The 55,743-nt window shown below is 69.5% G+C and carries 54 protein-coding genes and 1 pseudogene (1 of these 55 cut by a window edge); 30 read left to right on the top strand and 25 right to left on the bottom strand.

Features of this window, described 5'->3' with window-relative positions:
• Nucleotides 1-129 precede the first annotated feature (129 nt).
• The gene (locus ACZ63D_RS24995; RefSeq protein WP_465356759.1) at nt 130-906 is read left to right on the top strand and encodes a PE-PPE domain-containing protein; all 777 of its coding nucleotides are present in this window, start codon (nt 130-132) and stop codon (nt 904-906) included.
• Nucleotides 907-970: 64 nt separating this feature from the next.
• Here ACZ63D_RS24995 and rox read toward each other — a convergent pair whose 3' ends face one another.
• The 4 genes from rox to ACZ63D_RS24975 all read right to left on the bottom strand — a co-directional run bounded on the left by rox (nt 971) and on the right by ACZ63D_RS24975 (nt 5,476).
• A complete protein-coding gene (gene rox / locus ACZ63D_RS24990; RefSeq protein ID WP_465356758.1) occupies nt 971-2,398 on the bottom strand; it encodes a rifampin monooxygenase in 1,428 nt (475 codons plus the stop codon).
• A 175-nt stretch (nt 2,399-2,573) separates the two neighbouring features.
• Nucleotides 2,574-3,218, bottom strand: coding sequence for a class I SAM-dependent DNA methyltransferase (locus ACZ63D_RS24985; protein WP_465356757.1), 645 nt, complete (start codon nt 3,216-3,218; stop codon nt 2,574-2,576).
• A gap of 52 nt (nt 3,219-3,270) precedes the next feature.
• Nucleotides 3,271-4,887, bottom strand: a complete 1,617-nt coding sequence (locus tag ACZ63D_RS24980) for an acyl-CoA dehydrogenase family protein (protein WP_465356756.1) — start codon at nt 4,885-4,887, stop codon at nt 3,271-3,273.
• A complete protein-coding gene (locus ACZ63D_RS24975) occupies nt 4,871-5,476 on the bottom strand; it encodes a TetR/AcrR family transcriptional regulator (RefSeq protein ID WP_465356755.1) in 606 nt (201 codons plus the stop codon). Before ACZ63D_RS24975 ends, ACZ63D_RS24980 begins: the two co-directional genes overlap by 17 nt.
• Nucleotides 5,477-5,610: 134 nt before the next feature.
• Here ACZ63D_RS24975 and ACZ63D_RS24970 point away from each other — a divergent pair, with 134 nt between their 5' ends.
• Both ACZ63D_RS24970 and ACZ63D_RS24965 read left to right on the top strand, forming a co-directional pair.
• On the top strand, nt 5,611-6,048 hold the full coding sequence (locus ACZ63D_RS24970) for a DUF3592 domain-containing protein (protein ID WP_465356754.1): 438 nt from the start codon (nt 5,611-5,613) through the stop codon (nt 6,046-6,048).
• 112 nt (nt 6,049-6,160) lie between these two features.
• The gene (locus tag ACZ63D_RS24965) at nt 6,161-7,027 is read left to right on the top strand and encodes an LLM class flavin-dependent oxidoreductase (RefSeq protein ID WP_465356753.1); all 867 of its coding nucleotides are present in this window, start codon (nt 6,161-6,163) and stop codon (nt 7,025-7,027) included.
• Here the strand turns inward: ACZ63D_RS24965 and ACZ63D_RS24960 are convergent.
• Nucleotides 7,024-7,617: a hypothetical protein gene (locus ACZ63D_RS24960; protein ID WP_465356752.1), complete on the bottom strand. Its 594-nt coding sequence runs from the start codon at nt 7,615-7,617 to the stop codon at nt 7,024-7,026. The two genes, ACZ63D_RS24965 and ACZ63D_RS24960, sit on opposite strands and share 4 nt — an antisense overlap.
• Nucleotides 7,618-7,677: 60 nt before the next feature.
• On the opposite strand from ACZ63D_RS24960, the gene ACZ63D_RS24955 reads away from it, so the two are divergent.
• From ACZ63D_RS24955 to ACZ63D_RS24945, 3 genes are all read left to right on the top strand, one after another.
• The gene (locus ACZ63D_RS24955) at nt 7,678-8,388 is read left to right on the top strand and encodes an SDR family NAD(P)-dependent oxidoreductase (RefSeq protein ID WP_465356751.1); all 711 of its coding nucleotides are present in this window, start codon (nt 7,678-7,680) and stop codon (nt 8,386-8,388) included.
• A 636-nt stretch (nt 8,389-9,024) separates the two neighbouring features.
• On the top strand, nt 9,025-10,050 hold the full coding sequence (locus tag ACZ63D_RS24950) for a tyrosine-type recombinase/integrase (RefSeq protein WP_465356750.1): 1,026 nt from the start codon (nt 9,025-9,027) through the stop codon (nt 10,048-10,050).
• A 4-nt stretch (nt 10,051-10,054) separates the two neighbouring features.
• Complete coding sequence (locus tag ACZ63D_RS24945) at nt 10,055-10,519, top strand: SRPBCC family protein (protein WP_465356749.1); 465 nt, start codon at nt 10,055-10,057, stop codon at nt 10,517-10,519.
• Between the two features lie 215 nt (nt 10,520-10,734).
• Here the strand turns inward: ACZ63D_RS24945 and ACZ63D_RS24940 are convergent, their stop codons facing one another.
• The 4 genes and pseudogenes from ACZ63D_RS24940 to ACZ63D_RS24925 all read right to left on the bottom strand — a co-directional run bounded on the left by ACZ63D_RS24940 (nt 10,735) and on the right by ACZ63D_RS24925 (nt 12,788).
• The gene (locus ACZ63D_RS24940) at nt 10,735-11,112 is read right to left on the bottom strand and encodes a hypothetical protein (RefSeq protein ID WP_465357007.1); all 378 of its coding nucleotides are present in this window, start codon (nt 11,110-11,112) and stop codon (nt 10,735-10,737) included.
• 59 nt (nt 11,113-11,171) lie between these two features.
• Nucleotides 11,172-11,432 (bottom strand): annotated as a pseudogene (locus ACZ63D_RS24935) (helix-turn-helix domain-containing protein); the annotation flags it as partial.
• A 57-nt stretch (nt 11,433-11,489) separates the two neighbouring features.
• On the bottom strand, nt 11,490-12,311 hold the full coding sequence (locus tag ACZ63D_RS24930; protein WP_465356748.1) for a hypothetical protein: 822 nt from the start codon (nt 12,309-12,311) through the stop codon (nt 11,490-11,492).
• A gap of 96 nt (nt 12,312-12,407) precedes the next feature.
• Entirely contained in the window at nt 12,408-12,788 is a 381-nt protein-coding gene (locus ACZ63D_RS24925) for a hypothetical protein (RefSeq protein WP_465356747.1), read from the bottom strand.
• 66 nt (nt 12,789-12,854) lie between these two features.
• Here ACZ63D_RS24925 and ACZ63D_RS24920 point away from each other — a divergent pair, with 66 nt between their 5' ends.
• Together ACZ63D_RS24920 and ACZ63D_RS24915 are read left to right on the top strand one after the other, a co-directional pair.
• On the top strand, nt 12,855-13,631 hold the full coding sequence (locus tag ACZ63D_RS24920; RefSeq protein WP_465356746.1) for a glycerophosphodiester phosphodiesterase: 777 nt from the start codon (nt 12,855-12,857) through the stop codon (nt 13,629-13,631).
• A gap of 40 nt (nt 13,632-13,671) precedes the next feature.
• Entirely contained in the window at nt 13,672-14,670 is a 999-nt protein-coding gene (locus ACZ63D_RS24915; protein WP_465356745.1) for a helix-turn-helix transcriptional regulator, read from the top strand.
• Here the strand turns inward: ACZ63D_RS24915 and ACZ63D_RS24910 are convergent.
• Nucleotides 14,603-15,307, bottom strand: a complete 705-nt coding sequence (locus tag ACZ63D_RS24910) for a transglycosylase family protein (protein WP_465356744.1) — start codon at nt 15,305-15,307, stop codon at nt 14,603-14,605. The genes ACZ63D_RS24915 and ACZ63D_RS24910 overlap by 68 nt on opposite strands.
• Nucleotides 15,308-15,557: 250 nt before the next feature.
• Here ACZ63D_RS24910 and ACZ63D_RS24905 point away from each other — a divergent pair, with 250 nt between their 5' ends.
• The 3 genes from ACZ63D_RS24905 to ACZ63D_RS24895 all read left to right on the top strand — a co-directional run bounded on the left by ACZ63D_RS24905 (nt 15,558) and on the right by ACZ63D_RS24895 (nt 18,316).
• Nucleotides 15,558-16,958, top strand: a complete 1,401-nt coding sequence (locus ACZ63D_RS24905) for an MFS transporter (RefSeq protein ID WP_465356743.1) — start codon at nt 15,558-15,560, stop codon at nt 16,956-16,958.
• Between the two features lie 22 nt (nt 16,959-16,980).
• The gene (locus ACZ63D_RS24900; RefSeq protein ID WP_465356742.1) at nt 16,981-17,742 is read left to right on the top strand and encodes a thymidine kinase; all 762 of its coding nucleotides are present in this window, start codon (nt 16,981-16,983) and stop codon (nt 17,740-17,742) included.
• A gap of 226 nt (nt 17,743-17,968) precedes the next feature.
• Nucleotides 17,969-18,316, top strand: coding sequence for an RNA polymerase-binding protein RbpA (locus ACZ63D_RS24895; protein WP_009078445.1), 348 nt, complete (start codon nt 17,969-17,971; stop codon nt 18,314-18,316).
• Nucleotides 18,317-18,548: 232 nt separating this feature from the next.
• On the opposite strand, the gene ACZ63D_RS24890 is transcribed toward ACZ63D_RS24895, so the two are convergent.
• Nucleotides 18,549-19,037, bottom strand: coding sequence for a cupin domain-containing protein (locus tag ACZ63D_RS24890; RefSeq protein ID WP_465356741.1), 489 nt, complete (start codon nt 19,035-19,037; stop codon nt 18,549-18,551).
• 116 nt (nt 19,038-19,153) lie between these two features.
• Between ACZ63D_RS24890 and ACZ63D_RS24885 the strand changes: the two genes are divergently transcribed.
• Entirely contained in the window at nt 19,154-20,038 is an 885-nt protein-coding gene (locus ACZ63D_RS24885) for a LysR family transcriptional regulator (protein ID WP_465356740.1), read from the top strand.
• Here the strand turns inward: ACZ63D_RS24885 and ACZ63D_RS24880 are convergent.
• The gene (locus ACZ63D_RS24880) at nt 19,998-21,170 is read right to left on the bottom strand and encodes an MFS transporter (protein WP_465356739.1); all 1,173 of its coding nucleotides are present in this window, start codon (nt 21,168-21,170) and stop codon (nt 19,998-20,000) included. The genes ACZ63D_RS24885 and ACZ63D_RS24880 overlap by 41 nt on opposite strands.
• An 85-nt stretch (nt 21,171-21,255) precedes the next feature.
• Here ACZ63D_RS24880 and ACZ63D_RS24875 point away from each other — a divergent pair, with 85 nt between their 5' ends.
• From ACZ63D_RS24875 to ACZ63D_RS24865, 3 genes are all read left to right on the top strand, one after another.
• The gene (locus tag ACZ63D_RS24875) at nt 21,256-21,696 is read left to right on the top strand and encodes a winged helix-turn-helix transcriptional regulator (RefSeq protein WP_465356738.1); all 441 of its coding nucleotides are present in this window, start codon (nt 21,256-21,258) and stop codon (nt 21,694-21,696) included.
• An 80-nt stretch (nt 21,697-21,776) separates the two neighbouring features.
• A complete protein-coding gene (locus ACZ63D_RS24870) occupies nt 21,777-22,148 on the top strand; it encodes an ArsR/SmtB family transcription factor (RefSeq protein ID WP_465356737.1) in 372 nt (123 codons plus the stop codon).
• Nucleotides 22,145-23,227, top strand: coding sequence for an SRPBCC domain-containing protein (locus ACZ63D_RS24865; RefSeq protein ID WP_465356736.1), 1,083 nt, complete (start codon nt 22,145-22,147; stop codon nt 23,225-23,227). Before ACZ63D_RS24870 ends, ACZ63D_RS24865 begins: the two co-directional genes overlap by 4 nt.
• A gap of 7 nt (nt 23,228-23,234) precedes the next feature.
• On the opposite strand, the gene ACZ63D_RS24860 is transcribed toward ACZ63D_RS24865, so the two are convergent.
• From ACZ63D_RS24860 to ACZ63D_RS24850, 3 genes are read right to left on the bottom strand one after another with little or no spacing between them, the layout of a single operon-like run.
• A complete protein-coding gene (locus ACZ63D_RS24860) occupies nt 23,235-24,002 on the bottom strand; it encodes a polyprenol monophosphomannose synthase (protein WP_465356735.1) in 768 nt (255 codons plus the stop codon).
• A gap of 23 nt (nt 24,003-24,025) precedes the next feature.
• The gene (lnt, locus tag ACZ63D_RS24855) at nt 24,026-25,654 is read right to left on the bottom strand and encodes an apolipoprotein N-acyltransferase (RefSeq protein WP_465356734.1); all 1,629 of its coding nucleotides are present in this window, start codon (nt 25,652-25,654) and stop codon (nt 24,026-24,028) included.
• A 10-nt stretch (nt 25,655-25,664) separates the two neighbouring features.
• Complete coding sequence (locus tag ACZ63D_RS24850) at nt 25,665-27,266, bottom strand: amidohydrolase (protein ID WP_465356733.1); 1,602 nt, start codon at nt 27,264-27,266, stop codon at nt 25,665-25,667.
• Between the two features lie 121 nt (nt 27,267-27,387).
• Between ACZ63D_RS24850 and ACZ63D_RS24845 the strand changes: the two genes are divergently transcribed.
• The 6 genes from ACZ63D_RS24845 (at nt 27,388) to ACZ63D_RS24820 (ending at nt 34,248) form a co-directional block, all read left to right on the top strand.
• Nucleotides 27,388-28,776: a KamA family radical SAM protein gene (locus tag ACZ63D_RS24845; protein WP_465356732.1), complete on the top strand. Its 1,389-nt coding sequence runs from the start codon at nt 27,388-27,390 to the stop codon at nt 28,774-28,776.
• A 1,169-nt stretch (nt 28,777-29,945) separates the two neighbouring features.
• A complete protein-coding gene (locus tag ACZ63D_RS24840; RefSeq protein WP_465356731.1) occupies nt 29,946-30,266 on the top strand; it encodes a hypothetical protein in 321 nt (106 codons plus the stop codon).
• Nucleotides 30,259-31,416: a putative T7SS-secreted protein gene (locus ACZ63D_RS24835; RefSeq protein WP_465356730.1), complete on the top strand. Its 1,158-nt coding sequence runs from the start codon at nt 30,259-30,261 to the stop codon at nt 31,414-31,416. The genes ACZ63D_RS24840 and ACZ63D_RS24835 overlap by 8 nt, the downstream gene beginning before the upstream one ends.
• A complete protein-coding gene (locus ACZ63D_RS24830) occupies nt 31,413-31,682 on the top strand; it encodes a hypothetical protein (protein WP_465356729.1) in 270 nt (89 codons plus the stop codon). The genes ACZ63D_RS24835 and ACZ63D_RS24830 overlap by 4 nt, the downstream gene beginning before the upstream one ends.
• Before the next feature lie 625 nt (nt 31,683-32,307).
• Nucleotides 32,308-33,090 (top strand): ANTAR domain-containing protein, encoded by a 783-nt coding sequence (locus ACZ63D_RS24825; protein WP_465356728.1) that lies wholly within the window; start codon nt 32,308-32,310, stop codon nt 33,088-33,090.
• Between the two features lie 402 nt (nt 33,091-33,492).
• On the top strand, nt 33,493-34,248 hold the full coding sequence (locus ACZ63D_RS24820) for a class I SAM-dependent methyltransferase (protein WP_465356727.1): 756 nt from the start codon (nt 33,493-33,495) through the stop codon (nt 34,246-34,248).
• A 38-nt stretch (nt 34,249-34,286) separates the two neighbouring features.
• On the opposite strand, the gene ACZ63D_RS24815 is transcribed toward ACZ63D_RS24820, so the two are convergent.
• Nucleotides 34,287-34,841, bottom strand: a complete 555-nt coding sequence (locus tag ACZ63D_RS24815) for a VanZ family protein (protein ID WP_465356726.1) — start codon at nt 34,839-34,841, stop codon at nt 34,287-34,289.
• Nucleotides 34,842-35,067: 226 nt separating this feature from the next.
• Here ACZ63D_RS24815 and ggt point away from each other — a divergent pair, with 226 nt between their 5' ends.
• Complete coding sequence (gene ggt, locus ACZ63D_RS24810) at nt 35,068-36,864, top strand: gamma-glutamyltransferase (RefSeq protein WP_465356725.1); 1,797 nt, start codon at nt 35,068-35,070, stop codon at nt 36,862-36,864.
• A 222-nt stretch (nt 36,865-37,086) separates the two neighbouring features.
• Here ggt and ACZ63D_RS24805 read toward each other — a convergent pair whose 3' ends face one another.
• Complete coding sequence (locus tag ACZ63D_RS24805; RefSeq protein ID WP_465356724.1) at nt 37,087-37,311, bottom strand: hypothetical protein; 225 nt, start codon at nt 37,309-37,311, stop codon at nt 37,087-37,089.
• 27 nt (nt 37,312-37,338) lie between these two features.
• Nucleotides 37,339-38,175 carry a helix-turn-helix transcriptional regulator gene (locus ACZ63D_RS24800; RefSeq protein ID WP_465356723.1) on the bottom strand — a complete coding sequence of 279 codons (837 nt, stop codon included), beginning with the start codon at nt 38,173-38,175 and terminating at the stop codon, nt 37,339-37,341.
• Between the two features lie 102 nt (nt 38,176-38,277).
• On the opposite strand from ACZ63D_RS24800, the gene ACZ63D_RS24795 reads away from it, so the two are divergent.
• Entirely contained in the window at nt 38,278-39,153 is an 876-nt protein-coding gene (locus tag ACZ63D_RS24795) for an alpha/beta hydrolase (RefSeq protein WP_465356722.1), read from the top strand.
• Nucleotides 39,154-39,416: 263 nt separating this feature from the next.
• Here the strand turns inward: ACZ63D_RS24795 and ACZ63D_RS24790 are convergent, their stop codons facing one another.
• On the bottom strand, nt 39,417-40,634 hold the full coding sequence (locus tag ACZ63D_RS24790) for an MFS transporter (RefSeq protein ID WP_465356721.1): 1,218 nt from the start codon (nt 40,632-40,634) through the stop codon (nt 39,417-39,419).
• Nucleotides 40,635-41,044: 410 nt separating this feature from the next.
• Between ACZ63D_RS24790 and ACZ63D_RS24785 the strand changes: the two genes are divergently transcribed.
• Both ACZ63D_RS24785 and ACZ63D_RS24780 read left to right on the top strand, forming a co-directional pair.
• Nucleotides 41,045-42,259 (top strand): tetratricopeptide repeat protein, encoded by a 1,215-nt coding sequence (locus ACZ63D_RS24785; protein WP_465356720.1) that lies wholly within the window; start codon nt 41,045-41,047, stop codon nt 42,257-42,259.
• A complete protein-coding gene (locus ACZ63D_RS24780; RefSeq protein ID WP_465356719.1) occupies nt 42,256-42,768 on the top strand; it encodes a 2OG-Fe(II) oxygenase in 513 nt (170 codons plus the stop codon). Before ACZ63D_RS24785 ends, ACZ63D_RS24780 begins: the two co-directional genes overlap by 4 nt.
• On the opposite strand, the gene metG is transcribed toward ACZ63D_RS24780, so the two are convergent.
• Complete coding sequence (gene metG / locus ACZ63D_RS24775; protein WP_465356718.1) at nt 42,765-44,276, bottom strand: methionine--tRNA ligase; 1,512 nt, start codon at nt 44,274-44,276, stop codon at nt 42,765-42,767. The two genes, ACZ63D_RS24780 and metG, sit on opposite strands and share 4 nt — an antisense overlap.
• 175 nt (nt 44,277-44,451) lie before the next feature.
• Nucleotides 44,452-45,036: an RNA polymerase sigma factor ShbA gene (gene shbA, locus ACZ63D_RS24770; RefSeq protein WP_465356999.1), complete on the bottom strand. Its 585-nt coding sequence runs from the start codon at nt 45,034-45,036 to the stop codon at nt 44,452-44,454.
• A gap of 314 nt (nt 45,037-45,350) precedes the next feature.
• Between shbA and ACZ63D_RS24765 the strand changes: the two genes are divergently transcribed.
• Nucleotides 45,351-46,925 (top strand): GAF domain-containing protein, encoded by a 1,575-nt coding sequence (locus ACZ63D_RS24765; RefSeq protein ID WP_465356998.1) that lies wholly within the window; start codon nt 45,351-45,353, stop codon nt 46,923-46,925.
• A gap of 462 nt (nt 46,926-47,387) precedes the next feature.
• On the opposite strand, the gene ACZ63D_RS24760 is transcribed toward ACZ63D_RS24765, so the two are convergent.
• A complete protein-coding gene (locus ACZ63D_RS24760; protein ID WP_465356717.1) occupies nt 47,388-49,112 on the bottom strand; it encodes a GAF domain-containing sensor histidine kinase in 1,725 nt (574 codons plus the stop codon).
• Nucleotides 49,113-49,255: 143 nt separating this feature from the next.
• Here ACZ63D_RS24760 and ACZ63D_RS24755 point away from each other — a divergent pair, with 143 nt between their 5' ends.
• A complete protein-coding gene (locus tag ACZ63D_RS24755; protein WP_465356716.1) occupies nt 49,256-50,239 on the top strand; it encodes an Acg family FMN-binding oxidoreductase in 984 nt (327 codons plus the stop codon).
• 60 nt (nt 50,240-50,299) lie between these two features.
• On the opposite strand, the gene ACZ63D_RS24750 is transcribed toward ACZ63D_RS24755, so the two are convergent.
• Together ACZ63D_RS24750 and ACZ63D_RS24745 are read right to left on the bottom strand one after the other, a co-directional pair.
• Nucleotides 50,300-51,751 carry an amidase gene (locus ACZ63D_RS24750; RefSeq protein ID WP_465356715.1) on the bottom strand — a complete coding sequence of 484 codons (1,452 nt, stop codon included), beginning with the start codon at nt 51,749-51,751 and terminating at the stop codon, nt 50,300-50,302.
• 58 nt (nt 51,752-51,809) lie between these two features.
• Nucleotides 51,810-52,478, bottom strand: coding sequence for a GntR family transcriptional regulator (locus ACZ63D_RS24745; RefSeq protein WP_465356714.1), 669 nt, complete (start codon nt 52,476-52,478; stop codon nt 51,810-51,812).
• A 228-nt stretch (nt 52,479-52,706) separates the two neighbouring features.
• Here ACZ63D_RS24745 and ACZ63D_RS24740 point away from each other — a divergent pair, with 228 nt between their 5' ends.
• The 3 genes from ACZ63D_RS24740 (at nt 52,707) to ACZ63D_RS24730 (ending at nt 55,723) form a co-directional block, all read left to right on the top strand.
• Nucleotides 52,707-53,876 (top strand): acyl-CoA dehydrogenase family protein, encoded by a 1,170-nt coding sequence (locus ACZ63D_RS24740; protein ID WP_465356713.1) that lies wholly within the window; start codon nt 52,707-52,709, stop codon nt 53,874-53,876.
• Nucleotides 53,873-54,712 (top strand): HpcH/HpaI aldolase/citrate lyase family protein, encoded by an 840-nt coding sequence (locus ACZ63D_RS24735; RefSeq protein ID WP_465356712.1) that lies wholly within the window; start codon nt 53,873-53,875, stop codon nt 54,710-54,712. Before ACZ63D_RS24740 ends, ACZ63D_RS24735 begins: the two co-directional genes overlap by 4 nt.
• A gap of 219 nt (nt 54,713-54,931) precedes the next feature.
• Nucleotides 54,932-55,723, top strand: a complete 792-nt coding sequence (locus ACZ63D_RS24730) for a helix-turn-helix domain-containing protein (protein ID WP_465356711.1) — start codon at nt 54,932-54,934, stop codon at nt 55,721-55,723.
• Between the two features lie 11 nt (nt 55,724-55,734).
• Here ACZ63D_RS24730 and ACZ63D_RS24725 read toward each other — a convergent pair whose 3' ends face one another.
• A protein-coding gene (locus ACZ63D_RS24725) for a hypothetical protein (protein WP_465356710.1) crosses the window boundary here: on the bottom strand, nt 55,735-55,743 show its end. 591 nt of this gene lie beyond the right edge of the window; 9 of the gene's 600 nt are visible here — the last part of the coding sequence; its start codon lies off the right edge, out of view — the gene reads right to left on this strand; the stop codon is at nt 55,735-55,737.

The raw sequence follows: 55,743 nt of genomic DNA, 5'->3' as shown, positions 1-55,743 counted from the left end.
CCTGACCAGCGGAATCGGCGAACGCGGCAGCTTGGCGGCGATCATGCTTTCAGCAGGATTTCATGGCTTCTCCGTAGCTTCCCGTATGCGTTCGGTAACGCACTGACCATTCGACGCGGAGGGGATCCGATGGTGAAGAAAGGCACGAGGATCACGCTGATCGGCGCGATCGTCGCCACGCTCGGCGCGGGATTCGCCAGCGCCGCACCGGCTTACGCCGACGACGCGCACTACTACATCCTGATCGGCGGCACCTGCGACGGGAAGGCATCGGTCTACCGTCCGGAATGGCTGCGGGGCGGCATCGCGCGGGTCGTCGACTATCCCGCCGGAGCCGCCGGCGCGCCCAACTGCGACCAAACCCCGATGGACCGCAGCGTCGCGATCGGACACGACCGGGGCCGCCAGGTCGTGCAGGACGCCTACCGCGAGAACCCGAACGCCGAGTTCACCGTCGTCGGCTATTCCCAGGGCGCGATCGTGGCCAACATGGTGCTGAACGACATCGCCGACGACCAGCTCGGCGTGGACAAGGCCAAGTTCAGCGCGAAACTGTTCGCCGACCCGATGCAGCCGCCGGGCCCGGCCGGGACCGGGATCAGCGCGACCCTCCCGCCGGGCACCGGCCTGCCCTCGCCGTTCGGCGGATACGTGTCCTTCGGCGCGGGCCGCCCGGACTTCGCCGGCGTCCGCTCCATCCGCTACTGCATCCAGACCGACGGCATCTGCGATTTCGACCCGATCCAGGCCGCGGGCGGCTACTTCGCCCAGCACTGGTGCTACCAATGGCCGCGACCCAGCGACCAGCGGTCGATCATGCAGGACACCATCGCCGACGGCGTCTACACCAATTCGTCCGTGCGGCTGGGCAAACAGGACTGCTGGGGCGGCCCGGTGCACCCCTGACCGGCGTGGGGCGGTTTCCCGGCACCCCCAGTGCCGCCGGGAAACCGCCCCACCCGCTACGTCCTCATCGCTCGGCGCCGAACCAATGCAACAACCGCATCTCCAGCTCGCGCTGATCTTCGCCCGTCCAGACCACGTGCCCGTCCGGTCGCAGCAGCGCGGCCGGCACGTCGAGGTCCTCGCTCACGTCCACGACGTGGTCGACCCGGTCCGCCCAGCCCCGCGCCGACAGCTGCCCGGTCTGGTCCAGCAGCAGCCCGCGGCCCTGGTGCATCAGCTCGTACAGCCGTCCTCGCTTGAGCGCCAGGTCCGGCATCCGCCGGCCGAGCAGCGGATGCCCCTCGCCGAAGTCGTAGCGGATGTCGAGCGCCAACACTTTTTCCAGCAGCAGCTTGTTGACCTCGTCGAACGCCATCAGCTCGGTCAGCAGCCGCCGCATGGCGCGCCCGTCCGGGTCCGGCGACATCACGACGCCTTGGGCGCGGACGTTGTCCAGCACGGCGTCCGCGACCGGGTGCCGTTCGGCCTCGTAGGTGTCCAGCAGCCCCTCCGGCGCCCAGCCGTTGACCTCGGCGGCGAGCTTCCACCCGAGGTTGAACGCGTCCTGGATCCCGAGGTTGAGCCCCTGCCCGCCCAGCGGCGGGTGCACGTGCGCCGCGTCCCCGGCCAGCAGCACCCGGCCGACGCGGTAGTGCTCGGCCTGCCGGGTCGCGTCGCCGAACCGCGAGAGCCAGCGAGGGGAGTGGACCCCGAAATCCGTCCCGGCGTACTCGCGCAACTGGTGCTTGACCTCGTCCAGCGTCGGCGTCCGAGCCTCCCGGTCCTCGACCACCCCGGCCGCGGGCACGACCACGCGGAACATCCCGTCGCGCAGCGGCCCGACCCCGAACCACAGCTGCGTCTTGCGGATTTCCATCACCAGCGCGGCGATTTCGGCGGGATCCGCGGTCGCCTCCATCTCGCCCAGCAGGACCTCGCGCCGCGCGGGCTCACCCGGGAACGCGACACCGAGCGCCTTGCGCACCGTGCTCCGCCCGCCGTCGCAACCGACGACGTAGCGCGCCCGCAGTTCGCTGCCGTCGGCGAGCGAGACGTTCACCCCGTCGTCGTCCTGGCTCAGCCCGACGACCTCGCAGCCGCGCCGGATCTCCGCGCCCGCCTTGACCGCGTGCTCGGCCAGCAGCCGGTCGGTGATGGGCTGCGGAAGCCCCAGCACGTACGGATGCGAGGTGTCGAGCCGTTCCGGCGCGGGCCGCGCGATCCCCGCGAAGAAACCCCCGACCGGATGCGTCGAACCCTCGGCGAGGAAGGGCTCCAACATCCCCCGCTGGTCCAAGACCTCCATGCTGCGCGAGTGCATCCCCAGCGCGCGCACGAACTTCGGCGGCTCCGCCTCCTTCTCCAGCACGACCACGCGCACCCCGTGCAGCCGCAGTTCCGCGGCCAGCATGACGCCCGCCGGCCCGGCCCCCACCACGATCACGTCCACCATGAACTTCTCGTCCCCTGTACCGGAGCCGCGATCCCCTCCGCGGTCTTTCCGCAGGCAGCGGCTCCGGCGGACGATTGTGGAGCATGACCCAGGCCTTGCCGCAAGCCCCGGGGTGCGCTATATGTTGAAGGGGACAGGGAGAAGTCCCCGTCCCCTTCTGTCCTTCGGACGCTTCTCAGCCCTGCTTGCGGGCCATCAAGTACGCCTGGTCGGTCGCGTCGAACGGCGGTTCCGGTGCGCGAACGAGCCGTGCCTCCACCACGAAACCGGCGTCGGTCAGCAGCTGCGCGACGAAGTCCGGGTCCAGCCGGTACGCGTCGGCCCCGATGGCGTGGCCGTACGCGTTCTCGATCCGCCTCCGCTCGTTGTCGCCCACCTGGAACGCGGTCAGCAGCCAGCCGTCCGGACGCACCACCCGGGCGAGTTCCTTGGCCAGCACCGGAAGCTGCTCCAGCGGCGTGTGGATGAGCGAGTACCACGCGAGCGCCCCGGCGAGCGAACCGTCTTCGAGGTCGAGCGCGGCCAGCGATCCGACCTCGAACCGCAGATCCGGATGCGTCCGGCGGGCGATCTCGACCATCGCGGGGGACAGGTCGACGCCGAACACGTCCAAGCCCAGCGAGGCGACGTACCCGGTCAGCCGGCCCGGGCCGCAGCCGAGGTCGCCCACCGGACCCTCTCCGGTCCGCTCGGCGAACGCGCCCAGCATCGCCCGGTCCCACGTGCTCGCCTTGAGCGCGTCCTTCAGCAATTCGGCGTAATTCTCGGCCACGGTGTCGTACGCGGTCCGCGTCTCGGTCACATAAACAGGTTCGGTCACGGGCAGCGACAGTAGCCCCCGCCGCCGCGCCCCGTCCGGCGAAACACGCGGACTAGACGCGGGCGCGGGCGATGATCGCGGAAGTGTCGGTTCCAGCGGGCAAAGTGCCGAAAGCCAGGCCCCAGTCGCCGCCGAACCGCGTGCCGCAGAACGCGTCCGCCACCGCGCGCGGAGCGTGCCGCACGAGCAGCGAACCCTGCAGCACCAACGCCATCGACTCGACCACCCGCCGCGCCCTGAACTCCAGATCGTCCACATCGGACAGATCCTTCTTGAGCCGGTCCACCGCGTCGTCCAAGCGCGCGTCCCCGCCCGCGGCGAGCTCGACCTCGGCGAAGAACGCCGCCACCGACTCCGGCTGCCGCCCCATCGCCCGCAAGGCGTCGAGCGCGGCGACGTTGCCCGAACCCTCCCAGATCGACATCAACGGCGCCTCCCGGTACAGCCGCGGCATGCCCGATTCCTCGACATACCCGTTGCCGCCAAAGCATTCCAGCGCCTCGGCGGCGTGCATCGGAGCACGCTTGCACACCCAGTACTTGGTCACCGCGAGCCCGAGGCGGCGGAACGCCTGCTCCTGCTCGTCGCCGGGCCGGTCGCCCGCGGCCGCGAGCCGCATCGACGCCGCCACCGCCGCTTCCGCCTCGATCACCAGGTCCGCCAGCACATTCGCCATCAACGGCTGGTCCACGAGCGCCTTGCCGAACGCCGACCGGTGCGTCGCGTGGTGCACCGCGCGGACCGCGCCCAGCCGCATGCCCGACGCACTGCCGAGCGCGCAGTCGAGCCGGGTGTTGTTGACCATCTCGATGATCGTGCGGACCCCGCGGCCCTCCTCGCCGACGAGCCAGCCCACGGCGTCGTCGTACTCGATCTCCGACGACGCGTTCGACCGGTTCCCGAGCTTGTCCTTCAAACGCTGCAACCGGATAGGGTTCCGGCTGCCGTCCGGGAGCACGCGGGGGAGCAGGAAGCAGGACAGCCCGCCGGGAGCCTGCGCGAGCGTGAGGAACATGTCCGACATCGGCGCGCTGGTGAACCACTTGTGCCCGACCAGCCGGTAGCTGCCGTCGCCCGCCGGCCGTGCTGCAGTCGTGTTGGCACGCACGTCCGAACCGCCCTGCTTTTCGGTCATCGACATGCCCGCGATCAACCCGCGTTTCGTGCCCGGCTCGCGGAGCCCGAAGTCGTACTCCGTCGACGCCAGCAGCGGCTCGTACTTTGCCGCCAGCTCCGGATTCGCGCGCAACGCCGGAACCGCCGCGTAAGTCATGGAAATCGGGCAAGTATGCCCGGCCTCCGACTGGCTCCAGACATAGAACTTCGCCGCCCGCGCCGCGTGCGCACCCGGCCGCTCGTCCCGCCACGGCGCGCCCTGCAACCCGTGCGACACCGCGACGTTCATCAAATCGTGCCAATGCGGATGGAACTCGACCTCGTCGATCCGGTGCCCGTAACGGTCGTGCGTGCGCAGCACCGGCTCGTTCTCGTTGACCAGCCGGCTCCACTCCTGCACCCGCTCGCTGCCCGCCAGCCGCCCGAGCTCGTGCAGCTCGTCGACGACCCACGACGCCTCCGTGCGCCCGAGGGCTTCCGCCAGCGCCGGATCGGCCGCGGTGTCGTGCTCCAGCGGCGGAACCTGATTGACGACCTCATGCGTTGCGGGCATCCGAACCTCCCAGTGACCGCACGACGAACGTGCTCAACTCGCTGACTTCCGCCGACCCGCCGCTGGTCAGCGGACCGATCAACACCTCGGCCGCGGCGCCGACCAACGCCGCCGCGCTCACCGCCGCGTCCTGTGCCGGCAACACCCCGGCCCGCACCCCTTCGGCCACGTGCTCGGCCACGACATCCCGGAACACCCGCCTGAACTCCAGCCGCTCCGCGTCGATCACCGCGTCCACCGGCTCGGCCAACAGGGCATACGCCAGCCGCGGCGCCTTCAACGCCCGCCCCGCGAACGTCTCGAACACCGCCACGACCCGCGCCACCGGATCGGCCGGCCCAGCCGCCGCCGAGCGCACCGCCTCCACCTCGCGCGACACCACCTGCCGGAACACGCGCACCACCAGGTCGGCCTTGGTAGGGAAGTGCCGGTAAACCGTGCCCACCGCGACCCCCGCCCGCTCGGCGACCGCGGCCACCGAACAGCCGGAGTACCCGTGCTCGGCCAACTGCTGGACGGTGGCGTCCAGGATGCTCTCCCGGAGCGCGTCGAGGCGCTCCTGGACTTTAGGCGTTCTGCGGTAGGCCACGGGAAGAAGTGAACCACCGATTCACAACTTGCGTCAACGGTCTTCCACCAGGGTGTGGAGCAGCCCTACGCTTGGCCGAAGGCCCGAAAGCCGCTGTAGACGCGGGCCGCGGGCGGGGACGGCGTGGGGGCGGCATGGAAGACTTTCTCCGGTTCAAGACGGCGGGGAGACGGGTCGGCGGGTTCGAGACGGCAAGACTGGCCGTTCGCTACCGGCGGGTGGGCGCTCTCCTGGCGGTCTCCGGCATCGCGCTGTTCAGCGCGTTCGTGGGGAGCGTGATCTTCCTGAAAAACCGCGCGTACGACCTTGCCGCCAACGGAGTCCGGGTGCCAGGCACGGTCGTCGTGGTGAACGGCGATCACCCCTCGCGGGCTGGCTTCGTCCATGTGCGTTTCCTGGTGGACGGCGACGACCGGGTACGGGTGCTCAGCCGGACAGCGAGTGAGCCCGTACCGCGGGTCGGGGACACGGTCACCGTGATGTACGACCGGGCGGACCCCGACCGGCTGCGCACCACCCATGGGGGCTCACGGTGGCGATGGTGTTCAGCTTCGTGCTGTCGTTGTGCTTGATTCCGGGTGGGTTCTTGGCCTGGCTCGACCGGGAGCGGAGGCTAGCGAGAATTCCGTGCCGGACCGGTTATTCGCTTGCCGCACCACGTCTCTCGCCGGGACCATGCCCGGTATGCGCTTCTCGATCAACATCCCGAACTTCGGCGACTTCGCCGACGCCCGGACCGTAGCGAGAGTGGCCGCAGCAGCCGAACAAGAAGGCTGGGACGCACTGTTCCTCTGGGACCACGTCGTCCACGACAAGAAAACCCGCCGCGGCCAGCCGTTCGGCGACCCCTGGATGCTGCTGACCGCGGCCGCGCTCGCGACCTCCACGCTCAAGATCGGCACGCTCGTCACCGCGGTGCCCCGACGCCGCCCCGAGCACCTCGCCCGCCAGGTCGCCACCCTCGACGCCCTCAGCGTCGGACGGGTCATCTTCGGAGCCGGCCTCGGCGGACCGATCGAGGACGAATTCGGCAGCTTCGGCGAACCCACCGACCCGGTCGTCCTCGCCGAACACCTCGACGAAAGCCTCGGCCTCCTCGACCGATACTGGTCCGGAAACCCCGTCGACCACGACGGCAACCACTACCAGGTCCGCGATGTCACTCTCCGACCCGCCACCGTCCAACAGCCGCGCCCGCCCGTCTGGCTGGCCGCCGTGTGGCCCAACCGCAAGCCAGTCCGCCGCGCCGCGCGCTGGGACGGCGTCGCTCCGCTGTTCAAAAACGCCACGCACGGCGTAGCCCCGGCCGCGGAGGACGTCCGCGATGTCGTGTCCTACGCCCGAAAACACGGCGCGGGGGAGAACTTCGAATTCGTCGTCGGCGGCGCCACCCCAGGCGAGGCGGCCCGCGCCCGCGACGTGATCGCCCCGCTCGCCGAAGCCGGAGCGACCTGGTGGGACGAACGGCAGCTGATCACCACCAGCGACCTCGACCGCCTCGAACCCACCCTGCGCCGCATCAGCCAAGGCCCGCCCAGGGGAGTCGACTAAACCTCGACGACCAGCACCCGGCTCAACCGATCCGCCAACGGCCGCACCGCCTCAGCCGACACGCCGCCACGCAACCCGGCGGCCGGGAGGAAACGAACCGTCGTCCCGGTAGTCCCGTCTGGCTGCACCGCGACCAGTTTACCTACCGGAACACCGTGCTGATACCGCTGCGTCCACGCACCCTCAGCCCGGCGATTGGTGTGCACCAACCACTCGCTCAACGCCGCGACCACCGACATCCCGTACCGCGGCTGGCCGTCCGGGAGGGGAGTGGCGGGCGGAGAATCGAAGTACCGGAAGTCCTTCGTCGCCATCACCGGCTTCCGCACCGGCCGCCCGTCGTCACCGACTGCCATCTGCGTCCCACGACCGTCGTCCGACACCGAAACCGAACCGTCCGGGTGAAATTCGACCACCGCGCGCCCCGCGCCCAGATCCTCGGCCTCGTCGGCGGCGTAGGCGAGCACCTCGAGAATCAGGTGACACATCCCGGTCGGCGCGTACCGCCCCGGGTTCTCGCGAATTGCCCGCAGATGCTCAGGATCATGATCGCGCGACCAGTCGTGCGTCGTCGGCTCAGGCAGCGGCATCCATCAATCCTGCCACCGCTGCTTGACCTGGTGCACGCTCCAGCACCTACGTTCGCAGACATGACCACAACACTCATCACCGGTGCCACCAGAGGACTCGGCTACGAAACCGCCCGCCGCCTGGTCGCTGCCGGGCACACTGTCTACATTGGAGCCCGCGACGCCGCTCGAGGCCAGCGAGCCGCGGAGGAACTCGGCGCGCGAAGCGTCCAACTCGACGTCACCGACGAAGCATCGGTCCTCGCCGCAGCGAAAACCGTCGAGGCCGACGGGGGACTGGACGTTCTCGTCAACAACGCAGGGATCGCCGTCGAGCTCAAGAGCGACGGGGAATCGGTCGGTGCGGCCGAAACCACTGCCGACTTGATGCGGGAAACGTTCGAAACCAACGTCTTCGGCGTCGTGCGGGTACTGCACGCTTTTCTGCCGCTCCTGGAGCGTTCGTCAGCGCCAGTGGTGGTGAACGTCAGCAGCGCGCTGGGGTCGCTGGGCCGGATGACGGACCAGGCGACGCACCAGTACGCGTACCGCGGCGTGGCGTACCCGGCGTCAAAGGCGGCGGTGAACATGGTGACCGTGCAGTACGCGAAGGCGTTTCCAGGGATCCGGATCAACGCCGTCGAACCTGGCTATACGCGGACGGACATCAACGGAGGCCGCGGCGGACAGCCAGTCGAACTAGGCGCGGAGATCATCGTCCGGATGGCGCAGATCGGCACAGACGGGCCGACTGGCACGTACTCGGACATCAACGGCCCGTTGCAGTGGTGACCAGGGGGTCGGCAGAAGCGCCCGATTCGGCTTACTTGACATAATGTACATTATCGGCGTTTCAGCGACCTGCGGATCAGCGGGTTGAGGAGAGGTTTCCTGAGGCCTTCGAGCGTGTCGCACGACTTATCTGTGCCCGTGCTGGCGTGACACGCGGACGCTCGCAGGCCTCAGCTGCCGTCGCCTCGCGGCATGTCGCAGTCTGACGCCTCTGGCCGGGCTCTGAGGCATTGCCTCGGAGAGCAACCCGAATCCCCGACGGGAACAGCCGCCCAGTCGTGCTTAATTCGTCACCGTGACGAATTAAGCACGACTGGCTGGACGTTGAGGTTGGAGCACAACGACTTTCTCCAACGCGTTGAGACCAACTCGGGCGGTACGAAGATCCACTCGACCAGCTGAACGCGCCTCAGATCCGATCCGCCGTCAGGCTGGTCCACGACGTCAAGACGGCAGACTTTGCCCGTCGCGCAGGGAAGAACCGGCTGCGAATGGATGGACCGGAAAGCGCTGTCCCCCAAGGGGATTCAGCCCCTTCTCAAGCCTCGCACAACCCCTTCCGCAGCCGTGTTTCATGCATAATCGCTATTATGCATCATATATCAGACAACGGGTAGCTTCGAAATTGTCGGTGCTGTGCGGTACAAGATCACTATGCTCGTTTCCGAGGCACAGCAAGCGTTCTTCGCGGCACGGCGGCCGCGCAAGGACTCGCCGCACACCACTGCCGCCTATCGGCGGGACCTCGCCGGGATCACCGCTCTCCTGCTGGCGGAGCTGGGTCGCGACGAGGTGCACGTCGAAGAGCTGACAGCGCCGGTGCTGCGGGCCGCCTTCGGCGCGTTCGCCGACAATCACGCGAAAAGTTCGGTGCTGCGCGCGTGGTCGACGTGGAACCAGTTCCTCACCTTCTGCGTATCGGACGGCCTGCTCGCGGGCAATCCGATGGGAGCCGTCGCGCGGCCCAAGACTCCCCCGCTCACCCCGAAACCCTTGCGGGGCGAGGAAACGCCGGAGCAACTGCTCACCGCGGCGGCCGACGGCGCTCGCCGGGCGCGGGATCCCTGGCCGGAGCGGGATGTGCTCGTCCTGGCTCTCGGGCTGGTCGCGGGCCTGCGAGCAGCGGAAATGCGCGCACTCACCCCGCGCTCGGTGGTCGGCCGAGACGGTGAACTGCGGTTGCACGTCCATGGCAAGGGCAGCCGGGACCGGTCGATCCCGGTGCAGCCGGCGATGGCGAAACTGATCGAGGACTACCAGGCTTCGTGCCGTCGGCGCTTCCCTCGACAGCGTTTCCCGGCGAGCGAACCACTGCTGCGGGACCGCGCGGGCAATCCGATCGGCCGCGGTGCGCTGGAGTACCTCGTGAAGTCGTGCTACCGGTGGGCGGGCCTGCATGACCGGGTGCCGACGGGCGCGAATCTCCACGCTCTGCGGCACACCTTCGCCACGCGACTGGCCGAGGACGGTGCTACCGCTTCGGAGATCATGTCCCTGCTTGGTCACGCGAGCCTGGCGACGAGCCAGAACTACATCGAAGCGACCGGCCGCGAACAGCGGGCCGCCGCGGCGAGCAACCGGACCTATCGGGCGCTCGACGGTTTGGCGCGGACGGACTCTTCCCGAGAGAGCACTGTGCGGGAGGCCGATGTGATTGCATGAGCGCGTGACTGACGAACCCTCGCGCGTCCTGCGTGCCAGCCGTGAGATCGAAGCCCCCGCGGAGCGAATCTTCGAGCTGATCGCCGATCCGGCGCGGCAGCCCGGCTGGGACGGCAACGACAACCTGGCCGAGGCGGAGCCGGGTCAGCGTGTCCACGCGGTCGGCGACGTTTTCACCACCACGCTCGTGACCGGGAAGGTCCGGGACAACCATGTCGTGGAGTTCGAGGAAGCTCGCCGGATGGCGTGGCTGCCCGCGGAACCAGGCCACGAACCGCCCGGGCATTTGTGGCGCTGGGAGCTGAATCCGCTCAGCGCGACGCGCACCGAGGTCACGCACACCTACGACTGGTCCGACCTCGACCCCAACGACACGAGGCGGAACACCCGAGCGCGGTCCACGACCGTGGAGGGACTGGCGGCGTCGCTGGAGAATCTGGCTAAGGCGGCGGAAACTCCGCGGCCGTAAGCCGGGTTCGCGCCGTTCTCGTTCGGTGGTCTTCGAATCTGTGCCCGGTCTTGGGGCTGGCCCGCTCCAGTCCCGCCTTCGGGCGCTCAGCGAGCACAGACTGTGCAGTCCGGCAGGGATAGCCGGAAGTCAGCTGCCTGCCAAGGTGATCCGCTGCCAGTGGTGGCCTCTCCCCTACGCCTGAGGGAACTCGATCGGGGTGGTCGCCGACCTTGTCAGCGATCTGCAGGAAGCAAACCTTCTGCGGACGGGCTTGGGGCCAGCTCCGCGCTTTGCCGGTGTGCCCGCAAGGCCGTGGCGAGCCACGCGAACGCAGGCACACTGGGCGGTTCCGGCGGGCGATTGTCGATCAGGCTCAGCAGCTCCCAGTAGCGTTCGACGCGGGGTTCGGCGACAAGGTCAAGCCATTCGAGCAGTGCTTGCGACTCGGGCTGGGAAAGATCGGCGGGCACGATGCGATCGAGGACCTCGCGGCCGATGTCTGATTCCGGAGCGACTCCCTTCTCGGCCGCGGGGCCCGCGTGCTCGAGTACCAGCGGTCGGACGTTGAGGCCGAACTCGATGCGGTTGTCGGATTCGCCGCGCAGGACCATCTGCGCAGGACCGCGCGGTTCAGCCGCAGGCGCTGGATCTGGGTTTCGAGAGCCTCGACGTGGCTCGCAGCGACCTCGGCCAGCGTGGACCGCCGGTCGAGTACCTCTCGCACCGCGTCCAGGCTAAGGCCAAGTTCGCGAAGTGTCTTGACCAGATGGAGACGGGCGACCGCATCGGCGCGGTAAAGCCGGTAGCCGCCCGCGGACCGTTCCGCGGGCGGTAGTACTCCGCTGTCGGACCAGAACCGGATCGTGCGCGCGGACAACCCGGTGCGGCGGGCAAGCTCTCCGATCGGGTAGCGCTCGGCCCCCTCGTCCATGCCTTCACACTGCACCTTCCACCCGCTGGAAGGTCAACTCGATTCTCTGGCTCGAGCTCAGGCGGCCGTCGTGCTCCGCGGGAAGTCCTTGCGCTTGATCTTCGCCCTTCGCCCGTCCGGGTGATGGAAGACGATGCCCTCCGCGAGATGCCCTGGCGAGAACTTGCTGTCCAAAGTGGTCAGGAACTCGCGCAAGCCCTGGTAGCTGCGCGGCACGTCGAGCACCGTGGGCGCTTGGAAGTCGAACGGGACGCACAGGTGGTCCGTCAGCGCCAGCGGGTTTCCCTGGATGCGCGGCCCGAGCGCCTCGCATGGGTGCTCGCCGTCCGGCCATCCCGAGACGTCGGTGTTTCCGGCGGCGGCGAGGATCCACTTGTCGTCGGCGGACGATTCGTCGGTGTCGACGTACCAGCCGTCCACGATTCCTTGCTGCTTTTGGGCTTTGTTCGGGTTGCGGCGCTTTTCGACGCGGACCACACGCCCGGAGCGGACGGTCAGGCGGACGTTGGTGCCGTCGAGTTTCTCGGTACCCACGCCGGCGCCGTCGAAGACCCACGCGCATTCGGCGCGGGGGCGGTCGATCACCTGGAAGCGCTCGTCGCGTTCGAAGAGCGTAGGGATCTTCTCCATGACTTGTTTGCCTCTCTTGACGTGCCCCAGTAGTTCCTCATGGCTGATGACGCCCTCGGCCAGTCCGCTCGCCAGCGACCGGACCAGGTCCGCCACCGACACGTCCGCTTCGACCGCGACGTGTTTCAGCGCCTTCTTCTCCTCCGGGGAGATCCAGGCGACGAGCCGCGACCAGCCTTCCGGGGGCGTCCAGCGAGCCGGGGCCGCGGGGTTTTTGCGGGGCCTGCCTCGCCCTCGGGGTTCGTCCATGGCGGGAACCGTAGGGCCACAGCACTGCTTGTGTCGATTGGCATAACAGAAAATAGACAGCAGCTCAGGACCAACTTTTCCGGACAGGAAAAGCGCTCAGCGAAGCTGTTCGAGATCCTTCGCCGCCGCCGCGATCTCCTCGGCGAGCTGACTCAGCTCCCCCGCCGACGCGCCGTCCTGGGCGGCGGTCACGATGTCCTCCGCGGCGCAGCGGAGCTGGAAAAGCCGGTCCTGCAGGGCGGCGATCTCGGTGTCCGACAGCACGACGGCGTCTTCGGGCAGGCCGCTGCGCTGCAGGGCGGTCCGGCGTTCGTAGGCGCGCTGGCGGCAGGACTGCCCGCAGTAGCGCCGGCGGCGTCCGACGTTGCCCGCTTCGGGCAGGCGGCGGCCGCACCAGCCGCAGTGTTTCGGGGCGTTCGTGCGGCGGGGCACGACGCGTTCGTCGCCGGTCAGAGCGTGTTCGGCCAGTTCCCTCACCCGCCGGACTCTAGCTGTCCATCACGTTCTCACGACGGGGCCACACCGATGACGCAGACTGGAAGCATGCGCCCACCGTTTCCGTACCTCGCCGACTCGCTCCCCCGCGCCTTCGCCCACCGCGGCTGGCACATCGGCGACCTGGAGGGGCTGGAGAATTCGCTGCCCGCCTTCCAGCGCGCGGTCGCCGAGGGGTACCGCTATCTCGAGACCGACGTGCACGCCACGGCGGACGGCGTGGTCGTGGTCCATCACGACGCGACGCTCGACCGCACGACCGACGGGCGCGGGGCGATCGCGACGCAGACCTGGGCTCAGCTCAAGGACGTCAAGATCGGCGGGCGGGCTCCGTTGTCCCGGCTGGAGGATCTGCTCGAGGAGCTGCCGGACGCGTTTTTCAACATCGATGTGAAGGCCGACAGCGCGGTGGTCCCGTTCGTCCGGACGTTGCAGCGGGCCGGGGCGATCGACCGGGTCGCGGCGGCGTCCTTCTCGGACTCGCGGCTGGCGAAGCTGCGGCGGCTGGCCGGGCCGAAGCTGCTGACCGCGATGGGGCCGCGGTCGGCGTTCCTGCTGTGGGCGAACGGATGGGCCCCGTTGCTGCCGGTCAGCCGGTTCGCGAGCGGGTGGCTCGCGCAGGTGCCGGTGCGGCAGGGGCCGTTGACGGTGGTCGACCGTTCGTTCGTGAAGTCGGCGGTGCGGCGCGGGTTCGAGGTGCACACGTGGACGATCGACGACGCGGACCAGATGCGGACGCTGCTGGACCTCGGCGTGCACGGGATCGTGACCGACCGGCCGGATCTGCTGCGCGAGGTGTTGCGGGAGCGGGGTGCGTGGAAGTAGCGGACTGAACCTGACCGCTACTGCAGGCAGGATCGACGGCGTGCCGAAGACTTCCGCGCGGCTGTTGTCGCTGCTCTCGTTGCTGCAGGCTCGGCGGGATTGGCCGGGTGCGCTGTTGGCGGAGCGGCTGGAGGTAAGTCCGCGCACGGTGCGCCGGGACGTCGACCGGTTGCGGGAGCTCGGGTATCCGATCGTCACGACGAAGGGTCCGGAGGGCGGTTACCGGCTCGACGCGGGTGCGCAGCTTCCCCCGTTGCTGTTCGACGACGATCAGGCTGTCGCGCTGGCTATCGCGTTGCAGGCGGCGACTGGGGCGGGAATCGAGGAGGCGGCCGCGCGGGCGTTGCAGACCGTGCGGCAGGTGATGCCCGCGCGGCTGAGGCATCGGGTGGACGCCTTGAGCTTCACCGCCGTCGAGCGCCCGCTGCCCAGCGCGGATCCGCACATTCTGGTCGCGTTGAGCGCTGCGGTGCGGGCGCGTGAGGTGCTGCGGTTCGATTACGCCCCAACGGATACGCCGCCCCGGCGCGTCGAGCCGCATCACCTCGTCACCTGGGGCCAGCGGTGGTACCTGGTCGCGTGGGATCTCGATCGCGAGGACTGGCGGATCTTCCGCGCGGACCGGATCACGCCGCGCACGCCGACCGGGCCGAAGTTCGCCGGGCGCGGGTTGCCCGATGTGGCCGCGTTCGTAGCCGCCCGGTTTCGCGGGACGGATCTGTCCGGCGAATGGCCGTGTCGCGGCGAGGCGATCCTGCGTCTGCCCGCGTCGGAGGCGGCGAGCTATCTGGCCGACGGCGTGATCGAGGCGCTCGGGCCGGACCGGTGCCGGGTGAGTCTCGGGGCCTGGTCGTGGCGCGGGCTGGCGGCCTCGTTCGGCCGGGTCGACGCCGGCCTCGAGGTCGTCGGCCCGGCCGAGCTCAAGACTGCGTTCCGGGAACTCGCCGCGCGCTATGCCGAAGCGGGGCGGGTCAGCGCGGAGCCTTGCCTTCCCACGCGGCCTTCCACGTCTTCGGACCCAGGCGGCCCGAGTCGTTGATTCCGTTGGCGCGCTGCAGGTCCAGGACCGCGGTGCGGGTCTTGTCGTAGTAGCAGCCGGTGCCGCTGAAGCCGTAGCCGAAGGCATTCATCCGCAGCTGGAACGTCCGCAGCGCGGGCGCGCAGTCGCCGTAGGCGTAGACGAGTCCGGGCCAGGCGGGCGCCGCGCCGGGCGGTCCCGGCGGCGGAGCGGGCTGCGGTTTGGGCGCGGGCGGGGTCGGCAGTCCGCCGCCGCCGATGTAGGCGGCTTCTTCCCAGGAGGGGACGCGCTTGCTGCGGGCGTCGCCGTCGTTGGCCAGGCCGAGCATGCCGCCGCATTCCCACGGCTGCCAGCCGCGCATCCGGTAGAGGTAGAGCGCGCGGTAGTCCTGTTCGCGGGGGCTGGCCTGGTCGGGGCGGCCCTGTCCGCCGACGCTGCGCCAGGTGGGGAGGTCGAACTGGTAGGCGCCGTAGTAGCCGTTGCCGGTGTTGATCGAGTAGCGGTCGCTCGACTCGCACATGCGGAGCTTGGCCCAGGTGCTCGAGGCGGGGTCCGCGGACGCCGCGCCGGTGACGACGAGTTCCATGCCGAGGACGGCCACCACGAGCAGGAAAGCTCTGGCGGCGGCCCGTCTGGCAGTGCGAACGCGGTTGGTCATGCCACGCACACTAAGCACGCGTCTCAGCGACCACAAGAGTCACACCACGCTCAGCAGTCTCACATGACACGCCCGGAAATCGCCGCAGCGACACGCCCGGCCCGGCGTGTCGCGGGGTCCTCCGCGCGGCGTGGCGCGAACCGGAGGCGACGAACCGGACACGGTTTGCCCCCTTCGGCGGTACCGGACCGGTCCGCGCCAGTAATGTCCGGCGCGACCTGGAGATTCGCGACCGAACGAGGAGCCGTGGATGACGCTGGCCGAGACCCGGGACAGCAAGCGGGAACGGTGGGGCTGGTACTTCTACGACTGGGCCAACTCGCCGTTCTACTCGTCGGTCACGACGGTGTTCGGAGCGCTCTACATGAGCACCGTGGCGGCCGCGGACGCGAAGCAGAACATCACCCTTAATGGGGACAGGGCGTGCCTCAACGCGGCCGGGGCGGACGACAAGCTTAACCACTGCGACGTGTCGCTGTTCGGCCTCCACTTCCCCGCCGGTTCGCTGTGGGGCTACCTGCTGTCGGTGGCGACCGTGGTGCAGGTGCTGGTGCTGCCGATCGCGGGCGCGGTGGCCGACCGCAGCCGCAACAAGCGCAAGATCCTCGGCGGGTTCGCCGTGCTCGGTGCGGCTGCGTCGGCGCTGATGTTCTTCATGGCCGGTTCGGACTGGCAGCTGGGCGCGGCGCTGTTCATCGTGGCGAACATCGGGTACGGCGGTTCGCTGGTCGTCTACTACTCGTTCCTGGTGGACATCGCGACTCCGGACGAGCGCGACGACGTTTCGGCCAAGGGCTGGGCGTTCGGCTACCTCGGCGGCGGGCTCGCGCTGGCGCTGCAGCTCGCCTTCTATCTCAGCCGCGAATCCCTCGGCATCGACACCGGTCTCGCGGTGCGGATCTGCTTCCTCACCTCGGGCATCTGGTGGGCGGTCTTCACCGTCCCGACGCTGCGCCGTCTCCCCCGCGTCCACGTGCCGGCCGCGACCCAGCGCGGGGTTTCGGTGCTGCGGGCCGGGTTCCGCGAGCTGCGCCAGACCCTCGGCGAGGCGAAGGCGTATCCGCTCACGCTCGCCTTCCTCGGCGCCTACCTGCTCTTCGCGGACGGGATCAACACCGTCGTGACGGTCTCGGCGCAGTACGGCAAGGACGAGCTGCGCTTCACCGACGAGGTGTTGATCGTCACGGTGCTGGTGATCCAGTTCCTCGCCTACGCCGGCGGCGTCCTGCACGGCCTGGTGGCGCGGCGCTTGGGCGCGAAGCGGACGATCCTGGTCAGCCTCGTGCTGTGGGTCGTGGTGCTGGGCGGGGCGTACTTCGTGCAGCCGAGGCAGCCGGTGCAGTTCTTCGCAGTCGCGGTCGGCATCGGGCTGGTGCTGGGCGGGACGAACGCGCTGGCCAGGTCGCTGTTCAGCCAGATGATCCCGGCCGGGAAGGACGCGCAGTACTACTCGCTCTACGTCGTCGGAGAGAAGGGCACGTCGTGGCTCGGGCCGCTGGTGTTCGCCGGCGTCGGGCAGGCGACCGGGTCGTTCCGGCTGGCGATCATCGCGCTCGTGGTGTTCTTCGTGCTCGGGTTCGTGTTCGTCGCGCTGGTGCCGGTGCGGCGGGCGATCGCCGCGGCCGGCAACCGTCCGCCGGAGGTGCTGTGAGGCCCAGATAGGGTCGGTCGTCGTGACCGCTGCAGACGACGTTGTGCTCGACGACCCCACCGACGCGCTTTCCGCGGCCCCGCCCGCCGGGGCCCGGCGCAACGGTCCGGCGCGGGGGCGGTTGAAGTTCTGCTACGGCCCGATGGACTGCGGGAAGTCGACGCTCGCGCTGCAGATCGACCACAACCACGCGCGCCAGGGCCGCCGCGGCCTCGTGCTGGTCCGCCACGACCGGTCCGGCGCGCCGCAGATCACCAGCCGGATCGGCATCGTCCGGCGCGCGACCGAGGTCGCGACCAGCACCGACATCCGGGACCTGGTGCGCGAGCAGTGGGCGCGCGGGCAGCACGTGGACTACGTGATCGTGGACGAGGCGCAGTTCCTCTCCCCCGCGCAGGTCGACCAGCTCGCCGAGCTCGCCGACGAGGCCGGCATCGACGTGTACTGCTTCGGCATCGCGACCGACTTCCGCAGCCGGCTCTTCCCCGGGGCCGCCCGGCTGTTCGAGATCGCCGACGAGCTGCAGCCGGTCCAGGTCGAGGTGCTCTGCTGGTGCGGGCTGCCCGGCCGGTTCAACGCGCGGGTGCGCGACGACGTGATTCTCCGTGACGGGGACACCGTTGTGGTAGCAGATACCGAACACTCCGTAGTTGAATCTTCAGCTTCAGCACGGTCTGATGCCGAAACGGTCACGGTCCGTTATCAGGTACTGTGCCGTCGCCACTTCCGCTCAGGGGATCTGGGACCCGCCGCCGCCCAGCACGGTCAGTTACGGTTGTCCTAGAGCTAACCTAACTAGCCCGACTGGGGGATATCCGCACTAAGAAGGCGGTATCCGCGTCACGTCAGAGGGCGAAACGACTCCCTCTGGAGGAAGCTGATGACCACGGGTGACGCAGCTCATCGTGAGCAGCGACATGGCGGGCCGGGAATCCCTCGCGCCCCTCGTTCGTTGCATAGGGTGAGCATCACCCTGGCTCCACCCGGAGCTGACTGAAAGGAATCCCACTATGGCCGACCGTGTTCTCCGTGGAAGCCGGCTGGGAGCGGTCAGCTACGAGACCGACCGCAATCACGACCTCGCTCCGCGCCGTACCGTGCGCTACTCCTGCCCCAAGAACCACGAGTTCGAGGTGCCGTTCTCCGACGACGCCGAGATCCCGACGGTGTGGGAGTGCCGCCTGCACGGCAGCGAATCCGAGATCGTCGACGGCGGGCAGCCCGAGCAGAAAAAGGTCAAGCCCCCCAGGACCCACTGGGACATGCTGCTGGAGCGCCGCTCCATCCCCGAGCTCGAGGACCTGCTGAACGAACGTCTCGCCGAGCTCAAGGGACGCCGGACCAGCCGGTCCGCTTGAGCCTCGGCCAGTAGCTGGCTCCCATCACCGAACCGGAAAAGCCCCCGCGACCTCCCCCCGCGGGGGCTTTTCCGTGTCCGCGGAACGCCGGGGCGGCTCGCGGAGCGCGACCAGGCGGTCCCGGCGCGAAGGTCGCGGCGGGCACTCGCCGAACGCGGCCGTTCGATTGCCCCGCGGGCCTTCCGAGCTTCGCCCCGGTTTTCGCCGGGTCTCTGGCCGGGGTCGCCGCTGGTCAGGCTGCCGCGTCGGCGCGCGCCTGCCGCCACCGCGGGCTGTCGACGTAGTGGTTGTCGTACTGCTCGGAGGACGCGGCGATCTCTTTCGGATCCGCCTCGCCGCGGGCGACGCGGTCGAGCAGCCGGTAGTAGTCGAAGCGGTCCATGCCGGGCGTGAAAACGACCAGCACGTCGGCGGCGGAGCCCGCGGCCGGGCCGAAGGCGTGCGGGACGGTCGGCGGCACGGCGAGGAAGTCGCCGGTTTCCAGGATGTGCAGGTCGTCGCCTGCGAGGACTTGGAGGGCGCCGCCGAGCACGTAGAAGAACTCGGTCGCGCGGGTGTGGAAGTGGGCCGGCGTGCCGAAAACGCCCTCGTTCAGGGTGGCTCGGTTGGCGGTGAACCGGTTGCCGGTGGTTCCGGAGTCGGCCAGCAGGGAGATCAGGCTGCCCGGGGCGTCGGAGAGCACTTCGGCTTCGGCGGAGCGGATCAGCGTGGTTTCGGACATCGGTTCCTCCGGGGGACGCGGGTTTGACAAGGGCTACTTTTCCGCCGCTGAGCTGGGCGAACAACGGCGAACCGCGCATCGGTTGATAAGCTCTGGGTTATCGATCGGAGGCACGGGTGGAACGCCGGGACATCGAGGTTTTCCTCGCGCTCGCCGAGGAGCTGCACTTCGGCCGGACCGCGGAACGGCTGCGGGTGTCGCAGGCCCGGGTCAGCCAGTCGGTCAAGACGATGGAGCGCCGGATCGGGGCGCGGCTGTTCGACCGCACCAGCCGACGGGTCTCCCTGACTCCGATCGGCCGCGCGCTGGAGGCCGACATCCGGCCCGCCTACCGGCAGCTGCTCGCCGGCATCGAGCGCGCGGTCGCGGCTGGACGCGGGGTCGAAGGCACCTTGCGGCTCGCTTTCGAAGCTCCGGCGGTGGCGGACCTGATCTCCGCCGCGACGGCCGCTTTCCGGGCCCGGTATCCAGGCTGCGAGATCGACATCAGCGAGGCGCCGTTCGAGGATCCGCTCGCCACGCTCCGGTCCGGCGCGGCCGACTTGGCCGTGGTTCTGCTGCCGGTTGACGACCCCGCGATCACGACGGGACCGGTGGTGCACACCGAGCCGATGGTGCTCGCGGTCGCGTCCGGGCATCCGTTCGCCCGCCGCGAGTTCGTCACCTTGGAGGATCTCGGCCGCGACACGGTCCTGCGCGCCGCGCACCCGCCGCCCGCCTACTGGCGAGAACCGCCCGAGCCGTGGACGACGCCCGCTGGCGTCCCCATCACCCGCGGGCGCGCCTACCGCACCTTTCAGGAGCTTCTGCTGGTCATCGGAGCGCGCGAAGGAATCTGCCCGCTCGCCGCGCACGCGGCGGAGTACTTCGCGCGTCCGGGCATCGCCTTCGTGCCCTTCCGCGACGCACCGCCGGCGCAGTGGGGATTGATGTGGCGCAGCGCCGGGGAAACCGCTCTGGTCAGGGCGTTCGCAACGACAGCCGCCGAGCACCGGCCCTAGCCAACGCCCAGACCGCGAACGCGCATCCGGCGAACGCCGCGCCCACGACGCTGGAACCGGCCCAGCCCGCGGCGGCGAACGCGGTGGTCGTCGTGGCCGCGCCCAGAGCGGAGCCGAGCGAGTAGAAGATCATGTAGCCGCCGATGACGCTGCTGGTGCGGTCCGGATGCGCCGCGGTGAGCAGGTGCTGGTTGCTGACGTGCACCGCCTGCACGGCGAAATCGAGCACCAGCACGCCCAGGCCCAGCAGCCACAGCGACGGCTGCCCGACCGCCAGCCAGGACACCGCCAGCAGGGTCAGCGCTCCCCCGGTGACCAGGCTCGCGCGTCCCCGGTCGGCCCAGCGTCCGGCGCGGGCCGCGCCCAGTGCACCGGCCAGGCCCACCAGTCCGAACAGGCCGATCTGCGCGGGGCTCAGGTTCCACGGCTCCGCCGCGAGCGGCAGTGACAGGCCGCTCCACAGCGTCCCGAACGACGCGAACAGGAAGAACGCGATCAACCCCCGTGAGAGAAACAGCGGCTCGCGGAACAGGCCGCCGAGCGAAGCCAGCACCTGCGGGTACGTGGCAGTGGAGCGGCGCGGGTCCGGCGGCATCGTCTTCAGCACGAGACCGGCGAGCATCGCCAGCAGCACCGCGAGCACGACGTAGACGCTGCGCCAGCCCCACAGCTCGGCCAGCGCACCGGCGGCGACGCGGGCACCCAAGATGCCGATGACCACGCCGGACGTCACGACGCCGAGGGTGCGGCCGCGCTCCTCCGGCGTCGACAGGGCGGCGGCGTAGGCGACGGTCGTCTGCACGACGACTGCGAACAGACCAGCGAGCGCCAGCCCGGTCAGCAGCAGCCAGGTGTGGGTGGCGGCCGCGGCCAGCGCAGTGCCGACGGCGGTCAGCAGCAGGTGCCCGGCGATGAGCTTGCGCCGGTCGGCGAGATCGCCCAACGGGACCAAGGCGGCGAGTCCGGCCAGGTAGCCGAGCTGCCCGGCGGCGACGATCCAGCCCAGGCCGGCGTCCGGCACTCCCAGGTCCGCGCCGACCTGGGCCAGGACGGGCTGAGCGGCGTAAATGCTCGCGACGGCGACCGCGCACACCGCGGCGAACACGGTCCGGCGGCCCGTAGTGAGGCCCATGACTCCCCAATCAGTAGCGAATTGCAACTGATCGCACCGTACGGCAGAATGGTTTCAAAGAGCAACTCATCAAGGAGGCGCGCACGTGGACGGCACCCCGGCCTGGACCGACCCGTCGTGTCCAGTGGCCCGCACCCTGGACCTCGTCGGCGACCGGTGGAGCCTGCTGATCGTCCGCGACGCGATGGACGGCGCGCGGGCGTTCACCGACTTCCAGCAGCGCACCGGCATCGCCCGCAACATCCTCACCGACCGGCTGCGCCGCCTGGTCGAGCGCGGCGTCCTCGACCGGCGGACCGCGGAGTCGGGCAAACGGCAGGTCTACTCGCTCACCCCGGCCGGACGCGACCTGTTCACCGTCGTCGTCGCCCTGCGGCAATGGGGCGAACGGCACGCCTTCTCCCCTGGCGAAGCCCACTCCGTGCTGGTCGACGAGACCGGGCAGCCGATTCCGCCGCTGCGGCCAGTCGCGGCGAGCGGCGCGGCGGCCGACGTCGAGACGACTTCGGTGCGCAAAGTGCGCTGAATCCCGCCAGACCCCTTGCCCTGGGGACGCGACGGGCTTATTGTCAACGTATCGCTTGATAAAGAGATCGGTTGATAAAGATGTCCGTTGACAACGTCGAGGACCGGCTGGACCGGGCGTTCACCGCGCTGGGCGACCCGATCCGGCGCGCGCTGATCGCCCGGCTGTCGCGCGGCGAAGCGACGGTGAACGAGCTGGCCGAGCCGTTCCCGGTGACGAAGCAAGCCGTGTCGCGGCACGTCCAGGTGCTGGAGGCGGCCGGGCTCATCACGCGCAGCCGCGACGGCCAGCGCCGCCCGTGCCACCTCAACGCGGCCGCGCTCGAAGAGCTGACCAGCTGGATCGACACCTACCGGCTGACCCGCGAACGCGAGTACCGCCGCCTCGACAGCCTTCTCGAAGAAACCAGCGCCCCCGAAAAGACCGAAAAGACCAAGGAGCAAGACCGATGAACCCGACCACCATCACCGCCCAGCCCGGCAGCCCGTTCATCGAGGTCGTCCGCGATTTCGACGCGACTGCCGCCCAGCTGTTCCGCGCCTTCACCGACCCGGACCTGATCACCCGCTGGCTTGGCCCGCGCGACGTCGAGATGCGGCTCATCGAGTTCGACGCGCACTCCGGCGGGGCGTACCGCTACGTGCACGTCGACGCCGACGGCGGCGAGCACGGGTTCCGCGGCGTCTTCCATTCCGTCGACAGAGCCGAGCGGATCGTCCAGACCTTCGAGTACGAAGGCACGCCCGGCAACGTCAGCCTGGACACCCTGACCTTCGAGGAACGGGACGGCCGCACGAGGCTGCGGACCCGGTCGGTCTTCCCGAGTGTCGAAGTGCGCGACGCCATGGTCGCGAGCGGGATGGAACGCGGGCTCCGGGATTCGATGGACCGGCTCGACGAACTCGCGCGCGACGCGGACCGGCCGGGGGCGAACCGGGTGGTCGTGGACATCTCGATGTCGCTGGACGGCTACGTCACCGCGCCGGGAGCCGGTCCCGACCGCGGGCTCGGCGCCGGCGGCGAACCGCTGCACGCCTGGGTGTCCGACCCGACGCCGCGCGACGCGGAGATCCTGCACCGGTCGTTCACCGAGACCGGAGCGGTGATCATGGGCCGGACCATGTTCGACGTCGTGGACGGCCCGAACGGCTGGGCCGACGAGGACGGCTACGGCGAGGGCGAGGACCGGATCCCCGCGCCGCCGGTCTTCGTCGTCACGCACTCCCGGCCCGAGAAAGTGCGGCTGGGCGAGCGGTTCCGGTTCGCCACCGACGGCCTGGAGGACGCGGTCGAGCAGGCTCGCGCGGCCGCGGGAGGCAAGGACGTCATGGTGATCGGCGGCGGGTCGATCGCGGCGCAGGTCCTCTACGCCGGGCTCGCGGACGTGCTGCGGATCCACCTCGCGCCGATCGTCCTCGGCGGCGGAACCCCGTTGTTCCCCGCCGGAAATCCCGGACCGGTGCGGCTGGAGCCGCTCGGTGCGGTGTCGACGCCGGGCGCCGAGCACCTCACCTACCGCGTGCTGCGCTAGCGGCGAGTCAGCCTCGGCCCAGCAGCCTCTTCAGCTGGGCCAGGCGGCGCTGCACGCCCCACTCCGCGACCCGGAAGAACGCCTCGGACATGATGCCGCCGCTCATCTTCGACACGCCGATCTCCCGGTCGGTGAAGGTGATCGGCACCTCGACGATGTCGAACCCGGCGTCCGCGGTGCGGCGCGTGAGGTCGATCTGGAAGCAGTAGCCGTGCGAGGCGACCTCGTTCAGCGCCAGCTTCTCCAACACCGGCCTGCGGTACGCGCGGAACCCGGCGGTCATGTCCGCGACCTTGATCCCCAGCGCGATCCGCGAGTACAGGTTCGCCCCGCGCGAGAGCAGCGTCCGGCGCAGCGGCCAGTTCACCGTGCTGCCGCCGGGCACGTACCGCGACCCGATCGACAGGTCCGCGTCGCCGACCGCGTCCAGCAGCCGAGGCAGGTCCTCCGGCGCGTGCGAGCCGTCGGCGTCCATCTCCACGAACGTCGCGTAGCCGCGCTCCATCCCCCAATGGAACCCGGCGATGTAGGCCTTGCCGAGGCCTTCCTTCGCGGTGCGGTGCAGCACGTGCACCCGCTTGTCCGCGGCCGCGCGCTCGTCGGCCAGCTCGCCGGTGCCGTCCGGGCTGCCGTCGTCGACGACGAGCACGTCGACGTCCGGGAGTGCCTTGTGGAGCCGGTCCAGCACCGGGCCGAGGTTCTCCCGCTCGTTGTAGGTCGGGATCACCACCAGCACCGGTTCGATCGTTTCGGCCCCCCGCGGCGCCTGCGCCATCCGTCTCCTCCGCATCCGGCGGGTCAGCCCGCCGCTTCCCCTGCTGTGGTCCCCGTCTTCGCGGCCGTCGCTGCTGTGCCGCGCCGGGTGCGAAAACGGAGCACGAACCCGCCGGCGACACCCGCTACCGCCAACGCCAGCAGTCCGTACTCCGTCCACGCACCGATTCGATCCGACAGCGTAGTCTGCGTGCGCAGCGGCACGCGCCCGACCAGGGCATCCGCCGTGAAAAGGCCGGTGGAGCTGGTGATCGTCCCGTCCGGGGCGACGAACGCGCTCACCCCGGACACCGCCGACACCACCACCGCGCGCCCATGCTCGACCGCCCGCAGCCGCGCCATCGCGAGCTGCTGGTAGCTCATCTCCCCCGGGCCGTACCACGCGTTGTTCGTCGGCACCACGAGCAGTTCGCCGCCGGCATTCGTCGCGTCGCGCGCGGGAGCGTCGAAGGCCGACTCGTAGCAGATGAACACGCCGACCTTCGTGCCCGCGACCGACAGCGCGGCGTTGGAACCGTCGCCGGGACGCATGTCGCGGGTGTCGTCGATGAACGGCGTCACGAGCCGCGCGATGGCGCGGGCGGGCACGTATTCGCCGAACGGCACGAGATCCCGTTTGACGTACCGCTGTCCTGGCCCGGTGTTCGGATCCCAGACGACCGCCGAGTTCTCCGCCGCCCCGTCCGGCGTGCGCACGAGCGCGCCGATGATCGCGGGCGAGCCGAAGGCCGACACCATCTGGTCGACGCCTGGGTCGCCACCGTCCAGCGGGGTCGAAGTTTCCGGCCACAGCAGCAGATCCGGCTTCGGGGCCTGTCCTGATTGGACTTTCCGCAGCAAGCGGGCGCTCTCGGCGAGGGCGTTGGCGCGCAGCACCCCGCGCTGTCCCTGCAGGGCCAGGCCGATGTCCGGCGCGTTGCCCTGCACGGAGCCGACGGTGAGCGAGCCGTTCTGCGCCTCGGTTCCGATCGTCGGCCACACCGCCAGCCCGGCGACGGCGGGAAGCACGGTGAACACCGCGGGCCACACCAGCGCGCGGTCCCAGGCCTTGCGCGTGCGCCACAGCCGGGCGATCAGCGCGGCCAGGCCGAAACCGGTGAGCACGACGGCGAAACCGACCAGCGGCGCGCCGCCGACCGACGCCAGCGACAGGAACGCGCCCTCGGGCTGGCTGAACGCGACGCGCCCCCAGGGGAACCCGCCGAGCGGAAACCAGGTGCGCGGCGTTTCGAGCGCGATGAACACCAGCGCGCCCCAGAGCGGCGCCAGCGGCAGCCGCGCCACAACCTGGATCAGCCACCCGGCGAGTCCGAAGTAGAGCGACAGCGCGAACGACAGCGCCAGCCACGGCAGCGGCCCGAAGTCGCGGCCGAGGAAGTCCTGCAGCCACACCAGCAGCGGCACGAAGAACGCCATGCCGAACACGAAGCCGTACCCGAACGCGCCGCGGAACGACCGTCCACGAAGGACCAGCGCGAACGCGGCGAACGCGATCGGGGCCAGCCACCACAGCGGGCGCGGCGCGAAGCTGAGGTAGTAGCCGTAGCCCGTCGCCGCCGTCGCCGCGACGCGCGCGAGCCAGGGCTTCCACGCCCGCTTTCGCTTGGTCTTGTGCGCAACGCCCGAATCGGCGTCCGCCACGCTCACTGCCACACCCGGAACTCTAAGCGGCCGGTGTGAACTCGTCGTAGATGACCGTGCCGCCGCGGACCGTGCGCAGGCAGCGCGGCAGCGGCGTGCCCGGCTCCAGCCTCGGCAGCGGCGGCACGCCCGAACGCGGGTCGGTGGACCAGCGCTGCACGCGGCTGTCGGCCGTGGCCACGACGAGGTCGGCCGCGTCCCAGATCGCGTAGTGCGCGGGCGCGCCCGGGACGAGGCTGCCGGTCACGCCGTCGTTGACGCCCGCCGCGCGGTGTCCGGCGCGCGTGTGCGCGGTGAACGCGGCACGGGCGGAGAGCCGAGCTTCGGGAGTGTGGTGGTGCACCGCCGCGCGGACCGCCGCCCACGGGTCGACCGCGGTGACCGGCGCGTCGCTGCCGAAGGCGAGCACGACTCCCTCGGCGGCGAGCTGCGCGAACGGGTTCAGCGCGGCCGCGCGGGCGCCGAGACGTTCCGCGTACATGCCGGAGTCGCCGCCCCAGGCTTCGTCGAACAGCGGCTGCACAGACGCGACCACCCCCCAGCCGGCGAGTTCGCGCGCCTGGTCCGCAGTGACCATCTCCAAGTGCTCCAGCCGGTGGTGCCGGGCGGCGAGAGAACGCTGGCCGATCTGCTTCTCGGCAAGGCGGAATCCTTCGACCACCTCGCCGACCGCGGCGTCGCCGATGACGTGGAAGCCCGCCTGCAGCCCGGCTTCGGTGCAGGCGACGAGGTGGTCGGCGATGACCGCGGCGTCGGCGTAAAGGGAGCCGGAGGTGCCGGGCTCGTCGGAGTACGGCGCGGTAAGGGCCGCGGTGCGGGAGCCGAGCGCTCCGTCGACGAAAAGATCTCCGGCGACGCCGTGCGCGCCCAGGCGGCGGGCAGTGTCGAGGCCGTCGAGCTGCCCCCAGTAGCCGACGACTTCCGGCAGTTTCGGATCGGCGAGCGCCATCAGGTCGGCGAAGTCTTCCTCGCCGGAGATGTCCGGGCCCGCGCATTCGTGCACCGACACGATCCCGCGCGCGGCAGCCGTCTCAAGGAACGCGCGCTGGGCCGCCTGGCGCTGCGACCGGGTGACCGCGGCACGGGCCGCGCCCCGGACGCGGTGGTGGGCTTCGCGGGTGAGCGGGCCGTCGGCCGACCATCCGGCGGCGGATTCGACGCCCGGCGCGAGTTCGACCAGCGCGCTCGACACCAAAGCGGAGTGGACGTCGACGCGGCTCAGGTAAACGGGCGTGCCACCAGCGGCGTCGTCCAGCTCGGCCCGGCTCGGCAGCCGCTGCTCGGTCCAGGACGACTCGTCCCAGCCGTGCGCGAGCAGAACCTGCCCGGGAACGACGGCCCCGCGCACCGCGGCGAGCAGTTCGGCGGAGCCGCGGACGGCGGTCAGGTCGAGACCGGTCAGGTGCAGCCCGGTGGAGGTGGCGTGCACGTGCGCGTCCACGAACGCCGGCGCGACGAAGGCCCCGTCCAGGTCGACCACCTCGGCGTCCGGGTGCAGCGCGCGGGCCGGCGCGTCCTGGCCGACCCACACCACGGTGCCGCCGGAGACCGCCATCGCGGTGGCGTCCGGGGAGGACGGGGTGTAGACGCGGCCGCCGAGCAGGAGCGTGGTGCTGTCGTTCACTCCCCGAGTCTCCCGCCTGGTCTTCCGAGCAGGACCGACCGGGTCGTCATGCAGAAATATTTACGGTCGACTAACGTTATGGCAGGATATTTTCACGCGTTCCCGACGACTAGGAGTACAGATGACTGCGATCCAGGAACCTGTGCCGACTGCCGCCGCCTTTGACCAGCCGTACGAGTACGCCCGCGCCGAGCTGGTGGAACCCGACTGGCGCCGCTTCCCCGGCTGGCACGACGTGACCGAGGCGGAGTGGAGGGACGCGCAATGGCAGCGAGTGCACTGCGTGCGCAACGTCAAGCAGCTGCGCGCCCTGATGGGCGACCTGCTGGAGGATCGGTTCTACGAGGACCTGCTCGCCGACCAGCGCGAGATGGCCACGATGTCGATGCTGCTGCCGCCGCAGATGATCAACACGATGGCCCCGCACGCGGGCACCGACCCGGCGAAGGTCACCGAGGCGTTCTACGCGGACCCGATCCGCCGCTACATGCTCCCGGTGCGCAGCGACCGGCACGACCGGTGGCCCAGCCACCCGCACGCCGAACGAGACTCGCTCCACGAGGCCGAGATGTGGGTGGTCGAGGGGCTCACCCACCGCTACCCGACCAAGGTGCTGGCCGAGATGATCTCGACCTGCCCGCAGTACTGCGGCCACTGCACCCGGATGGACCTCGTCGGCAACTCCACCGAACAGGTCGAGAAGCACAAGCTCGCGCTCAAACCGGTCGACCGCCAGGACGCCATGATCGACTACCTCAAGCGCACCCCCGGCGTCCGCGACGTAGTGGTGTCGGGCGGCGACGTGGCCAACGTGCCGTGGCCGCAGCTGGAGTCGTTCCTGATGCGCCTGATGGACATCGAGACGGTGCGCGACATCCGCCTGGCCACGAAGGCCCTCGCGGCGCTCCCGCAGCACTGGCTCCAGCCAAAGGTGACCGAAGGCCTGCAGCGGGTCGCCTTGACCGCACAGGCGCGCGGGGTGAACCTGGCGATCCACACGCACGTGAACCACGCACAGTCGGTGACGCCCCTGGTCGCGGAGGCGGCGCGGACGGCGTTGCAGGTGGGGGTTCGGGATGTGCGGAACCAGGGCGTGCTGATGCGGGGGGTCAATGCTACCCCTACGGCGCTGTTGGATCTTTGCTTTGCTTTGCAGGGCGAGGCCAATATTCTACCTTATTATTTTTACATGTGCGACATGATTCCGAATGCGGAGCATTGGCGGGTTTCCGTGCATGAGGCGCAGGAATTGCAGCATTCGATCATGGGGTACTTGCCGGGGTATGCGACGCCGCGGATTGTGTGCGACGTGCCTTACGTGGGGAAGCGGTGGGTGCATCAGTTGGCCGAGTACGATCGTGACTTGGGGATTTCGTACTGGACTAAGAATTATCGGACCGGGATCGAGCACGAGGACCCGGAGGCGTTGCAGCGGAAGTACCCGTATTACGACCCGATCCAGACCTTGCCCGAGGCTGGGCAGCGGTGGTGGGCTGAACAGCCGCGCTGATCCCGAGCATATGATTTCGAGCACATGATTTCGAGCGCTTGCCCACGGTTGGGCGACAGCCCCGGAAGCCCCAGCTAACCGTCACGGGAACCGCGCCTTGCCGTAGGCGAACCGTGCAGGGAGACCTCGAAGTGGTGCCTGGCCAGCGGCTATACCGTCGGCCAGGCACCTGTCAAAGTGTTTGCGGCGTCGCCATCGGCGCGGTGAAACAGTCCAACCAGCCCGGCCGTTCGAGCCCGGACTCGGCCGCGAGAACGCGCCCAGGACGTCCGCGATTCTATTCGAAGCAAGGGGCAGGTTATTTCGAGCCGCTCGAGCGTGATGGCACAAAGTGAATGAACGAGACTGTCCGCTCCACCGCATCGACCGTTTCCGAAGTGCCTGCGATAGTGTTCGCCTTGAAAGATGGCAATAGTACTCAGTAGTTTCGTCACGATGCGGAGTTCGCTGAGCTGACCAGTTCTCACTCCCGGTCCGGCCGAACCGCAGGCGCTTGGCGTGCACAGGTGCAGCTGTCCGAGGCTTGGCGTTTCGCTTACTCCGGAACCGGCTGGCCGACCAGTGCCGCGACCTAGCCTCGTTGCTGCCCGAGGGCCACCGGGACACGGTAGCCGCGGCCAGTCCCCTCCTCGAACTGGCTAGCTACCTTGGCCCCGTGGCATCCCGTCCGCGGTGTTCGCCACCGAAGCTGTCGCCGAACTGCTGCTGAATCGCGCGGGACGCAGGAGCGACACGGAACAACCTGACGCAGCGCGGTAATGGACGTGCTCAACTCACCGGCGCACACGGAGGCGATCGCGAGCTCGTACGGCGTGGAAAACGGTTCGCAGAGCTTAAGGATCTCCGGACTGCGGTAAGACCGCAGGACAGCCTCCTTGTGCGCGGCCGTCATCGGCCCGGGGCGCATGACAAGGCCGGGCAGTGGAGCCGCTTCCTTGCTGGTGACCGACGTCGTGCCGGAAATGCGAAGCCAGGTCGCCCAGCAACCGCCCCTGGAGGCGGGCGCGACACTCGTAAAACCGTGCACCAGCAAAACCCGTGGTCGATGCCGCGCCGAGCAGCTCGTCCGCGGAGCCGGCACAGGGAGTCGGATTGCAGGAGGTTGAAGACTCTGCTCCCGCGCTGCACACTAGCGTTCACGATCTGTGACCTTGGGGAGGGATCACGCGATGGACGGACCCGGCTTTCACGTCGATGTGGACAAGCTGGAAGAAGCCGCGACGGGTATTCGGGAAAGCGTCGACGGCCAGCAGAACTTTGAGCTGCGCGGGTTGTGCGGCGACGCCGACCTCTACGGTCACGACGGCGTGCACGACGCGCTGATGGACCTCTGCGTCCGCTGGAGCGACGGACTCGACACTCTCACCGACGACGCAGGAGCCATCGCCGACACACTGGCGAGAGCAGCCGTCGCCTACCGTCTCCGCGACGGGGCCGCAGCACGCGAGTTCAGCGCCGACCCGGGCGAAGAGGCGGTGACCGGTGGCTGAGCTCGGCCAAACCCAAGTGCCGACCGAACTTGTGAAAGGGAACCCTGCCGCCATCGAGGAAAACGTCCGCGTGCTGCGTGGCCGCGCGGACAGCGCCGGCCGCGCCTCGGACGGACTCAAGTCCCTCGACACCGGGGCGTGGCAAGGCCCCGCCGCTCGAGACTTCCACGACAAGTTCTCGTACGAACCCGCGAAGTGGTATACCGCCGCCGACTCCCTGCTGTCCGCAGCTGATGCCCTCGCCGGATACGCCAGCACACTCCGCTGGGCTCAAAGCCAAGCCACCGAGGCCATCACAGCATGGAACAAGGCGCAAGCAGCGACCCAGCAAGCGCAGCAACAACATAACGAGGCCTCGGCTCAGGCAACCGCTAACGGCCAGCCACCACCACCCTTCTCCGATCCAGGCGAGGCCACACGAAAAGCAGCTCAGGCCACGCTCGACAATGCCCGCCGCCAACTCTCCGACGCTGGAGATGACGCAGCCGCGGCCATCAGAGAGGCCGCCGCTGGCGCGCCCGAGAATTCGAGCTGGCTCGACGACGCAGGCGACTTCCTCGCCGACGCCGGAGGGCACCTGGTCAACGGCTTGGCGTCGTTCGGGAACGCCATGATCAACCATCCGGGCGAAGTCGCCGCTGCCGCCGCCGGTATCGGACTGACCGTCATCAGCTCGGCCGGGGAAGGACTCGGGGCCGCGCTGGACGCGACGGGAATCGGAGCAGTCGCCGGCGTGCCGCTCAACGTTGTGTCCGCGGCGGGCATCGCCACCGGTGCCACGATGGCCGGCACCGCGATCGGGAGTCTCGCAGCCCACGCTGCAGGCGACGACCACGTCTCGCCCATGCAGACCAACCAGAGCACGAGTGGCGCGGGGGCGGATGCCGAACCGCCGTTCTCCCCACCGAAGGAGATCACCGGCAAGACCGACCACGGCGGCAAGCAGATGGCCGAACGCGACGGCCACGGCGTCAGCGACGCCGCAGCACACGACGCCGTCGCCAACCCGACCAAACCGCCCAAGTTCAGAATGGACAACTACGGCGGGAGCTACCGCTACGTCGGCAAAGACGCCACAGTTAACCTGAACCGACATGGGGAGATCACGACAGCGTGGGCACGAACACGGGCAGGCTGGAGGCACGAATGAGCACAGTGATGGACAGCCTCCCCGACCGATTCCGGCCGATCGTGACCAGCCTGCTGGAGAAACACGACCCTGAACTACTGGCGGCATTTCAAACGCAAGAGAAACCCACCCTCGACCAGCAAGAGGCAATGATCGACGTCCTGGGCGATGCCTTCACCGAGCACTTCGGCCCAGGACACGAACCGACCGAACAAGGCAAGCTCATCGACAACGCCCTCGGCGCGTTCCTCACCCGCTGGCCCTCCGAAGACCTCGCTGAGGACTGACCAGTGGTGCAGGCAACGCTCACCGCCCCGGCGGGATCGATCCTCCGCCAGGACCCGGCGGAGCGCGTCGTCACCGAGGTCGCAGTCGCATCTCATGTTCGTCTGTGTCGCCGACAGGGAACTTCGTCGCTGAACACGCCCCGAATGCGTGACTGCTAGGTTTGCGTGATTCCGAAAGCTGTCCACCTAGCGTTTTCCTGTGTGACCAGCCGGCTGCTCGCGATCAAAACTGCACCCTGAATTGCCTCGGAAACGACCCATGCCGCCCAGCAGTGGACAGACGATAAACACTTCTCTGCCGTTTTCTTGAAGTCGAATTCTGGAAGCTCGGAGCAAGCCAGACGCAGATAGCGGAATTCCATCCTCTGGTTCCGACTCCTGCGGTTGGGCCGTCGCCATCGAGCAACTAGACCACTCCGTCGGATGCTTCCCCGCGGGCCTAGAAACGCGAAACCACTTCGGAGAACCGGGTGTGCGGATCGGGGCGATGCCCAGTCGGAAGCGGCATCAGGCAGGCCGATCGACCGCTCCAGCCCGCATCCGCATAATTGAGGAGGACAAAGGGAGGAACCATGGCACGGTTGCCAGCCGCCGTTACGCCCGTCGACGTCAGGTGCGGTCGACGATGACCGATCCTCGGCCCTCCGCGGCCGAAACCGCGGCTGCGCTCGACGCGTTGCTGGGCGAGCTGGTCACGAACCTCTACGCCGCGACCGAGGGCGCGCTCGGCGCCGCCATCAGTGTTCGCCGGGGGGACGAGCCGTTGCTCGTGGTGGCCACGCACGGCATCGGCGAACGCATCGTCCCGGCCCAGGTCGACCTTTTCGGCGGTCCGGTTCCCGACGCCGCCTGGCACGACCAGCCGGTGCGGACCGACGACGTCTTCGCCGACCCGCGCTGGCCCAAGCTCACCTTCGACAACCTCGTCACGCACGCTCCCGCCATGGAAGAGCAGTGGAGCCGCATTCGCGGAATCGCCGCGCTGCCCACCGCGTGGGACGACACCGGAACGGTCGTCCTGTCGGTCACTCTCGACCGTCCCGCCGACGCCGCGCTGGCTGTCCTGGCCCGCTACGAGCGGCTCGTCGCGGCGACCCTGGTCGTCGGCGAAGCCGCCAGCGGAGCCATGGACCAGATGATCGACCTGCTTCGCTCCCGCGCCGCCATCGAAGAAGCCAAAGGCGCCATCATCGCGATCCGCCGCTGCAGTCCCGACGAAGCTTGGGAGACCTTGCGGCGCACCAGCCAGGAATTCAACGTCAAGCTCCGCGAACTCGCCGTCGCCCTCGTCGAATACCTCAGCCGCGCCAAGGCTCCGCAGCCCGTGGACAAGCCACCCGTCGTCCCGGGCCCGGCCGCCCGCCGTGCCGCCGAGGCACTCTGGGCGGCGTTCACCGCGCCGCACTGAACCAGACGTGGTCTTCCGCGCGCCAGCCTCGATCAACCCTGACTGCCGCCACACGAGGCCGGGGTTTACTCCGGCAATTCCTCGTCAGCTGGGAAAGAACCGCTATTTGAACCGAGCGTTATTCCCGCGGAGGCGGGGCTCGGGAACCGCCCCGCCGTCACGGAACTGTCAGGCATACGAACGGCGGTTTGCCGACGACGAGGCGACCCGGGTGCTGGCGGTCTCGATCATGGATTGCGCGTAGTGCGGCGCTTGTCTGGGCCGGAGTTCGTCGGCATGCCGATGCTCGCTGCTGCGGAACGCGCGGACGCGTTGCCCTTGTGGAAAACCATTGGTGACCGACTTGCTCCGCTGATGTACTGATGGCCACCGTGAGTCCGCCGCGTGACGAAGGTAGAAGTTGTGAGCAGCTATAACGCGCTTGCCGAGGTGTACGAATGGCTCATCTCCGATGCAAAGGTGACTCCGGCTGAGTTCGCTGCGTCGTTTGATGACGTCCTCCGTCTTCTGCCGTCCAACGCTCACGTTCTTGATTGTTCGTGCGGGACCGGACAGTTGGCAGTTGGCCTCGCCGGTCGTGGCATGCACGTTGTCGCAACTGACGCCAGCGAAGCGATGGTCCGTCGGACCGCGGAATTGTCTGCAGAGTTCGGGGCATCTGTCCGGACAATGCGGGCGAGCTGGGAAGAGTTGCCCGACCATTTCGATGACGACACCTTCGACATGGTGTTCTGCGTTGGCAACTCGCTGCACCATGCCGAGGGCACGCGAGGCAGAGTTGCTGCTCTGGAGTCGATGTCACGGCTTCTGCGCCGTGGAGGGCGTTTGGTGCTCACCTCCCGCACGTGGGAACTCGTGAGAGCCAGAGGGTCCCGGATGGACATCAGCGACCGACTCGTCCGCCGGAACGGTCGCGATGCCGTCGTGGTCTACCGCTGGGACATTCCGCCGAACTGGGAGGACGAGCACCACATCGAGATCGCGATCGCGCAAGTGGATACCGCGGGGTCGGTTCTCGCCCGCTCGGAACTGTTGTCGAGCTGGCCCTACCGATACGAAGAACTCGAAGCCGAATTGCACCGGGTCGGACTCCGGACGGAAATGAGCACGTTCACCCTTGAGGCCGAGAACTACACGGTGGTGGCGAGCAAGGTATAGGCAACGGGCTCTCAGTCCGTGGCCGGTCAACCGCTCGGTCACACCCCAGGACGGCCGCCGGACGGAATCTCGGCGTGACTGTCCGCGGCTTTCCGGACTGCCGCGCGGTTGGCGAGCGCGATGATCCCGCTGGCCAGGACCACGGCGAAGACGGCACCGACGGTGTTCATCGCCCAATCGTTGGTGTCACAGGCGCGTCCGATGGCGGGCACCAGCGCCTGGAGCGCCTCGATCACAGCGGACAGTCCCGCTCCGGCCGCGAGGATCAGCCACGGTCGCCGCGTGACCAGCGCGGCGAAAAACACCGGCGGGAAGAACAACGCGACGTTGGCCAACGGCTCCACGCTGGTCAACGTGGGCACGGCGAACTGGACCGTGCAGGCGACATAGTCCACTCGGCTCGGGGCTGGGACGAGGGTCAGCGCGACGACCGGCAGCACGGAAAGCAGCACGAGCGTCCAGAGGATCAGGTACCTGTGCTTGATCCTCTGGACGCGCAGGAGCGAGTAGCCGACGACGACGCAGACGACGGCGATCAGGAGCAGCACCAGCGGCACCAGCGCCGAGTTGTCCAGCAGGAAGTTGGTGATCATCAGGGCACCGATCGTACGGCCAGCCTCCACCGCGGCTGAGCCCAGGAATCAAGCATGTCCCCGAGATCGCTCGGGCACCCGCCGGAACCCTCCGGGTAAGCAGATCACCGCGAACCGTCTGTCATCTCGGCACTCCGGGTGCTAAACAGGACTCCCTGGTTTCACCGCCGCCTTACCCGGTGCGCCCGGTCCGGGGCTCCGGGCGCACCGCCGAGAAAGGGTTGCCATGCCTGTGAAGCGCATCTTCACCTCCACTGTGGCCACCGGGCTCGCCGCCGTCTGCGCACTGGCCGCGGCGCCCGCGGCCTCGGCGAGACCGGCCCCGCCGCCGGCTCCCGTAGCGGAGGGCTCCGGGGGCGCGGTCGTCTCCGACACCGTCGAGTCCACGCAGGCCGGGATCGACGTGCTGCGCCGCGGCGGCACCGCTGCGGACGCCGCGGTCGCCGTGGCCGCGACGCTCGGCGTGACCGACCCGTACGTCGCCGGGCTCGGCGGCGGCGGGTATTTCGTCTACTACGACGCCCGCACCAAGACCGTGTCCACCATCGACGGGCGCGAGACCACCCCGGCGGGCGACTCTTCGTCGATGTTCATCGACCCGGCCACCGGCAAGCCGTACGCGTTCGAGACCGCGGTCGAGAGCGGCCGTTCCGTCGGCGTGCCGGGAATGCTCGCCACGTGGCAGCGCGCGCTGCAGCGGTGGGGCAAGTTCAGTCTCGCGGACAACCTGAAGCCCGCGGAGAAGGTCGCGCAGCACGGGTTCGTCGTCACGCCCGAGTTCGAGCGGCAGACACAGTCCGTGGCGGCGAAGCTGGCCCACTTCTCCCCCAGCGCCGAGCTGTTCCTGCCGGGCGGAGCCGCGCCGAAGGCCGGTTCCGTGCTGCGAAACCCCGATCTCGCCGCGACCTACCGGCAGATCGAGCGCGAGGGCATCGGCGCGTTCTACGGCGGCCCGGTCGGCCGGGACCTCGTCCGGACCGTGCAGAACCCGCCCGCCGCACCCGGCACCGCGACCCCGCTGACCGGCCCGATGCAGCTGTCCGACCTGCGCGCGTACCGGGCGCTCGACGGCGCGCCGACGCACATCAACTACCGCGGCTACGACGTCTACGGCATGGCCCCGTCCTCCAGCGGCGGCATCACCGTCGGCGAATCCCTCAACATCTTGGGCAACTTCCCGCTGTCCACGATGGACCGGACGCAAGCGCTGCACCACTACCTGGAGGCGAGCCGGCTCGCTTTCGCCGACCGCAACCGCTACATCGGCGACTCGCGCTACGTCGCCGTGCCGCAGCAGCAACTCCTCTCCAAGCGCTTCGCGGCGAGCCGGGCGTGCCTGATCGATCCGGGCAAAGCCGGGTCGAGCCCCGTCGCCCCGGGCGATCCGTACGCCCCCGGCCCGGGCTGCGCCACCGCTCCGGCCGCGTCGTCGGACAGCAACGAGCAGCACACGAACCACTTCGTCGTCACCGACAAGCAGGGCAACATCGTGTCCTACACCAACACGATCGAGCAGCTGGCCGGCAGCGGCATCACCGTGCCGGGACGCGGTTTCCTGCTGAACAACGAACTGACCGACTTCAACTTCGCCCCGACACAGGGTTCGGCTCCCGACCCGAACCTGCCCGCGCCGGGCAAGCGGCCGCGGTCGAGCATGTCGCCGACGATCGTGCTGCACGACGGCAAGCCGTTCCTCGCGGTCGGTTCGCCGGGCGGCGCGACGATCATCACGACCGTCCTGCAAATCCTGGTCAACCGGCTCGACCTCGGCATGACCCTGCCGGACGCGATCGCCGCCCCGCGCGCCTCCCAGCGCAACGCGGCGACCACCGACGCCGAACCGGCCTTCCTCGCCCTACCCGCGGTGAAGGGCCTCGAAGCGCTGGGACAGAAGTTCAAAAACGCCGGTGCCATCGGCGTGGCGGCGGGGATCGAATTCCTGCCGCACGGACAGCTGCTGGCGGCCGGGGAACCGACCCGGCGCGGCGGCACTTCCGCGGCGGTGGTGCACGCGAAGCACTAAGGCCCGGACGGCCCGCCGCCTTTGCCAGGCGGCGGGCCGTCAGCCGGTGGCGAAGTTTGCTAGCGCGTCACGAGCTGCACCGCCGCGACGAGATCCTCATCGTCGGCGAAGCAGGGAAACCGGGCCCGGTCGCCGAGGCTTTGCGCCCGCATGGTGACTTCCCAGGCACCCCCGTGCCCCGGCCGAGGAAGGAGCCTGTCTCGGCCGGGGCAGCAGGATCCGCTAAACGCAGCTCGCGTCGATGACGTAGTAGTTCGGCCCGGTTTGGCGGAGTTTCGTGCTCCCGGACAAGGAATCCGGGCCCATGTCCTGGTTGGAGCCGTTCGCCAGCGCGTAACCGAAGCTGTCGTGTGCCCGGCCCGCCGTCACATGCGCGTAGTTGGCGGCCGAGAAGCATTGTCCGGCCGTGCCCGGCAGACTGTCCGGCTGTCCGCGCCCGGACGTCACCGATGGCCGACCCGATCGCCCCGAGTTTCAGCGGACTCGCTCCGGAGACCACTGCAGCAAAAACCGCAGCGCCTCCTCGCTCGGCGAACCCGGTTCCGCGGTATAGGCGACCAGCAGCTGTTCCGGATGAGTGTCCACGGTGAACTGCTGGACGTCGAGTTCGAGCTTCCCCGCCACCGGATGGCAGTAGACCTTCGACAGCGCACGCGGCCCACGCACCTGGTGATCCGCCCACCACCGCCGGAAATCCGGGTCCCGCACGCTCAGCTCGCCGACCAGCGCGGTCAACGCCGGATCGTGCGGCGTCCGGCCCGCTTCCATCCGCAGCACCGAAACGCATTCGCGCGCGGCCCGCGGCCAGTCCGCGTACAGCGAGCGGAACGATTCGTCCACAAAGGTCAGCCGGATCAGATTTCTTTCCGCCACCGGCAGCCTCTCGAAATCGGTGAGCAACGCGGCGCTTCCCCGGTTCCAGGCCAGCACGTCCATCCGGCGGTGCAGCACCATGGCCGGAACGTCGCGCATCGTGTCCAGCAACTGCCGCAACCGGGGCGCGACCTCGGGCCGGACCGGGGGCCGCGGCGAGACCGGTGCGACGTCGGCGACCGTGAAGAGGTACGCGCGTTCGTCCGGCGCGAGCTGCAGGGCATCGGCCAGCGCGTCGAGCACCGACCGGGACACGCGGTTCGTGCGGCCCTGTTCGAGACGCACGATGTAGTCGACGCTGAGGTGCGCGAGCTGAGCCAGCTCCTCGCGGCGCAACCCGGGGACGCGCCGCCGCCGTCCGTCGTCCGGGTACCCGGCCTGCCGCGGATCGAGCGCCGCTCGGCGGGCGCGCAGGAAGTCGCCCAGTTCGTTTGCCATGCCTCCAGTGTGCGGGGTGGGTCCAGCCGCTTGCCTGGTACCAGGCTGCATAGGCAACACTGTCCCTGGTTCGCGGCCCCGGACCGCGCCGAAACTGGAGACATGCGAAACGACGTCTCCTTCTCCAGCAACAACCTCCGCATCGCCGCCCACCTCTATCTCCCGGACGCCCCCGGCCCGCATCCCGCGCTGGTCGTCGGCCACCCGGGCACCGGTGTCAAGGAACAGACCGCGGGCACGTACGCCGAACTGATGGCCGGGCTCGGCTACGCCGCCCTCGCCTTCGACGCCGCCTACCAGGGCGAAAGCGAAGGCCAGCCGCGCGGACTCGAAGACCCGGCTCAGCGGGTCGAGGACTTCAAGGCCGCCGTCAGCTACCTGACCAGCCGCGAGGACATCGACCCCGCCAGGATCGGTTTGCTCGGCATCTGCGCGTCCGGCGGCTACACCCTGACCGCCGCCTCCACCGACCGCCGAGTGCGAGCCGTCGCCACGGTCAGTGCCGCCGACGTCTCCCGCCAGCTGCGCCTGGGCTCCGACGGAACCCAGGATCCGGCGGTCTTCGACGGAATGCTGACCGCGTCCCGCACCGCTTCCGGTGGCCTGCCGGTCTTCCCCGCGAACGAAAACGAAGCTCGCGCCGCCGGCGAGCACGCCTACGAAGGCTGGGAGTACTACTGCACCCCGCGCGGCGCGCACCCCCGCTCCGCCAAGACGCTGACCTGGGACAGCATCGACCGGCTCGCCTTCTTCGACGCCTTCGCGCCCCTCCCCCTGCTCGGCCCGCGGCCGCTGCTGATGATCATCGGCGAGCGCGCGGAGACCGCGTGGATGAGCATCGAGGCGTTCCAGCGGGCGACCGGCCCGAAGGAAATGGTCCGGATCGCCGGAGCGTCCCATGTGGACCTTTACGACCGGCCCGCGGCGGTCGACGCGGCGGTGGAGAAGCTCGGCGAGTTCTTCGGCAAGAATCTGTGAGGGTTTGTGGAAAGTCGCCTTTCTCGAAGGACACGTGCGGGGCGGCGGAGAGAATAACGATGACCGGCGCGGATCCGGCCGTGGTTCGGAAACTCGGTCAGGGCACGTTGTATCCAGTGATGGCGGCGAGAGAAGCATCCGACGACAGGCTCGAGTACAGCCAGCTATTTCCGTTTTTGCGGGATGCTTTGTGCTTGTTGCCGGAGTTCCCCTAATCGCAGGTGCCTGGCGGCTTGTTTCCGATGCTTTTCTCTGCGCTGCGGTCAGCGTCCGGAAGCGGCGTCGAGACTCTTCGCGGTTCGGGCGAACGCCGCGGGCGACAGCGTGCGCCACACGATCACCGCGCCCGCCCCCTGGATGATCGAGGCCAGCACCCAGACTTCGCGCAATCCCAGGTGTGCCGCCACCATTCCACCGGCGAGCGCGCCCAGCGGGGTCAGGCCCCAGGCGAGCGCGCGATGACTCGTGAGCACCCGGCCCAGCAGCGCGGACGGGGTGTACAACTGCCTGCTCGACTGCGAGCAGACGTTCCAGACCAGGGTGTTCGCGGTCATCGCCGCCAGCAGTGCCCCGACGGCGGGCGCCCAGGGCGGCGCGATCGCGATCAGCAGCAACAGCACCGCGGTCGCCGTTTGCGCGATCCGCATCGACATCGAGTAGTCCAGCCGGGCGACGATCCGGCCGACCACGAACGACGACGCGACCCAGCCCACGGCCATGCAGGCGAGCAAGGCGCCGTAACCGGTCGGCCCTATGCGCAGTTCCTGGGTCGCGTAGAGCACGAGCATGGTGTTGGCCGCGCCGGAAGCGAAGGAGCCTAGCGCGACGGTGATCGTGATCGACCGCAGCAGGGGCGTGGCCACCAGGTGCTTGAGCCCCGCTGCCAGATCGCGCAACGGATGGCTGCGGGCCGGCACGGACGCGGCGGTGCGGATGCCGCGGGTCAGCACGAACGCCGCCGTCGCCGCCGCGACGGCGGCCCAGGCCGGCACGCCCGGGGCGAGAGTCATCAGCGCACCGGTGGCGGGCGGCACCACGAACTGCACCAGCCCGCGGTCGATGACCTGGAGCCGGGTGTTGGCCGCGGGAAGCCGGCTTTCCGGCACGATCGCCGGAACCAGCGCGCCGCTCGCTCCGTCGCCGAGGACCTGTGCCGTCGTCACCGCGAACGCGACCGCCATGAGCAGCGGCAACGTCAGCGCGCCGGTCGATCCCGCCGCCGCGAGCACCAGCGCGGTGCAGGCGAGCCCGGCGTAGGAAAACGTCAGCACGGTCTCGCGCCGGACTCGGTCGATCACCAGTCCCGCGAACAGCGAGCACAACAGCCACGGCGCCTCCCCGACGACGTTGACCAGCGCCACCTCGCGGGGATCGGTCGTGATCGAGACCGCGAGCAGCGGCAACGCCGCCAGCAGCAAGCCTTCGCCCGTCGCCCCCGTCATCGCGACCGCCTGCAGCCGCACCCACATCTTCGTCCCCATCGTTGCCACTGTCCCGCATCAGAACGGGCAGTGCCCGGAAAACCGCCGAATTAACACCGACTGGACGCGCGGCCCGGCCCCCGGAATTGCCGGACCCGTACGAGCGGCGGCCGATGCGGCAACCGCTCGAATACCTGGGCCCGCGTCACCCGTTCGGGTCTTGTTACCCCAAACAGCGCTCAGTAATTTGAAAAGACCGGGGGCGGGAATAAGCAGGGCATTCTCCCTCGGAATCATCGAAACAAGTGAGGGAGGCGGAGAAATGGACACCATCGAACAGGTGGCAGAAGAATTCGCACACGAGACGTTGAGCGAGATGCCGCACCTGCTCTGACGCGACGCGAAAGGGGTGGAGGCGCCAGTCGCCTCCACCCCTTTCGCCGCTGTTTTCCCGGGGGAGAGGAAACTTCATGCGTTATTCGGCTCCGTCCTATGCTCCGCCGAAAGGCGCGGAAGCTTTGGCCCGGCGGCTGCGGGCATTGCTGACGGCGAACGCCCCGGTGCGATGCCCGGTTTACGTGGGCCTGGCGGATCCGGGCCCGCTTTCGCCCAAGCACGCCGTAGTCACGCACAGCAGTGCCCGCCTGCTGGCGAACGGCGTCGCCGAAGAAGTGCCGAGGACGAATACCAATCCGGCGCCGGTGCTCAGAGTGCTCGCCGCGGCGAGCCGCGGTCGAGCGGACGCGATGGGGACGGATATGGCGAAGTTCCCCTCCGATCTGGCGTCGCCCATCTGGCAGCGGGTCGCCGAACTGACGGCCGACCCGGAGGGCTTGTCCCCTGTCGAACGCCGGGTGGCGGCGGATGTGCTGCTGCGCTTGGGATACGTGAAGCGGGCGTCAGCGCTGCTCCGCATGGACGGAGTCGACGCAGCGACGCACAAGTTCACCGACCCGCAGGTCGCGATCAAGGAGTTCGCCGTTCTCTACTGGCGGCCCCACGATCCGCTCGCCTTGGAACAACTGGCTTTGCGCGGCGCGGCTGACCCGGGGCTGGACGCCGACACCCGGCTCAGCCTGGCGACCTTCGTGATCGTGCGCAACGGCAAGCTGCGCACCGAGACCGCCGAGATGCACCAGGCCATCGTGCTCGCCGAGGCCATCCTGTCCGAACTGCCGGACAATCACTGCGCGTCGAGCCTGGCGAAGCAGTCCTATTACCGGGGGCTCGCCTTCCTGCCCTTCCTCCGCGGCGACGAAGCGGGCACGTTCGAACTGCTCGACCGGGCAGCGCAGGCGCAGGCCGACGCCGTGCCGCACGGCGAACTGGAAGAACTCGCGTGGATCGACTACGCCTTTCCGCTCTTCGAGACCCTGGCGAAGACGAACCTGCTGACCGGGCACCCGGATCGTGCGCTCGCGGCCACCGATCGGCTGCTGGAGATCAGCCCGCACGATCACCGGGCCTGGACCGCGCGGGGCCGGGCGCTGATCGAACTGGGCGAACTCGAAGCGGCCGTGGCGGCCTACGCGCACATGGAGACGCTCGGCGGCCTCCCGGCGGCCGCGGCCGCGTTCCACCAGGGCTGGCTCCACGAGCAGCTCGGCAATCCCGACCTGGCCCGCGAATGCCATGAGCGGTCGCGGACCATCGACCCGACCGTCGAGATCGGAGCGGACAAGTGACCAAGCCGTGGGTCGTCGTCCCCGGGGTGATCTCCTCCCCCGAGTCCCTCATCGCACTGCACGCCGACCAGCTCGAGGACAAAAGCGCCCACGCGAGCCCCGGCGAGACCCGGATCGTCGACGGCAGGCAACTGCTCGACGACGCCGTCGAGAACGCGGTCGCCGGTGCGTTCAAACGGGCCGCCGACCTCACCGGCATCGAGTACTCGACCGTCGAGCGGATCTCGATCCTGCGCTACCGCAGCGGCGGCGAGTACTCGTGGCACGCGGACAACGAACTGGTCCTCGGCCGCGAACGCAAGCTGTCCATGGTGATCTCGCTGAACACCGGCTACGAGGGCGGCGGAACCGAGTTCATGTGGCCCCGGCCGGGATGCTCGGAGACGGTGAAGCTGCCCGCGGGCGACGCCGTGGTCTTCCCCTCGTTCCTGTACCACCGGGGCTGCGTGACGACCTCCGGCGAGCGGTGGATCATCGTGGCCTGGGCCGACGGTGTGCCGTTTCGCTAACTGCCGCTCGTCTCGATGCGCGGGAACAGCGGCGACGGCGCGCCCAGCTGGTCCCCGCCGTCGCCCAGCTGCGCCGCGACCCGGGCGGCGGCATCGGGCAGGAACGGCGTCAGCTCGTCGGCGACGACGCGCGCGGCGTGGATCAGCAAGGCCAAAGTGTCGCTGAGCCGTTGCCCGGCCTCGGCGTCGCCTGCCTTTTCCGCCTTCGCGAGCGTCCACGGCTCGGCCTCGACGACGTACCGGTTGGCCTCCTCGACGATTTTCCACACCGCTGCGGTGGCCGTGCGGAGGTCGAAGCGGGCCAGCGCCTCGTCCACGGCCTTCGGTGCGGCGGCGATGGCGTCCGTCAGAGGGAGACCCGGCAGAGCCGCCAGCGGCGGAACGGTGCCGCCGCGGTACTTGTGGATCATGCTGACCGTCCGGTTGACCAGGTTGCCGAGCCCGTTCGCCAGGTCTTCGTGGTAGCGCCCGATCAACCGGTCGGTCGTGTAGTCGGCGTCGCCGACCCTCGGGACGTCGCGCACCAGCCACCAGCGGAGCGCGTCGGCGCCGAATTCGTCGACGATCGCGACCGGGTCGATGGCGTTGCCGAGGCTTTTGCCCAGCTTGCGGCCCTCGACCGTCAGGTAGTCGTGCACGAAGATCGTCGTCGGCAGCGGCTCCCCCGCACTGAGCAGCATCGCCGGCCAGTACACGGCGTGGAACCGGATGATGCCCTTGCCGATGACGTGCGTGCGTTCGTCGGATTCGGCCCACCAGTGCCGGTAATTCTCGCCGCCGGTCCCGTAATCGAGCGCGGTGATGTAGTTGCCCAGCGCGTCCCACCACACGTAGACGACCTGGCCGGGGTCGCCGGGAACCTCGATGCCCCAGCCGCGCGCGCGTTCGGTCGAGCGGGAGATCGAGAAGTCCTGCAGGCCGGTCTTGATGAAGCCGAGCACCTCGTTGCGGCGGCTCTCCGGCTCGATCCGCAGCGTGCCCGACTCGATCAGCTCGCGCAGTTCGCTTTCGTACCGCGACAGTTTGAAGAACCAGTTCTCCTCGCTCACCGGGACCGGCGGAGTGAAGTGTTCCGGGCAGGTGCCGTCGACCAGCTCCGCCTCGGCGTAGAACTGCTCGCAGCCAACGCAGTAAAGCCCCTCAAAATCCTTGCGGTACAAGTCTCCTCGCGCGTCAGCAGCCCGCCAAAGACGGTCGACGCCCGCCCGGTGCCGCGGATCCGCGCTGGTGCGGATGAAGTCGTCGAAGCTGATCTGCAGCGGTTCGCGCAGTTTTTCGAACGCGGCGGCGTTGCGATCGACGAAATCCTTCGTCGGCACGCCTTCCGCTTCCGCGGCGATCGCGTTCTTCAAGGAATTGTCGTCGGTGCCGGTGAGGAAGCGGACCTCGTCGCCCCGGTGCCGCCAGTGCCGCGCCATGACGTCCGTCTGCACCAGTTCCATCGCGAAGCCCAAATGCGGCTTGGAGTTCACATACGGAATGGCGGTGGTGACGTAGCGGCGTGACATTATGCCTCTCCAGCTCGAGACGGGTGAACGGCCATGCTATCGGGCCGCCGGAAACGAGCGAAGGGCTGGGTGTGCGCACCGGATTCGAATCAGACGAAAACCTCCGAACAAGCGGCGAGCAGCATCGACGGCAGGCGATTCTCCCGGCTCGCACGCGGTGTTCCGAGACCAGCGATCACCAGTCCTGTTCCTTGAGCATCTCGCGCAATTTGGCCAGCGCTCGATGCTGGGTGACGCGGACGTTGACCGCCGAGATGCCCAATGCCTGCGCGGTTTCTTCGGCGCTGTGGCCGACCACGATGCGCAGCGTCAGGACTTCCTGCTGGACCGGGGCGAGCCGGGCGAGCAGTTCTCGCAGGGTGCTGCCCAGGTCGAGGCGCAGTGCTCCCGCTTCGGGTTCGTTTCCCGTCGCCTCGATCTCGGGCACCTCGGCGACCGGGTGCAGGCGGTCGCGGGCCGCGGCGCGGAAGGCGTCGGCCACTTTGTTCGCCGCGATCGCGAACACCAGGCTCAGGAACGAGCCGCCGCGGTCCTGGTACGCGGGCAGCGCTCCCAGGACGGCGACGCACACCTCCTGGGCGACGTCGTCAGCGGCCAGGTACCGCAGATCCCGCCCGCCCAGCCGGGCCCGGCAGTACCGCGTGACCACCGGACGGAGAATCGCGAGCAGGCGGCCGATCGCGATCGGGTCGTGGTCTCTGGCGGCGCGCACCAGTGAGTCCAGGTCCTCGGCGACCGGCCGTCCGGCGGACCGGGGAATCGCTTCCCGCGCGGCGGGCCGGTCCAGCACGGAGACCCCGGCGCCGGGCTGGGAATCGGGGCGCGACAGGACGTCGGCACCGCTGAAGCCTTGTTCGTCTGCCACCGCGGCCGTCCCCTCGCCCACGCCCATCCCTGCCGTTTCGAGGGTGCCGGGCGAGCACCGTCACCGGCAGAGGCATGCGACCCGCGAACGGGGACCAAAGTCACTCCGCGAATGGCATGGTTGTCGGGTGAAGGCGGACGCCGGTGTTGCGCGCGGCTGACGCACCGGACGGGCGGCGAAGGCAACCCGCGAGGGAAGATCGGGGCGTGATGTCGGACTCTGTCGATTTCGAAGCGGTGTTCCTGGCCGCGCCGTCGCCGACCGCGGTGTTGTCGCGGGACTTCGTCATTCTCGCGGTCAATGACGCTTACGAGACGGTCTCCGGGCGCCGCCGGAGCGACCTGGTCGGGCGAAACGTGTTCGAGGCGTTCCCGGACGATCCGCAGGACCCGCGCGGGGCCCGGGCGCTGCGGGCGTCGCTCGAACGGGTGCGGTCGACCCGGCTACGGCACACGATGCCGCTGCAGCGGTACGACGTCGAGGTCCCCGAGCACCCCGGCGTCGTGGAACAGCGTTATTGGAGCCCGGTCAACGCACCGGTTCTCGGTCCCGACGGTGCGGTGCGGCTCATCCTGCACCGCGTCGAGGAAGTGACGGGTTTCGTACGTCAGCTGCGCACGGCCGGGTCTGACCCGGATACCGGCGAGGTGCAGGCGATGCAGGCCGAAGTGTTCGCGCGCAGCCGGGAACTGCACCAGGCCAATCAGCAGCTCTCCGCGGCCGCGGACATCTCCACGGCGCTGCTGGCGGACGTCGCGCCGGCCGAGGTGCTTGACCTGATCGCGGCCCGGGCGCGCGAGATCGCCGAAGTCGACCAGACTCTGCTCTTCGCGCCCGACGACAGCGGAGAGCATCTCGTCCCGGCGGCCGCGGCTGGCGCGCAGTCGCAGGCGTACCGGGCGCTGCGGTTGCCGCTCGCCGGGGGCTCCGGTGCGGAACCACTGGCTGTGCGCGTCTACCGGACCGGCGAGTCAGCGGTCAACGAGGACGCCGCCCAGGCCGGCCGTGACGCTGGACTGAGCCCGGAAGTCGCCGTGGGCTCGGCGCTCGGGGTGCCGCTGGGATCGCCGGGCGCGGTGCGCGGCGTCCTCGCGGTCGTCAACGAACCAGGACGCACTGTCGCCGCGCGTCAGGCGGTGCGGTCGCTGGAGCTGTTCGCCGCGCAGGCCGCGATCGCCTTGGAACTGGCCGAGCGGAGGGCGGACGCGGTGCGGTTGTCGCTGCTCGACGACCGGGAACGAATCGCGCGCGAGCTCAACACGTCCGTGGTCGCGCGGCTCTCCGGCATCGGCATGGAGCTGAGCGCGGCGCTGAAGCTGATCCAGCGTCCGGCCGCGGCGGAGCGCGTGCACAACGCGGTCGAAGCGCTGGACCGCGTCATCCGGCGGCTGAACTCCGCCGTCTTCGCGACACCGGACGAACCCGCCCCGCAACGCCCCCTGCACCGGCGTATCCACGATCTCGTCGACAGCGCCGCGTCGACGCTCGGGGTCGCGACCACCACCCGGGCCGACAGCCGCCTGGACACCGCACTCGGCGAGCAGGCCGCGACGGCGCTGCTGGACATGCTGAACACCGCGTTGTCCGACGTAGCGGGCCGTCCCGGGGTCCGGCACGTCCTCGTCATCGCCGAACTGCGCCCCGAACCGGCACCGGGCCGCGTCTACGCGCGGGTCGAGGACGACGGGACTCCGGTCAGTCCCGCCGCTCGCGCGGGCGAAGGCACGGTGGTCACCTGGCAGCTGGCGCTCGGCGAGGCGGCTCGTTCGGACCGCTTCGACTGATTGGCCGAACCCCGTTCCGCCGGAAGCAGTTCACGCCGAAGAGAACAGGGCGGAGTGGAGGCGATCACGAAGGCGTCGTGTTTTTTCTGGCCGAGTCGGTTCCGCTCGGGCGCGGTAGCGGCGACGTAGCTCCCGGTGCCGGACACAAGACCGTGCTGCTCGACGACGTCACCGGCGAACGTTGGGCCCAACGGATCCCTTGGCTTCCATTATGGCGCGAAGGGCGACGGGCGGTGGGCTCCCGACCTCGGCAGCGTCGCTGCCCGCGCTCGGTGCGGGGTTCGCCTCGGTGACCGGGTGTGGTCGGCGCGGCGGCCTTATCCCACTGCTGCTAACGGGCGCGCTGTACGGCGCGCCCGACCTTGACGCTTTGGCCGCAGCGGCGCTCGTGTTCACCGTCGCGATGGCGCGGCGGGAAAACGGCGGGTCCGACCGGGGTTTCGTCCTCCGGGTGACCCGAGGTCAATTCAGCGGCGCCGACCACTCCAGCCGTAACCCGCCGCCGGGCGGAGAGTCCAGGCTGAACTCCCCACCGGCCGATTCGGCCCGTTCCCGCAGATTCGCCAGCCCGCTCGGCGAAACCCCCTCCGCCAGCCCCCGCCCGTCATCGGTCACCGACACCCGCACCACCCCGTCCCGCACCGCCACCGACACCGACAGCGCCGACGCACCCGCGTGCCGGACCGCGTTGCTCACCCCCTCCCGCACCACCGCCTCCACCTGCTCGGCCAGCTGTACGGGCACCGCGTCCAAGGTTCCCGACATGCTCACCGTCGGATGCAACGGCGCATCATCGGTCAACTCCGCGATCGCGTCATGCAACCGATGCCGCAACCGCGTCTCACCCGCCGCACCCCCGTGCAAATCGAAAATCGCCGTCCGGATCTCATGCACGATCTCGTGCAACTGATCAATGCTCTCCTGCAACCGCCACTGCAACTCCGCAGCCTTCGCCCGCCGCTGCGTGCTCTGCATCGCCAACCCCACCGCGAACAACCGCTGAATCACATGATCATGCAAATCCCGCGCGATCCGATCCCGATCCGACAACACATCCCGCTCCCGAGCCGCCCGCGCCTGCGCCGCCAACTGCAACGCCAACGCGGCCTGATCGGCAAAAGACGCCAGGACCGGCAGCTGGTCCGTCTCGAAGACGGGCGCACCTGGCTCCCGCACCGCGATCAGCACGCCCGACGTGTGGTCGCCCGCGCGCAGCGGCACCACCAGCGCGGGACCGTAGCCGCGGTCCTCGGACAGTTCGAGGTTCGCCACCCGCCGCGGCGTGCGGTCCCGGTAGACCGAGCCGGGAACGGTTCCGGCGACGTCCATCCGCACTCCGCCGAGTTCGTCGGCTCCGTTTCCCGAGCACACCGTCACGGTCAGTTCCGCAGGGTCGGTGTCCCATTCGTCGTCTTCGCCGAGCCTGCCGGTGCCGGGCAGGGCGAGCATCGTGGCGTCCGAGCCGGTCAGCTCCAGTGCGCGGCTCGCGATCAGCTCCAGCGCGTCGACTGGGTCGGTGCCGCCGAGCAGTTCTGTGGTGATCTCGCTGGTCGCGCCGAGCCAGCGCTGTCGCAACCGGGCCTGTTCGTAGAGGTGCGCGTTCTCGATGGCGATTCCCGCCGCGGCGGCGAGGGCCTGCACGATGACCTCGTCGTCGTCGGTGAACTCCGCTCCGTCTTTCTTTTCCGTGAGATAGAGGTTTCCGAACACCTCGTCCCGGACTCGCACCGGCACGCCGAGAAACGAGTGCATCGGCGGGTGATTCGCCGGAAACCCCACCGACGCCGGGTGCGCCGAAATCTCCGGCAGCCGCAACGGCTTCGCGTCGTCGATCACCAGCCCCAGCAGCCCGTGGCCCTCCGGCAACGGCCCGATCTTCGCCCGCGTCGGCTCGTCAATGCCCAGGTACACGAACTCCGCCAGCGGGCCGCCGCCGTCGCCGAGCACTCCGAGCGCGCCGTACCGGGCCTCGACCAGTTCGACGGCCGCCTGCACGATCCGCCGCAGCGTGGCGTCCAGCTCCAGCCCCGACGCGACCGCCAGCACCGCATCGAGCAACCCGTCCATCTTGTCCCGGGTGCTGATCAGCGCCTCGATCCGCTCTTGCAGATCGCGCAGCGTCTCCCGCAGCCTCAGCTGCGACAGAGTCCCTGACAGCCTTCGGCCGCTTTCTCCCTTGTCCGCCATCGGAACCGCACGGCCTCCCGTTGATCGGCACTGTTCCGGACAGGTGACTTTCGCCTCTGTAGTCCTCATGCGACAAAGTCGCATCCTGGCGGAACGACTACGTACTACATCATTGTGCCGCCTTCCGCGGTCCGGGGAGAACGATGACCGTCACTGTGGCGCCCGCCGGGCAGCTCAGCGCCGACCAGGTGGCTTCTGTGCTGCGCTCGGCCACCCTCGCCCCGTCCACGCACAACACCCAGCCGTGGCTGTTCAGCAGCGGCCCGGCGGGCATCGAACTGTACGCGGACGCCGACCGCATCCTGCCCGTCGCCGACTCCGACCGGCGCGAGCTGCTGCTGTCCTGCGGGGCCGCGCTGTTCAACCTGCGCACCGCGATCCACGCGACCGGCGTTCACCCCAGCACGACGCTCTTCCCCCGCCGCGACGACCCCGACCTGCTCGCCGTCGTCCGGCCGCAGGCCGCCGCGCCCGTCGACCGCAGGCTCGTGGTCCTCGCCGAGGCAATCCCGCGCCGGCACACCAACCGCACGCCGTTCACCTCGAAGCCCGTTCCCGCTGAATTCGTCGGACGACTGCGGCACGCGGCGGAGGTCGAGCACGCCTGGATGCCCCGGCTCGACGACGACCAGCTGGCCGGACTCCGCGACCTCGTCGGGGAAAGCCACCGCCTGCAGATGAACGACCCCGCGTTCCTCGCCGAATGGCGCCGCTGGACCGGGCGGGCCCAAGACAGCCGGGACGGCGTGCCCTTCGCCGCGGGCGGAGCCGCGACCGCCGACGACACCTGGGTCCTGCGCGATTTCGGCGACGGCACCCGCGCGATGGGCACCCCGCCCCTGGTCGTCGTGATCGGCACCTTCGGCGACGCTCCGACCGACCGGCTGCGCGCCGGACAGGCCATGCAACGCGTGCTGCTCACCGCGACCGCGGCCGGGATCGACGCCTCGTTCATTTCCCAGCCAGTCGAGGTGCCCACGATCCGCGCCCGGCTGCGAGACCTGCTCGGCGGCGGATTGTGGCCGCAGATCGTGCTGCGGCTCGGCTACGGCACGCCGGTCTCCCGGACGCCGCGCCGAACCGTCGCCGAGGTACTGGTCGATCCGCCGCCCTCGCTGAGCGCGTGAGCGCTGGCTGCCTTCGCTGGATCCGCTCGGTGAGCGGGGCCGATCAGCTGCCGGACCGCCTCACTGGGGCGCCTGAAAACCGCCGATCCGCTGCTCCAGCAGCTCGGCCAGCCGCAACGGCGTCCGGTCCTCGAACATCGGGCCGAGGATCTGCACCCCCACCGGCAGGCCCTCGGGCGACAGTCCCGCGGGCGCGGCGGTGGCGGGCAGGCCGGGCATCGTGGCCAGGCCTGCCCAGACGAGCTGGTCGAAGAACGGGTACTCGACGCCGTCGATGTCTATCCGGCAGGCCAGCAGATCGGGGTTGTGGTCGTGCGGGAACGCGGGCGTCGGCGTGACCGGGCAGACCACGGCGTCGAATTCGGCGAAGAACTGCCGCCAGCCGTGCCGGTGCAGTTCGCGGCGGTGGTTCGCCTCCATCCAATCGCGGTGGGTGAGCACCATCCCGCGAAGCCGCGACGCGTCGAGGCTCTGGTCGTCCGCGCTCAGTCCGGCCGCTCGGGTCTGCAACTGCTCGTACGCATCGACGGGAAAACGCGCGACAGAGCCCGAGAACAGCAACTTCGTATAGAGCGCCGCGGCTTCGGCCAGATCGGGCAGCAGCGCGCTGTGCCGTTCGACCTGAGCGCCGCCGTCGGCAAGCGCGTCGGCTACCCGGTTCACGCCCGCACGCACCGCGGCACCGGTCGGGATGAACGGATGCTCGTCGAGGACCAGGACGCGGAAGTCGCTCAGCCGCTCGTGGCGCGCGGGCGGAAGAGCCAGCTGGTGTGCCACGCCGTACGTCAGCGGGTCCGGTCCGGCCATGACGTCGAGCAGGAGCGCGAGGTCGCGGGCGGTGCGCGCCATCGGGCCGACGACCGCGAGATCCAGGTCGACCGGCAGCGGCGGCTCGGCGGGCAGGATCATGCCGCGGTTCGCCACCAAGCCGAGGGACGGCTTGTGCCCGTAGACGCCGCAGAAATGCGCGGGCGTGCGCAACGAACCGCCGATGTCGGAGCCGATGGACAACGCGCCGAAGCCCGCCGCCAGAGCCGCCGACGATCCGCCGGAGGAACCGCCCGGCGTGCGGTCGTGGTCCCACGGGTTGTTGGTGGTGCCGTATACCGGATTGGAACTCTGCAAACCCTGCAGTCCTAAGGGGACGTTGGTCTTGCCGACTATCACCGCGCCGGCTTCCTTGAGCCGCGCCACTTGCACCGCGTCCTCGGCCGGAACGAAGTCCCGGTGCTGCGGCAGGCCCCAGGTCGTGGGCAGTCCGGCGACGTTGTAGCACTCCTTGACCGTCACCGGAATCCCGAGCAGCGGCCGGTCCTCGCCGCGGGCGCGAGCCTGGTCTGCCTCGTGCGCGGCGGCGCGCGCCCGGTCGAAGTCCGGCACGCAGATCGCGTTGAGCGCCTTGTCTTCCCGCTCGATGCGGGCGATCGCCTCGTCGGTCAGCTCCGCCGACGTCACTTCACCGGCCCGCAAAGCAGCCGCGAGAGCTTCGGCCGATTGAAAGTTCCACTCCATGAATTCGACCGTAACGGCCCTTGCCTGGAGCCATAAAATGTCAATTTCCGCAACGGACTCAGCGATCCCAGAACCCTTGCTTCTCCAGCAAAGCCACCGCGCGCTCGCCCGCGTCGGCGAGGTGGCTCTCCACCAGCTTGCGGGCCCGGGCGGCCGAACGAGCGGACAGCGCGTCCAGGATCCGCCGGTGGTCGTCCCGCGCTTTGTCCGGCCAGTCCTCGTGCGCTTCGTAGAACCCGTGCGACACGGTCTTGCCCAGGATGCCGATGAGGGAGACGAGCCGTCGCGAGTCGGCGGCGTAGTTGATCCGGCGGTGGAATTCGAAGTTCAGGCGTTCCTGTTCGGCGCGGTCCACTGTGGACTCCATCCGGTCCGCCAGATCGTGCAGTGCTTGCAAGCTTTCCGGGGACAGGTTTTTCGCGGCGCGTTCGGCGGCCAGTCCGGACACGACACCGAACACGCGGTAGTGGTCGCGGATGTCGTCGCGGGTCATCCGGGCGACGAACGCCCCGCGGCGGGCGACGTGCTCGACCACGCCCTCATGGTCGAGAGTGATCAGGGCTTCGCGGATCGGGAGCTTGCTGATGCCCAGTTCCCCGGCCAGCGCCTCCTGGTCGATCTTCGCCCCGGCGCGCAACCGGCCGGAGAACACCCGGCGGCGGATTTCCTGCGCGGCCATCGCGTTGAGGTTCGCCGGACCGGTCCGGCGCGATCCGCTCTCGAGCATCGACTCCCCCTCCGCCCGACGTCCTGTCCGATGAAGTATCACATACCGCTGCCCGCCCAAATCCCGCGAAGCTCACCCGTCCGGACCCACCGGTCGGCGTCGTCACGCGGCTGACCTGGAGATACCCGGCCTCGACGGCGCGGCTCGGCGCTCTCCTCATCTGTGAGCCATTCGATGATTTCTGATAAAGTATTTTCCATCCGGGCGTGGTGGGCCATAGTGGAGGGCATGGCAGCAGCGGTGACCCCCGAGGACTTCCGGCCCATCCTGGAACTCGTGCGCGACTTCGTCCGGACCACAGTCGTCCCCCGCGAGCAGGAGATCGCAGACGGCGACGCCATCCCGCACGACCTGCGCGCCCAGGCCGCGGAGATGGGCCTGTTCGGCTACGCCATCCCCCAGGAATGGGGCGGCCTCGGCCTCGACCTGGCCCAGGACGTCGAACTCGCCATGGAACTCGGCTACACCTCCCTCGCCCTGCGCTCGATGTTCGGCACCAACAACGGCATCGCCGGACAGGTGCTGGTCGGGTTCGGCACCGAGGAGCAGAAGAGCCGATGGCTGGAACGCATCGCCTCCGGCGAAGTCGTCGCCTCCTTCGCCCTCACCGAACCCGGAGCCGGATCCAACCCCGCCGGGCTGCGCACCAAGGCCGTCCGCGACGGCGACGACTGGATCATCGACGGGCAGAAACGGTTCATCACCAACGCACCCCTGGCGGACCTGTTCGTCGTGTTCGCCCGCACCCGCCCCGCCGACCAGACCGGACCCGGCATCGCCGTGTTCCTCGTCCCCGCCGACACCCCCGGACTCCAAGTCGGACCCAAAGACAAGAAAATGGGCCAGGAAGGCGCCTGGACCGCCGACGTCACGTTCACCGGCGTCCGGGTGCCCGCGTCCGCGCTCGTCGGCGGCGACGAAGACGCCGGGTATCGCGCCGCGATGACCTCGCTGGCGCGGGGGCGCGTGCACATCGCCGCGCTCGCCGTCGGTTCCGCACAACGGGCGCTGGACGAATCCGTCGCCTACGCCGCCTCGGCGACCCAGGGCGGGCAGCCGATCGGCGATTTCCAGCTGGTGCAAGCGATGCTGGCCGACCAGCAGACCGGCGTGATGGCCGGTCGCGCGCTCGTGCGGGAGACCGCGGCGCGGTACGTCTCCGGCGAAGACCGCCGGATCGGGCCGTCGGCGGCGAAGCTCTACTGCACGGAGATGGCGGGCACGGTCGCGGACCTCGCGGTGCAGATCCACGGCGGCACCGGCTACATGCGCGACGTCCCCGTCGAACGCATCTACCGCGACATCCGGCTGTTAAGGCTCTACGAAGGCACCAGCGAAATCCAACGCCTCATCATCGGCAGCGGCCTCATCCGCCAGGCGAAGAAAGCACAGAAATGACCACCCGCGCGGCGACGCGGGCGCGGGAAGCGGCGACCCTCCTGTTCGTCCCGGGCGACCGGCCGGAGCGCTTCGGCAAGGCGATGGCCGCCGGGCCGAGCCTGGTCGTGCTCGATCTGGAGGACGCCGTCGCGCCTGAGCGCAAGGAGTATGCGCGGGAACAAGCCGTCGCGTGGCTCGAGGAGAACCCCGAGTGCGCGGTGCGGGTAAACGCCGCCGGCACCGCCTGGCACGACGAAGACCTCGCCGTGCTCAGGCGGCGCCGGTGCACCGTGATGCTGCCCAAGGCCGAACCGGCGACGACCCGCGCCGCGGCCGGGCAGCTCGGGATCCTGCCCGTCGTGATCGCACTGGTCGAAACCGCACGCGGGGTTCTGGACGCGCGGGAGACCGCGACCGTGCCGAACGTGCAGCGCCTCGCGTTCGGCAGCTTCGACCTGGCCGCCGAACTAGGCGCCGATCCGGCGGACCGGGACGCGTTCGCCGCCGCGCGGGGCGCGCTCGTGCTCGCCTCCGCCGCAGCGGGTCTTCCCGGGCCGATCGACGGCGTCACGGCGGATCTGCACAACGAGGCTCACCTCGCCGACGAAGTCCACTATGCACGGCGGCTCGGGTTCGCCGGAAAGCTGTGCATCCACCCGAAACAGGTCCCGGTCGCCGCCGCGGCGCTGCGTCCGACGCGCGAGGAAATCCGCTGGGCGCAGTCGATCGTCGACGCCGGCGCGAGCGGCGCGGCAGCGGTGAACGGGCAGATGGTCGACAAGCCGGTGCTTGAGCGCGCCCAGCGCGTCCTTCGGCAGGCACGGCAAGGGAACGGCCAGGGGTCGAATTCCTGATGCCGCGCACCGCGCCGACAGGAAAGCCAGGACAGCGAAACTGTTCACGTCGGACTCGAAACCCGGACGCGATCACGCCGCTGCGGCACCTCTTCTCCGGCACGTGCGAGGCGAAATCCACGGAGAGAAACACCGCCCCGACCACACGATCGGACCAAGGTGAAAGGGTGTGACCGGGCTAATCTGGTCATGCGTCGTGCGCGTCCGGAAGGGGGAGCGATGCCGCTCGCACATCAGTCGGCTGTGCACGGGCAGTGGACCGCGGCGGTGGACGCGGTGGCGGCGGCGGCAGCGGCGAACCTGGGCAGTCCGCCGTCGGTCGACGAGATGGCCCGGATCGCCTGTCTGAGCAAATACCATTTCGTCCGGGTCTTCCACGAGGTGACCGGCCTGACCCCGGCGCGGTTCGTCACCGCGTTGCGGTTGCGCGAGGCCAGCCGGCTGCTGCTGCTTTCCGAAATGGCGGTCATGGATGTCGGCACGGCCGTCGGATACAGCAGTGCGGCGACGTTCACCCACCAGTACCGCAGATACACCGGCTTCTCTCCGCGCGATTTGCGCCGTCTCGCTTCCGTGGGCGGTCAGGACGAATTGCGGGGAATGATTGCTCGAGCGGCGTGTTCGGCTCCGGAAAGAGAAAAGGAATGCGGCACGGTGCCGGGAACGGTAGCGGTTCCGGCGTGTTTTTCCGGCACCGTCGTGATCGGGCTTTTCCCCGCCCGGCTCGCGTCGGGATTGCCGCTCCTGTGCACCGCTTGCCTCGGCAGCGGTCCGTTCCGGCTCGAGCCGGTCCCCGACGGGCGATACTGGCTGATGGCGGTCGGCCTGCCCTCGGGCATCGACGTTTCGAGCTGCCTGACGCCGGTGCCCGAGACTCTTCTCGTCGGAGCCGCACCGGTCCGCGCCGAAGGTGCCGCGGCTGCACCGGTCGATCTCAAGCTGCGCTCGGTCCGGCCGAGCGATCCGCCGGTGCTGAGCCCGTTGCCCGCGCTGCTGCTGACGCGTCGCTGAGCCTTGGCCGGTCAGGGCTT

It is taken from the genome of Amycolatopsis sp. NPDC104775 (assembly GCF_055583325.1).
The sequence above is the reverse complement of the archived record's forward strand: the minus strand, read 5'-3'. Positions and strand labels throughout refer to the sequence as shown.

Bases quoted from the DNA above. Each gene is read 5' to 3' on its own strand.
- ACZ63D_RS24995 (WP_465356759.1), top strand. From the start codon at position 130: ATGGTGAAGAAAGGCACGAGGATCACGCTGATCGGCGCGATCGTCGCC.
- rox (WP_465356758.1), bottom strand. From the start codon at position 2,398: ATGGTGGACGTGATCGTGGTGGGGGCCGGGCCGGCGGGCGTCATGCTG.
- ACZ63D_RS24980 (WP_465356756.1), bottom strand. From the start codon at position 4,887: ATGCCCGCAACGCATGAGGTCGTCAATCAGGTTCCGCCGCTGGAGCAC.
- ACZ63D_RS24970 (WP_465356754.1), top strand. From the start codon at position 5,611: ATGGAAGACTTTCTCCGGTTCAAGACGGCGGGGAGACGGGTCGGCGGG.
- ACZ63D_RS24965 (WP_465356753.1), top strand. From the start codon at position 6,161: ATGCGCTTCTCGATCAACATCCCGAACTTCGGCGACTTCGCCGACGCC.
- ACZ63D_RS24960 (WP_465356752.1), bottom strand. From the start codon at position 7,617: ATGCCGCTGCCTGAGCCGACGACGCACGACTGGTCGCGCGATCATGAT.
- ACZ63D_RS24955 (WP_465356751.1), top strand. From the start codon at position 7,678: ATGACCACAACACTCATCACCGGTGCCACCAGAGGACTCGGCTACGAA.
- ACZ63D_RS24940 (WP_465357007.1), bottom strand. From the start codon at position 11,112: ATGGTCCTGCGCGGCGAATCCGACAACCGCATCGAGTTCGGCCTCAAC.
- ACZ63D_RS24930 (WP_465356748.1), bottom strand. From the start codon at position 12,311: ATGGACGAACCCCGAGGGCGAGGCAGGCCCCGCAAAAACCCCGCGGCC.
- ACZ63D_RS24920 (WP_465356746.1), top strand. From the start codon at position 12,855: ATGCGCCCACCGTTTCCGTACCTCGCCGACTCGCTCCCCCGCGCCTTC.
- ACZ63D_RS24910 (WP_465356744.1), bottom strand. From the start codon at position 15,307: ATGACCAACCGCGTTCGCACTGCCAGACGGGCCGCCGCCAGAGCTTTC.
- ACZ63D_RS24905 (WP_465356743.1), top strand. From the start codon at position 15,558: ATGACGCTGGCCGAGACCCGGGACAGCAAGCGGGAACGGTGGGGCTGG.
- ACZ63D_RS24895 (WP_009078445.1), top strand. From the start codon at position 17,969: ATGGCCGACCGTGTTCTCCGTGGAAGCCGGCTGGGAGCGGTCAGCTAC.
- ACZ63D_RS24890 (WP_465356741.1), bottom strand. From the start codon at position 19,037: ATGTCCGAAACCACGCTGATCCGCTCCGCCGAAGCCGAAGTGCTCTCC.
- ACZ63D_RS24880 (WP_465356739.1), bottom strand. From the start codon at position 21,170: ATGGGCCTCACTACGGGCCGCCGGACCGTGTTCGCCGCGGTGTGCGCG.
- ACZ63D_RS24870 (WP_465356737.1), top strand. From the start codon at position 21,777: ATGTCCGTTGACAACGTCGAGGACCGGCTGGACCGGGCGTTCACCGCG.
- ACZ63D_RS24865 (WP_465356736.1), top strand. From the start codon at position 22,145: ATGAACCCGACCACCATCACCGCCCAGCCCGGCAGCCCGTTCATCGAG.
- ACZ63D_RS24860 (WP_465356735.1), bottom strand. From the start codon at position 24,002: ATGGCGCAGGCGCCGCGGGGGGCCGAAACGATCGAACCGGTGCTGGTG.
- ACZ63D_RS24845 (WP_465356732.1), top strand. From the start codon at position 27,388: ATGACTGCGATCCAGGAACCTGTGCCGACTGCCGCCGCCTTTGACCAG.
- ACZ63D_RS24840 (WP_465356731.1), top strand. From the start codon at position 29,946: ATGGACGGACCCGGCTTTCACGTCGATGTGGACAAGCTGGAAGAAGCC.
- ACZ63D_RS24830 (WP_465356729.1), top strand. From the start codon at position 31,413: ATGAGCACAGTGATGGACAGCCTCCCCGACCGATTCCGGCCGATCGTG.
- ACZ63D_RS24825 (WP_465356728.1), top strand. From the start codon at position 32,308: ATGACCGATCCTCGGCCCTCCGCGGCCGAAACCGCGGCTGCGCTCGAC.
- ACZ63D_RS24815 (WP_465356726.1), bottom strand. From the start codon at position 34,841: ATGATCACCAACTTCCTGCTGGACAACTCGGCGCTGGTGCCGCTGGTG.
- ggt (WP_465356725.1), top strand. From the start codon at position 35,068: ATGCCTGTGAAGCGCATCTTCACCTCCACTGTGGCCACCGGGCTCGCC.
- ACZ63D_RS24800 (WP_465356723.1), bottom strand. From the start codon at position 38,175: ATGGCAAACGAACTGGGCGACTTCCTGCGCGCCCGCCGAGCGGCGCTC.
- ACZ63D_RS24795 (WP_465356722.1), top strand. From the start codon at position 38,278: ATGCGAAACGACGTCTCCTTCTCCAGCAACAACCTCCGCATCGCCGCC.
- ACZ63D_RS24790 (WP_465356721.1), bottom strand. From the start codon at position 40,634: ATGGGGACGAAGATGTGGGTGCGGCTGCAGGCGGTCGCGATGACGGGG.
- ACZ63D_RS24785 (WP_465356720.1), top strand. From the start codon at position 41,045: ATGCGTTATTCGGCTCCGTCCTATGCTCCGCCGAAAGGCGCGGAAGCT.
- metG (WP_465356718.1), bottom strand. From the start codon at position 44,276: ATGTCACGCCGCTACGTCACCACCGCCATTCCGTATGTGAACTCCAAG.
- ACZ63D_RS24765 (WP_465356998.1), top strand. From the start codon at position 45,351: ATGTCGGACTCTGTCGATTTCGAAGCGGTGTTCCTGGCCGCGCCGTCG.
- ACZ63D_RS24760 (WP_465356717.1), bottom strand. From the start codon at position 49,112: ATGGCGGACAAGGGAGAAAGCGGCCGAAGGCTGTCAGGGACTCTGTCG.
- ACZ63D_RS24755 (WP_465356716.1), top strand. From the start codon at position 49,256: ATGACCGTCACTGTGGCGCCCGCCGGGCAGCTCAGCGCCGACCAGGTG.
- ACZ63D_RS24750 (WP_465356715.1), bottom strand. From the start codon at position 51,751: ATGGAGTGGAACTTTCAATCGGCCGAAGCTCTCGCGGCTGCTTTGCGG.
- ACZ63D_RS24745 (WP_465356714.1), bottom strand. From the start codon at position 52,478: ATGCTCGAGAGCGGATCGCGCCGGACCGGTCCGGCGAACCTCAACGCG.
- ACZ63D_RS24740 (WP_465356713.1), top strand. From the start codon at position 52,707: ATGGCAGCAGCGGTGACCCCCGAGGACTTCCGGCCCATCCTGGAACTC.
- ACZ63D_RS24735 (WP_465356712.1), top strand. From the start codon at position 53,873: ATGACCACCCGCGCGGCGACGCGGGCGCGGGAAGCGGCGACCCTCCTG.
- ACZ63D_RS24730 (WP_465356711.1), top strand. From the start codon at position 54,932: ATGCCGCTCGCACATCAGTCGGCTGTGCACGGGCAGTGGACCGCGGCG.